This is a genomic window from Exiguobacterium sp. s166, from assembly GCF_018618855.1.
In the GTDB taxonomy this organism is placed as follows: domain Bacteria; phylum Bacillota; class Bacilli; order Exiguobacteriales; family Exiguobacteriaceae; genus Exiguobacterium_A.
On the sequence record NZ_JACSMU010000003.1, the window covers coordinates 119611 to 177281 of the forward strand.

61 protein-coding genes and 1 riboswitch (2 of these 62 only partly in view) are annotated in these 57671 nt (G+C 49.7%); of the genes, 28 read left to right on the forward strand and 33 right to left on the reverse strand.

Annotated features, from left to right (window positions below):
* A protein-coding gene (locus KNP93_RS08395; RefSeq protein ID WP_214854466.1) for a hypothetical protein crosses the window boundary here: on the forward strand, window positions 1–246 show its 3' end. Its footprint begins 957 nt before the window's first position; 246 of the gene's 1203 nt are visible here — the last part of the coding sequence; the start codon falls outside the window, past its left edge; the stop codon is at window positions 244–246.
* Between the two features lie 57 nt (window positions 247–303).
* Here the strand turns inward: KNP93_RS08395 and KNP93_RS08400 are convergent, their stop codons facing one another.
* Window positions 304–1767, reverse strand: coding sequence for a potassium/proton antiporter (locus tag KNP93_RS08400; protein WP_214854469.1), 1464 nt, complete (start codon window positions 1765–1767; stop codon window positions 304–306).
* A gap of 162 nt (window positions 1768–1929) precedes the next feature.
* On the opposite strand from KNP93_RS08400, the gene KNP93_RS08405 reads away from it, so the two are divergent.
* From KNP93_RS08405 to KNP93_RS08445, 9 genes are all read left to right on the forward strand, one after another.
* Window positions 1930–2802: an SDR family NAD(P)-dependent oxidoreductase gene (locus KNP93_RS08405; protein ID WP_214854472.1), complete on the forward strand. Its 873-nt coding sequence runs from the start codon at window positions 1930–1932 to the stop codon at window positions 2800–2802.
* 232 nt (window positions 2803–3034) lie between these two features.
* Window positions 3035–3520 (forward strand): GNAT family N-acetyltransferase, encoded by a 486-nt coding sequence (locus tag KNP93_RS08410; RefSeq protein ID WP_131972627.1) that lies wholly within the window; start codon window positions 3035–3037, stop codon window positions 3518–3520.
* 73 nt (window positions 3521–3593) lie between these two features.
* A complete protein-coding gene (locus KNP93_RS08415) occupies window positions 3594–4637 on the forward strand; it encodes an oxidoreductase (RefSeq protein ID WP_214854474.1) in 1044 nt (347 codons plus the stop codon).
* Between the two features lie 180 nt (window positions 4638–4817).
* Window positions 4818–5897: a C39 family peptidase gene (locus tag KNP93_RS08420; protein WP_131503721.1), complete on the forward strand. Its 1080-nt coding sequence runs from the start codon at window positions 4818–4820 to the stop codon at window positions 5895–5897.
* A 163-nt stretch (window positions 5898–6060) separates the two neighbouring features.
* The gene (locus KNP93_RS08425; RefSeq protein ID WP_214854477.1) at window positions 6061–7725 is read left to right on the forward strand and encodes a DUF2339 domain-containing protein; all 1665 of its coding nucleotides are present in this window, start codon (window positions 6061–6063) and stop codon (window positions 7723–7725) included.
* A gap of 131 nt (window positions 7726–7856) precedes the next feature.
* The gene (gene efeO, locus KNP93_RS08430) at window positions 7857–8687 is read left to right on the forward strand and encodes an iron uptake system protein EfeO (protein ID WP_214854480.1); all 831 of its coding nucleotides are present in this window, start codon (window positions 7857–7859) and stop codon (window positions 8685–8687) included.
* A gap of 3 nt (window positions 8688–8690) precedes the next feature.
* Window positions 8691–9932 (forward strand): iron uptake transporter deferrochelatase/peroxidase subunit, encoded by a 1242-nt coding sequence (gene efeB, locus KNP93_RS08435; RefSeq protein ID WP_214854483.1) that lies wholly within the window; start codon window positions 8691–8693, stop codon window positions 9930–9932.
* The gene (locus KNP93_RS08440) at window positions 9916–11598 is read left to right on the forward strand and encodes an FTR1 family protein (RefSeq protein ID WP_214855127.1); all 1683 of its coding nucleotides are present in this window, start codon (window positions 9916–9918) and stop codon (window positions 11596–11598) included. Before efeB ends, KNP93_RS08440 begins: the two co-directional genes overlap by 17 nt.
* 94 nt (window positions 11599–11692) lie before the next feature.
* Complete coding sequence (locus tag KNP93_RS08445) at window positions 11693–12154, forward strand: YflT domain-containing protein (protein WP_114595719.1); 462 nt, start codon at window positions 11693–11695, stop codon at window positions 12152–12154.
* A 116-nt stretch (window positions 12155–12270) separates the two neighbouring features.
* Here KNP93_RS08445 and KNP93_RS15880 read toward each other — a convergent pair whose 3' ends face one another.
* On the reverse strand, window positions 12271–12600 hold the full coding sequence (locus tag KNP93_RS15880) for a YolD-like family protein (RefSeq protein ID WP_165871615.1): 330 nt from the start codon (window positions 12598–12600) through the stop codon (window positions 12271–12273).
* Window positions 12601–12796: 196 nt separating this feature from the next.
* On the opposite strand from KNP93_RS15880, the gene KNP93_RS08455 reads away from it, so the two are divergent.
* Entirely contained in the window at window positions 12797–13465 is a 669-nt protein-coding gene (locus tag KNP93_RS08455; RefSeq protein WP_214854485.1) for a hypothetical protein, read from the forward strand.
* Here KNP93_RS08455 and KNP93_RS08460 read toward each other — a convergent pair.
* Window positions 13451–14299, reverse strand: coding sequence for an alpha/beta fold hydrolase (locus KNP93_RS08460; RefSeq protein WP_214854488.1), 849 nt, complete (start codon window positions 14297–14299; stop codon window positions 13451–13453). The genes KNP93_RS08455 and KNP93_RS08460 overlap by 15 nt on opposite strands.
* 112 nt (window positions 14300–14411) lie before the next feature.
* On the opposite strand from KNP93_RS08460, the gene KNP93_RS08465 reads away from it, so the two are divergent.
* Complete coding sequence (locus tag KNP93_RS08465; RefSeq protein WP_131503729.1) at window positions 14412–15437, forward strand: helix-turn-helix transcriptional regulator; 1026 nt, start codon at window positions 14412–14414, stop codon at window positions 15435–15437.
* A 143-nt stretch (window positions 15438–15580) separates the two neighbouring features.
* A complete protein-coding gene (locus KNP93_RS08470) occupies window positions 15581–15907 on the forward strand; it encodes a hypothetical protein (RefSeq protein WP_214854491.1) in 327 nt (108 codons plus the stop codon).
* Between the two features lie 224 nt (window positions 15908–16131).
* Here the strand turns inward: KNP93_RS08470 and KNP93_RS08475 are convergent, their stop codons facing one another.
* From KNP93_RS08475 to KNP93_RS08530, 12 genes are all read right to left on the reverse strand, one after another.
* A complete protein-coding gene (locus KNP93_RS08475) occupies window positions 16132–17106 on the reverse strand; it encodes a hypothetical protein (RefSeq protein WP_131503731.1) in 975 nt (324 codons plus the stop codon).
* Window positions 17103–18149 (reverse strand): DUF58 domain-containing protein, encoded by a 1047-nt coding sequence (locus KNP93_RS08480; protein WP_214854494.1) that lies wholly within the window; start codon window positions 18147–18149, stop codon window positions 17103–17105. Before KNP93_RS08480 ends, KNP93_RS08475 begins: the two co-directional genes overlap by 4 nt.
* A gap of 1 nt (window position 18150) precedes the next feature.
* On the reverse strand, window positions 18151–19059 hold the full coding sequence (locus KNP93_RS08485) for an AAA family ATPase (protein WP_214854497.1): 909 nt from the start codon (window positions 19057–19059) through the stop codon (window positions 18151–18153).
* 150 nt (window positions 19060–19209) lie between these two features.
* Window positions 19210–19425 (reverse strand): DUF3006 domain-containing protein, encoded by a 216-nt coding sequence (locus tag KNP93_RS08490; RefSeq protein WP_188004406.1) that lies wholly within the window; start codon window positions 19423–19425, stop codon window positions 19210–19212.
* Between the two features lie 15 nt (window positions 19426–19440).
* The gene (locus KNP93_RS08495; RefSeq protein WP_214854500.1) at window positions 19441–20313 is read right to left on the reverse strand and encodes a ComEC/Rec2 family competence protein; all 873 of its coding nucleotides are present in this window, start codon (window positions 20311–20313) and stop codon (window positions 19441–19443) included.
* A gap of 2 nt (window positions 20314–20315) precedes the next feature.
* A complete protein-coding gene (locus KNP93_RS08500) occupies window positions 20316–20867 on the reverse strand; it encodes a histidine phosphatase family protein (protein ID WP_114595730.1) in 552 nt (183 codons plus the stop codon).
* A gap of 71 nt (window positions 20868–20938) precedes the next feature.
* Window positions 20939–21733, reverse strand: a complete 795-nt coding sequence (locus KNP93_RS08505; protein ID WP_214854502.1) for a DUF3307 domain-containing protein — start codon at window positions 21731–21733, stop codon at window positions 20939–20941.
* Entirely contained in the window at window positions 21730–22377 is a 648-nt protein-coding gene (locus KNP93_RS08510) for a hypothetical protein (RefSeq protein ID WP_131503737.1), read from the reverse strand. Before KNP93_RS08510 ends, KNP93_RS08505 begins: the two co-directional genes overlap by 4 nt.
* Window positions 22378–22614: 237 nt before the next feature.
* Window positions 22615–23085 (reverse strand): NUDIX domain-containing protein, encoded by a 471-nt coding sequence (locus tag KNP93_RS08515; protein ID WP_233494529.1) that lies wholly within the window; start codon window positions 23083–23085, stop codon window positions 22615–22617.
* 330 nt (window positions 23086–23415) lie between these two features.
* A complete protein-coding gene (gene parC / locus KNP93_RS08520; protein ID WP_131503738.1) occupies window positions 23416–25821 on the reverse strand; it encodes a DNA topoisomerase IV subunit A in 2406 nt (801 codons plus the stop codon).
* Window position 25822: 1 nt separating this feature from the next.
* Window positions 25823–27784, reverse strand: coding sequence for a DNA topoisomerase IV subunit B (gene parE, locus KNP93_RS08525; RefSeq protein ID WP_131503739.1), 1962 nt, complete (start codon window positions 27782–27784; stop codon window positions 25823–25825).
* A 167-nt stretch (window positions 27785–27951) separates the two neighbouring features.
* Window positions 27952–28353: a CoA-binding protein gene (locus KNP93_RS08530; protein WP_131972640.1), complete on the reverse strand. Its 402-nt coding sequence runs from the start codon at window positions 28351–28353 to the stop codon at window positions 27952–27954.
* Window positions 28354–28777: 424 nt separating this feature from the next.
* Between KNP93_RS08530 and KNP93_RS08535 the strand changes: the two genes are divergently transcribed.
* The 8 genes from KNP93_RS08535 to KNP93_RS08570 all read left to right on the forward strand — a co-directional run bounded on the left by KNP93_RS08535 (window position 28778) and on the right by KNP93_RS08570 (window position 39146).
* Entirely contained in the window at window positions 28778–29818 is a 1041-nt protein-coding gene (locus KNP93_RS08535; protein WP_251138729.1) for a tyrosine-type recombinase/integrase, read from the forward strand.
* A gap of 41 nt (window positions 29819–29859) precedes the next feature.
* Window positions 29860–32490 (forward strand): DEAD/DEAH box helicase, encoded by a 2631-nt coding sequence (locus tag KNP93_RS08540; RefSeq protein WP_214854518.1) that lies wholly within the window; start codon window positions 29860–29862, stop codon window positions 32488–32490.
* A gap of 350 nt (window positions 32491–32840) precedes the next feature.
* Complete coding sequence (locus KNP93_RS08545; protein ID WP_026828270.1) at window positions 32841–33518, forward strand: 50S ribosomal protein L25/general stress protein Ctc; 678 nt, start codon at window positions 32841–32843, stop codon at window positions 33516–33518.
* 92 nt (window positions 33519–33610) lie between these two features.
* Window positions 33611–33709, forward strand: a riboswitch (TPP riboswitch).
* Window positions 33710–33814: 105 nt separating this feature from the next.
* The gene (locus KNP93_RS08550; protein ID WP_214854521.1) at window positions 33815–34390 is read left to right on the forward strand and encodes an ECF transporter S component; all 576 of its coding nucleotides are present in this window, start codon (window positions 33815–33817) and stop codon (window positions 34388–34390) included.
* Entirely contained in the window at window positions 34387–35946 is a 1560-nt protein-coding gene (locus KNP93_RS08555; protein WP_251138730.1) for an ABC transporter ATP-binding protein, read from the forward strand. Before KNP93_RS08550 ends, KNP93_RS08555 begins: the two co-directional genes overlap by 4 nt.
* Window positions 35912–36637 carry an energy-coupling factor transporter transmembrane component T family protein gene (locus KNP93_RS08560; protein WP_214854524.1) on the forward strand — a complete coding sequence of 242 codons (726 nt, stop codon included), beginning with the start codon at window positions 35912–35914 and terminating at the stop codon, window positions 36635–36637. Before KNP93_RS08555 ends, KNP93_RS08560 begins: the two co-directional genes overlap by 35 nt.
* 80 nt (window positions 36638–36717) lie before the next feature.
* Window positions 36718–37758 carry an NAD(P)/FAD-dependent oxidoreductase gene (locus tag KNP93_RS08565; RefSeq protein WP_214854525.1) on the forward strand — a complete coding sequence of 347 codons (1041 nt, stop codon included), beginning with the start codon at window positions 36718–36720 and terminating at the stop codon, window positions 37756–37758.
* 197 nt (window positions 37759–37955) lie between these two features.
* Entirely contained in the window at window positions 37956–39146 is a 1191-nt protein-coding gene (locus tag KNP93_RS08570; RefSeq protein WP_214854527.1) for a hypothetical protein, read from the forward strand.
* A 108-nt stretch (window positions 39147–39254) separates the two neighbouring features.
* Here KNP93_RS08570 and KNP93_RS08575 read toward each other — a convergent pair whose 3' ends face one another.
* Window positions 39255–40073: an alpha/beta fold hydrolase gene (locus tag KNP93_RS08575; protein WP_131503747.1), complete on the reverse strand. Its 819-nt coding sequence runs from the start codon at window positions 40071–40073 to the stop codon at window positions 39255–39257.
* A 168-nt stretch (window positions 40074–40241) separates the two neighbouring features.
* Here KNP93_RS08575 and KNP93_RS08580 point away from each other — a divergent pair, with 168 nt between their 5' ends.
* Entirely contained in the window at window positions 40242–41486 is a 1245-nt protein-coding gene (locus KNP93_RS08580; protein WP_371819894.1) for a hypothetical protein, read from the forward strand.
* A gap of 2 nt (window positions 41487–41488) precedes the next feature.
* A complete protein-coding gene (locus KNP93_RS08585) occupies window positions 41489–42709 on the forward strand; it encodes a hypothetical protein (protein WP_131972645.1) in 1221 nt (406 codons plus the stop codon).
* 1 nt (window position 42710) lies between these two features.
* Here KNP93_RS08585 and KNP93_RS08590 read toward each other — a convergent pair whose 3' ends face one another.
* The 6 genes from KNP93_RS08590 to KNP93_RS08615 form a co-directional block, all read right to left on the reverse strand.
* On the reverse strand, window positions 42711–42941 hold the full coding sequence (locus tag KNP93_RS08590) for a hypothetical protein (protein ID WP_214854529.1): 231 nt from the start codon (window positions 42939–42941) through the stop codon (window positions 42711–42713).
* Between the two features lie 110 nt (window positions 42942–43051).
* The gene (locus KNP93_RS08595) at window positions 43052–43375 is read right to left on the reverse strand and encodes an antibiotic biosynthesis monooxygenase (protein ID WP_131503750.1); all 324 of its coding nucleotides are present in this window, start codon (window positions 43373–43375) and stop codon (window positions 43052–43054) included.
* 71 nt (window positions 43376–43446) lie between these two features.
* Window positions 43447–44055, reverse strand: coding sequence for a hypothetical protein (locus tag KNP93_RS08600; protein WP_131503751.1), 609 nt, complete (start codon window positions 44053–44055; stop codon window positions 43447–43449).
* Between the two features lie 66 nt (window positions 44056–44121).
* The gene (locus KNP93_RS08605) at window positions 44122–44817 is read right to left on the reverse strand and encodes a nucleotidyltransferase domain-containing protein (protein ID WP_214854531.1); all 696 of its coding nucleotides are present in this window, start codon (window positions 44815–44817) and stop codon (window positions 44122–44124) included.
* On the reverse strand, window positions 44810–45292 hold the full coding sequence (locus KNP93_RS08610) for a hypothetical protein (protein WP_214854533.1): 483 nt from the start codon (window positions 45290–45292) through the stop codon (window positions 44810–44812). Before KNP93_RS08610 ends, KNP93_RS08605 begins: the two co-directional genes overlap by 8 nt.
* A 147-nt stretch (window positions 45293–45439) precedes the next feature.
* Entirely contained in the window at window positions 45440–45844 is a 405-nt protein-coding gene (locus tag KNP93_RS08615) for a hypothetical protein (protein ID WP_214854534.1), read from the reverse strand.
* Window positions 45845–45986: 142 nt separating this feature from the next.
* Here KNP93_RS08615 and KNP93_RS08620 point away from each other — a divergent pair, with 142 nt between their 5' ends.
* The gene (locus KNP93_RS08620; protein ID WP_131503755.1) at window positions 45987–46370 is read left to right on the forward strand and encodes a hypothetical protein; all 384 of its coding nucleotides are present in this window, start codon (window positions 45987–45989) and stop codon (window positions 46368–46370) included.
* On the opposite strand, the gene KNP93_RS08625 is transcribed toward KNP93_RS08620, so the two are convergent.
* From KNP93_RS08625 to KNP93_RS08655, 7 genes are all read right to left on the reverse strand, one after another.
* Window positions 46367–47776: an MATE family efflux transporter gene (locus KNP93_RS08625; protein ID WP_214854536.1), complete on the reverse strand. Its 1410-nt coding sequence runs from the start codon at window positions 47774–47776 to the stop codon at window positions 46367–46369. The two genes, KNP93_RS08620 and KNP93_RS08625, sit on opposite strands and share 4 nt — an antisense overlap.
* Window positions 47777–48022: 246 nt before the next feature.
* On the reverse strand, window positions 48023–48931 hold the full coding sequence (locus tag KNP93_RS08630) for a methyl-accepting chemotaxis protein (protein WP_214854538.1): 909 nt from the start codon (window positions 48929–48931) through the stop codon (window positions 48023–48025).
* Window positions 48932–49113: 182 nt separating this feature from the next.
* Window positions 49114–49872 (reverse strand): SDR family oxidoreductase, encoded by a 759-nt coding sequence (locus KNP93_RS08635; protein ID WP_214854540.1) that lies wholly within the window; start codon window positions 49870–49872, stop codon window positions 49114–49116.
* Between the two features lie 156 nt (window positions 49873–50028).
* Window positions 50029–50469 (reverse strand): Asp23/Gls24 family envelope stress response protein, encoded by a 441-nt coding sequence (locus tag KNP93_RS08640; RefSeq protein WP_131972650.1) that lies wholly within the window; start codon window positions 50467–50469, stop codon window positions 50029–50031.
* 47 nt (window positions 50470–50516) lie between these two features.
* Entirely contained in the window at window positions 50517–50723 is a 207-nt protein-coding gene (locus KNP93_RS08645; RefSeq protein ID WP_131503758.1) for a DUF2273 domain-containing protein, read from the reverse strand.
* 15 nt (window positions 50724–50738) lie between these two features.
* On the reverse strand, window positions 50739–51281 hold the full coding sequence (gene amaP / locus KNP93_RS08650) for an alkaline shock response membrane anchor protein AmaP (protein ID WP_214854546.1): 543 nt from the start codon (window positions 51279–51281) through the stop codon (window positions 50739–50741).
* A gap of 289 nt (window positions 51282–51570) precedes the next feature.
* Entirely contained in the window at window positions 51571–52008 is a 438-nt protein-coding gene (locus KNP93_RS08655) for a hypothetical protein (protein ID WP_251138732.1), read from the reverse strand.
* Between the two features lie 120 nt (window positions 52009–52128).
* On the opposite strand from KNP93_RS08655, the gene KNP93_RS08660 reads away from it, so the two are divergent.
* The gene (locus KNP93_RS08660; protein WP_131972653.1) at window positions 52129–52857 is read left to right on the forward strand and encodes an SDR family oxidoreductase; all 729 of its coding nucleotides are present in this window, start codon (window positions 52129–52131) and stop codon (window positions 52855–52857) included.
* 37 nt (window positions 52858–52894) lie between these two features.
* On the opposite strand, the gene KNP93_RS08665 is transcribed toward KNP93_RS08660, so the two are convergent.
* The 4 genes from KNP93_RS08665 to KNP93_RS08680 form a co-directional block, all read right to left on the reverse strand.
* Window positions 52895–53884 (reverse strand): LLM class flavin-dependent oxidoreductase, encoded by a 990-nt coding sequence (locus KNP93_RS08665; protein WP_214854548.1) that lies wholly within the window; start codon window positions 53882–53884, stop codon window positions 52895–52897.
* Between the two features lie 62 nt (window positions 53885–53946).
* Entirely contained in the window at window positions 53947–54639 is a 693-nt protein-coding gene (locus KNP93_RS08670; RefSeq protein ID WP_214854550.1) for an ABC transporter ATP-binding protein, read from the reverse strand.
* 93 nt (window positions 54640–54732) lie between these two features.
* Window positions 54733–55131, reverse strand: a complete 399-nt coding sequence (locus KNP93_RS08675; protein WP_131972656.1) for a hypothetical protein — start codon at window positions 55129–55131, stop codon at window positions 54733–54735.
* 55 nt (window positions 55132–55186) lie between these two features.
* Window positions 55187–55603 (reverse strand): Rrf2 family transcriptional regulator, encoded by a 417-nt coding sequence (locus KNP93_RS08680; RefSeq protein WP_131972657.1) that lies wholly within the window; start codon window positions 55601–55603, stop codon window positions 55187–55189.
* A 127-nt stretch (window positions 55604–55730) separates the two neighbouring features.
* Here KNP93_RS08680 and KNP93_RS08685 point away from each other — a divergent pair, with 127 nt between their 5' ends.
* The 3 genes from KNP93_RS08685 to KNP93_RS08695 all read left to right on the forward strand — a co-directional run.
* Complete coding sequence (locus KNP93_RS08685) at window positions 55731–56357, forward strand: NAD(P)-dependent oxidoreductase (protein WP_214854553.1); 627 nt, start codon at window positions 55731–55733, stop codon at window positions 56355–56357.
* Between the two features lie 258 nt (window positions 56358–56615).
* Entirely contained in the window at window positions 56616–57158 is a 543-nt protein-coding gene (locus KNP93_RS08690) for a recombinase family protein (protein WP_131972659.1), read from the forward strand.
* A gap of 58 nt (window positions 57159–57216) precedes the next feature.
* Window positions 57217–57671, forward strand: partial view of a DUF4256 domain-containing protein gene (locus tag KNP93_RS08695; protein ID WP_214854555.1) — the 5' portion only. The gene runs 70 nt beyond the window's last position; 455 of the gene's 525 nt are visible here — the first part of the coding sequence; the start codon lies at window positions 57217–57219; the stop codon falls past the right edge of the window.

A 57671-nucleotide genomic window follows, 5' to 3' on the forward strand; every position in this document is an offset into this window, starting at 1 on the left:
TGGAAACAATTTGAGTCCGATGAGACAACCTATTTAACGGACGTGACCTGTGAGGGAATTTCAAGACAACAGGTCGAGAATCGGATCCGTAATGCCTTGGCACGACAGGAAACGATTGAATGGATCGTCCAGGCGCAAAACAGTAATGACAGTTGCCGATTCGCAGGGTTGACTATCACGTTCCCGCATCGTCCACCGGGGGTTGTCCAGATTAAACGGGCAGATGATGTGTCCGGAAGCAGCTGATGGTTTGAAAAGAACAGATCAAAAAAGCGGACGCCCTCAGGTGTCCGCTTTTTGGTCTTAAATTCCGAGTGACGCAATCAGCTTCCGGATGCGTTCCTCCGATTGTTTCGGCGTCAAGATCAACAATTGATCGCCTCCGATCAACCGGGTTTGCCCGCGTGGTGTGATGATGGCGTCGTGCCGGATGACAGCGACGACCAGCAAATCCTGAGGCATCTCAATCTCCTGCAGCGTTTTTCCGTCAATTCGGCAAAAGGACGGAACGCTGACTTCGACGATTTCGGCATTCGGATTCGCGACCGTCATGAATTGAATCAACGGTTCGATGTCGATTGCCGGTTTCGCATCGAGCTTCATCAGCTTGACGACCCATGGTAAGGCCGTTCCTTGCAGAAGCGCCGACGTCATGACGGTGAAAAAAACGATATTGAACAACGGATAGGCATCCGGCAGACCACTCGATAACGGATAGGTCGCGAGAATAATCGGGACGGCGCCACGCAAACCGGCCGCTGTGATGACACTCTGTTCGCGGAAATTGTACCGAAAAGGCAACAAGGACAAATAAACGGCGAGCGGACGGGCGATGAGAATCAAGGTCAGGACGATGACGCCTGATACGAACAATGTCTGGGGATCAAGCAGTTGCCTTGGGAACACAAGCAGTCCAAGCATGATGAACATCCCGACTTCTGCCAGGTGGGAGAGACTGCCGCTGAACCGAACGAGAATATCACGGTAAATCAAATCATGATTACTGAGCCAAATCCCGGTGACGTAAACGGCTAAGAAGCCGCTCGCATGCAGGCTTGTCGCGACACCGTAGGAAAGGAGCGCTCCACTGATCAGCAGTGTCGGATATAAAGCGGACGACTGCAACTGGATCCGGTTCATCAAGGAGGTCAACAGCCAGCCGACAAACAGCCCTATGACAAGACCGATTCCCATCTCGTAAAACAGCAGCAAAATCCCTTGTACGATAGAAAAGGCTTCCGGATTTAACGCAAACTCCGTGAACAGAATCGTCAAGAAGACAGCCATCGGATCATTCGTTCCCGATTCCGCTTCCAGCGTATGTTTGACTTTCTGGTCAATCGGTCGACCGTTCAGCAATGAAAAGACCGCCGCCGCATCAGTCGAGCCAATCAACGCGCCGATGAGTAACGCCATCGGCCAGCTGAAATCCAGCAGGTAATGTGCCACCGCTGCAATCAGTCCGGTCGTGACCAAAACACCGACGGTTGCAAGCGATAATGCTGCCGGAAGAACCGTTTTGAAATGACGCCACTTCGTATTCAAGCCGCCGTCAAATAAGATGATGACAAGTGCGATCGTACCGAACAGACGGGCCTGCTCGAAGTCTGCAAAATCAATTAATCCAAAGACATCCGTCCCGGCCAGGATGCCAACGAACACAAATAAAATCAGGGTCGGGACGTTCAGACGGACAGAAAATTTCGTCGTGACGATAGCGAGCAACAAAAGAATACCGGCAAGCAACAGGACGGTCCCTTCGTTCATAGGCGATCCCTTCCTTCGATGAAAGACGTCTTTTCTTTAGTATACGTCATTCCTCGTTGCAGATTCAGAAAATAGTTTGCCGGAAGATGTGTATAAATCCGTAAAAAAAGGAAAACACGTATCATAATGGATTGTGGAATAATGAAAGAGGAGGCATCTCATATGAACATCTGCGTAGTCACAGGAGCAAACTCCGGTATGGGAATGGTGACGATTCAAGAATTGCTCGAACGTGGTGACCGTGTCATCGCGACCGTCCGATCGGAGAAAAAAGCGACATTATTAATCCAACTGTTACGGGAACATGCGGTTTCGAACAAGAATCTGGAAGTCGAGGTCGTACAGTTGGATCAACTCGATTCCGTCCGGCGTTTTGCGGATGTGTTATTTGACCGGATTGGCCGGATTGATCGCTTGATTTTAAATGCCGGCATCATGGTTCCCCCGTACCATGTGACGAAGGACGGGTTTGAGTCCCAGTTTCAGGTCAACTACCTCAGTCACTTTTATTTGATTGAACGGTTGTTGCCATTGATTGAACAGGGACATGATCCCCGCGTCATTTCGATCTCCTCCTTAGCAGGAGAAGGCGGCATGATCCGGACCGATATCGAACTCGAGGCGATCGCGCATGTCAAAAAAGAACAGTATAATCCGATGAAGTCTTACCGGGAATCGAAGCTGTTACAAATGGTCCATATGCGGGAGTTGGCCGAGGAATACGGGACGCGGGCGACGTTCGTCAGTGTCCACCCGGGGATCGTTAACACCGACCTGTTCTACCGGGGGAAATACGGAAAAGTATTGAAGACCGTCCTGAAACCGATTGCCCAAGTCGGATATTGGACTGGAAAACTGTATACACCGGAATACGGAGCGAAAACCGCCCTGTACCTCGCGACGACGGACGATGTGCTCGACAATGGGGGATATTATGCAGATTCCGCCCCGCGTCTCAGTAATCCGGTCGTTGAAGATGAGGCGTACCGCAAACAGGCCCGTGCCCTGTCGAAACGTTGGGCCGGACTTGTCTAAATGATAAAAAAAGGTCTACCGACTCGTGGGAAGTCGGTAGACCTGTGTTGTGCAGACTGGGGGTCTGTTCACCTCCTGACTATACAATAGGGCGAGATAGAATTTTGAAATATGAAAAATTTTACAAAGTCATGCGATTTGATGATTTTTTGATGTCTTGAAGCAAAACGGTTTTCTTCTGGCATTACTTTCGTTAGGATGAAAGTAAATTTTAAAAAACGGGAGGAACACGATGATACGATCAGCTACTACACACGATGTTCAACGGATTGCGACCTTGTTGCGTGAAAAAGCCGAACTGTTTAAGAAACGGGGAAGCCGCCAATGGTCCGCGTATCTCGAGACCGATTTAGAAGCTCTCGTGCAGCGCGACCTGAATGCCGGAAGACTGTTTGTTTATGAACAGGGACCGGACTTACTGGGTTCGATTGCGTTATTGCCGTCGCTCGAATGGGATCAGACACTATGGTCTGACAGAGAGGGGCTTTACATCCACCGGATCGTCGTCAGTGAATCCGCAAAAGGTTTAGGAATCGGAACACGTTTATTGCAGCACGTGATTGCCGTTGCCCAAGCGGAACAAGAAGCGTTACGACTTGATTGTGTGGCATCCAATGACTTTTTAAACACCTATTATACGTCATTCGGTTTTGTCCCTAGAGGTGTTCGTGACGGTTTTGCGACATATGAGCATGTGGGGATGCCGGTGCCAAAATAAAGCGGCATTTAGATAGGACAAGCGATGCAGGCTTTGGTATGGTTAGAGAAAGAATTATTCGAGGAGTGATCGGATGCGACTTCAGATTGGTTTTATCGGCTTTGGAAAAAGTACGACCCGTTATCATCTGCCCTATGTCATGATTGAGGACCAGTTTGATATTACCTGGATTTATAATCGGAAATCAAAACCGGAATTAGAGGCAACTTACGAATCCAAATTGCCCCATGTCCGGTTCACATTAGATCTCGATCTGATGTTGAAGGACCCGGAGCTCCAGGTCGTCGTCATCAATACCCCGCCGGCGACGCACTTCGCCTATGCGTTGCAAGCGTTACAACATGGAAAACATGTGCTGGTCGAAAAACCGTTTACGGTGACGGAGCAGGAAACCCGTCAATTGTTCGAAGAAGCGCACCGGCAAGGCGTCAAGTTGCTTGCGTATCAAAACCGGCGTTTCGACAGTGACTTCCAAGTCATCGAGCAAGTCATCCGATCCGGTAAGCTCGGACGCCTCGTCGAAGTCGTCTCGCACTTCGATCTCTATCGACCGGATGCTGCCCCGGCGATTGCGCGTCCGGAAAACGGGGCCTTATATGGTCTTGGTGTGCATACGATTGATCAAATCGTTGCTTTATTCGGGAAACCGGAACGGGTCGGATATGATATCCGGACGGTTCGCCTTGCCGGTAATCCGGATGATACATTTGCCCTCGACTTTTACTATCCGGAGTTAAAAGTCAGTGTCCGGACCAGTCATATCGCGTTGGCGGGAGCGCCGCGCTGGATGCTTCACGGGACGAACGGAACGTTCATCAAGCAGCATGTTGACCGCCAGGAGCTGGATCTTAAAGCCAACTACTTCCCGGGAGAAGAAGGATTCGGGGAAGATTCCGAAGATGATTTCGGCCGGTTGTTGTACCATGACGACCATGGTCATTTACAGGATGTCCGGATTCCGAGCCCGGTCGGAGATTACGGCAAGCTGTATCGTGCCTTTTATGAAAGCATCGTCCATGGTACACCGTTACCGGTCTCGGAAGAAGATACGAAACTGGTCGCTCACCTGATGGAACAAGGATTTTCAAAGCCGTCCCCTTTCATTTTAGACCTCTGAAATTAAAAATCTTTAGATATCAATATAATTACATCTCAGCGATCTGCCTATGCAGCGCTGAGATTTTTTGTTATAAAGGAAAAGATATCACAACTTTTCAGAATTTTCTTATGGAATATTGATTAAAATTTCAAAAAGATGGGAAAAATTGTGTATACTACAGACACAAGGGGGTTTATCATGAAAAAAATCATTACGTCCATCATTCTGGCAGGTGTTTTGTTCGGTGTGTTCAGTCCATCGCTCATTGCAGAAGCAGCCACGAAGTTGACGGTCACGACAGATGTGTTGCGCGTTCGTGAAAAACCATCGACAACAAGTAAAATCCTGGGGAACATCACTAAAGGAGCTGTCTATACTTCGAACGGGACGTCCGGCAGTTGGTATAAAATCACGTACAAATCAAAACCGGGCTACATACACAAAGATTATGTCCGTACCTCTACGACATCGAAGTATACATCGACCGGTGCACGTTATACGACGGTTGGCACGCTGAATGTCAGAACTTCTCCAAGCTTAACAGCAAAAACCGTCACGCAATTGAATAAAGGCGTAAAGGTGGCATCTTACGGGACAACCGGCAGCTGGACACGTATTTTGTACAATGGCAGTTACCGTTATGTATCGACACAGTATTTGACGAAAACAGCACCAAGCAGTTCATCGAAACAATTAAACGTCCCGTATTACAATCAATACACACTCGGATATCCGTCAGGCTGTGAGTTCGTTTCACTGAAAATGGCACTCGAATATAAAAAGAAAGCAGTTTCTGCCTCTTCTTTATATAACCAAATGCCGAAAAGCATGGCAAACGCCACTTATAAAAACGGCAAGTATTACTGGGCAGATCCCGAAAAAATGTTTACCGGTAATCCGGCAGGAACGCTCGATTACTATAAAAACTGGGGCATTTACCCGAAAGGCATCCTGCCGCTCGCGAAAAAATACCGGAGTGGCGCTGTTGATATCTCCAAACAAGGAGTCAGCAAAATCGAAAGTGAAATCCGTAGCGGCAACCCGGTCATCGTCTGGGCAACCGTTGATTTCAAAAATCCGTACGGCTACTTCTCATGGATCAAGCCGGATGGTAAAACGTTTACCGGCTACCGCAACTACCACGTCATGCTCGTGACAGGTGTCTCAAGCAGCGCGTTTACTGTGTCGGATCCATACCGTGGAAAATACACGGTTAGCCGTTCACAATTTACGTCCGTTTACAATACGACAGGACAGTACGCATTATCCGTCCGTTAATCGATTGACCGGTGAAGCCTTCCGCTTCATCGGTTTTTTCATGGCACGGACGTGATAAAAGAATGAGGAATGTTCGAAATTTTAAAGAATTGGGAATCGATTAAAAAGTCGTGTAAAATAATAACAACCTCGAATGCTTTCTCTCGAAAGGAGTGGTAAAGAAATGGATGAAAAACGACTGGAACAGCTGGAGCAGGAAATCGTCCGATTAAAAGCACGCGTCGATCAGTTGGAACGTCAGCCGGCGAAAGAATCACAACCGGAACCGGTCTCTTCCGTCGCGCGACCTGCCGTCCGGCCTGCTTTCGTCAAGAAGACCCGGACACCGGTCATAAAACAAGCGCGGACGCGGGATGAGTGGGAAAATGTCCTGGCGACGGTCTGGCTGCCGCGAATCGGGGCGATTTTTGCTGCCATCGGAGCAATTTTTCTATTTTCCTACGCGTCGTTAGCGGGACTAATCAGTCCAGCCGTCCGGATTGGGAGTGGAGTCGTCATCGGCTTACTCGTCATGGCACTGGGAGAGTTCCAGTATGAGAAAAAACGACGGGATCTCGGCGTCGGACTGGTCGCGACCGGGACAATCGTTTCCTTGTCCGCCTTATTTGCCGGTATGGCCTTATATCAATTTTATCCGCCGTTGTTGGCTTTTTTCCTGGAAATCGTCGTGCTCGCCATCGCTTACGGATTGATGTTGTGGATGCGCTCGACGGCGTTACTCGTGTTAGTCTCGATTACCGGCTTTTTATTGCCGTTTCTCCAGTTAACGGATGAGCCGAACGTCTTCTTATTTTTACTGTACGAAGTCCTGTTATTTACCGCTTTAGTGTTTGCTATCCTTCGTCTGCAGGCGGTCAAAGCGTACCCGGTTACTGCCGGGATCTTTTTCCTGGCCCTTATCTTCGGCAGTCTCACCGTCAATTTTGAGACACGTCCCTTGATTGACGAAATCACTTTACTCGGGGCATCCTTCATCGCCTATCTTGGTCTCGCTTACGTCGGGACGAAACTTCCGATCACCTACAATTACCCGAGCTGGATAGCGGGCGGATTCGTTCTGCTTAGCCTGTCCGTAGTCGACTGGCCGTTTGCTTACGGACTCGCGGTTCTGTTTGCACTCATCGCTTACGCCGTCGCGAATCAAACGAAGGAGGCGTGGCAAAACGGTGTCGGACATGTTGCCATCCTGTTTGCGATTTCGCAGATTCCGGTCGATCCGCTGAGTTTCGGTGATCAATTCCGTTCACTCCTCTATGCTCTTATGATTGCCGGATTGTGGTTCATCAAGCGGCAGGAAGTGCCGCATCAACGCTTTTTCGGAATTGTCGTATACGTGATGTTCGTCCTGTATACGATTGGAACGTATGAGACGTATCGATTCAACGACCGGTCGTATGCCGTCGCCGTATTCGGTCTGACGCTCGCGACGACAGCCTTCATCGTCTTGCTCGTCCGGACACACGTGGAAGCGATGTGGAAAAAGTATTGGCAAATCGTTCTGTTTTTTGTAGCGGCCGGTGTGTTCGTGACCTATACGCTGATCGTGATGGAACTGCCGTTTTACGCTATGCTTGATCAAACGGACCGGAGTACGACGTTGTCTGTCGCCTACATCCTGTTATCGTTTGTTCTTGTAGCGATTGGCCGCATCCGTGCAGCGGCGGCTTGGCGTCTGTCGGGTCTGCTGTTGCTGTCGGTCAGTGCCTTCAAACTGTTGCTGTTTGATTTGTCATTCTTGTCGTTGATTCAAAAAGCGTTTGTGTTCATCGGCTTCGGAATCGTCGCCTTTATCATTTCGCGGACGTATTTCAAAAAACGGGAGTCTTGAATCATTTAAAATCTTCTGCCTGCGGACCGTGTCTGGAGGGGAGGATTTTTTTATTGAAATATATTGATAACGATTATCATTATCGACTATACTAATTGATGAACTTACTTAATCATCAGGGGGAACCATTTATGCGACATAAAAAAACACTGACAATCGGTCTCTTATCCATGACGGCTTTACTGGCAGCCTGTAATGAACAACCCGCGACGACTAAACCGGCAGCAGCCAAGCCGAATCAATTCGAGCAAGTCGTTGCCGATTACCGGACATATGCGATTGCGGAACTGGAACAGTTCACGAAGCAGACGCAAGCGTTCACGACAGCTGTCAAAGACGGGGACTTGGAACGGGCGAAAGCACTTTATGCGCCAACGCGGATGCATTATGAGCGGGCGGAACCGATCGCGGAAGTATTCGGAGACCTCGATCCGAAAATCGATGCCCGTGAAGGGGACGTCAAAACGTCGGAGTGGGGTGGCTACCACCGGATCGAACAGGGCTTGTTTGAAAAAGGTACGACAAAAGGATACGAAGAGTATGCCGACCAATTGATGAAAGATGTCCATCTGCTCCGGGCGAAAGTCGAGACGGTCGAGGTGACGCCGGAACTGTTGGTTACCGGTGCGACTGATCTTTTAAACGAAGTCTCGACGTCAAAAGTCACAGGGGAAGAAGACCGGTATTCGCATACCGATCTGTATGACTTTTCAGCCAACGTCCAAGGTGCGGAAAAAATTTATCAATTGTTAAATCCGGCTCTGAAAAAACAGGATGCTGCCCTGTCGAAAGAGATTGCGGCCCGCTTTGCTGATGTTAACGGATTATTGGAAGCGAAAAAGAAAGAAGACGGATACGTGCTCTATACCGAGTTGTCCAAATCAGATGTCAAACAATTGAGTCAAGCCATCAACGAGCTGGCGGAACCGCTCTCGAAGATGGGTATCGTACTGGAGGGCTGATCGATGACACGGACTACTTTAGAAGCAGGGGTCACCCGGCGTGACGTCCTGAAAGTCGCGGGACTGACCGGGCTCGGAGCCGCTCTTTACGCAAGTGGACTCGAACGGTTTTTACCCCGTGCCCTGACGGCTCAGGCGACAGATCAAGTCCCGTTCTACGGCAAGTATCAGGCGGGTATCCTGACACCGCCTCAAAACCACGTCCAGGTGGTCACCTTTGATGTCCAGACGACCCGGCGCGATGAATTGATTGATCTGTTGAAACGTTGGACGCGGGCATGCGCCCGACTGACAGCCGGATTACCGCTCGGCGACGCGGACAGTGCCTATGTTCCTCCGGAAGATACAGGAGAGGCGGAAGGACTGTCAGCGGGCCACCTGACGTTTACATTCGGTTGCGGTCACAGTTTATTTGCCAAGGACCGATTCGGGATTGGTCATAAACGTCCTAAGCTGCTCCGGGAGTTGCCGGTCTTTGATCTCGATCAACTGGACCCGCAATGGGCGGGCGGAGACCTCGTCGTCCAGATTTGTGCCGACGATCAACAAGTCGTGTTTCATGCGTTACGGAATTTGACCCGGATTGGTCGCGGTATCGTTAAGATCCGCTGGACGCAAGCCGGTTTTCAACGCTCCAAGGCCGCGGATGCGGCAGGGGGGACACCAAGGAATCTGTTCGGATTCAAGGACGGGACCGGTAATCCGGACGGCACGCAGGACGCTGTCCGAAAACAACACCTCTTTTACCAGTGGCAGGACGGTTCACCCTGGTTGACGAACGGCAGTTTCCTGGTCGTCCGCCGGATCCAGATGCATCTTGAGGTATGGGACCGGACGATCCTGAAAGAACAGGAGCGGACGTTTGGCCGCGAACGCGCATCCGGTGCCCCGCTTGGGTCGAAAGAGGAATTTGCAGCGGTGACACCAAGCAAACGGACGGCGCACGGTGAAGCACAACTTCCAAGTGACTCGCACACAGCAGTCGCCCACGGATCAGGAAAAGAACAACTGTTACGCCGCTCCTATTCCTACCAGGCCGGGATTCACGAAACGACTGGTGCCCTCGATGCCGGCTTACTGTTTCTATCGTATCAACGGTCACCGGAGCAGTTCATCACCATTCAGAGACGGTTAGCAGCGTCCGACCGTTTAAATGAATACATTACCCATCGTGGCAGTGCTGTTTTCGCCTGTTTCGGCGGAATTCAAAAAGGAGGCTACATCGGTGATGCGCTTTTTGCTTAATTTCTTTTTACCGGTGCTTCTCTGCACGACGATCGGGATGCCGGTCGTTCATGCCGATGCGAAAACCGATGACCTGTATGTTTTAATCGGTCAAGCTTTGTCAGCGGTCAACGACGGTGACCGGAGCAGCTTACAGACAACGCTCGCGACGCTTGAACAGCAGGTCGACCGGTTGCCGGCTTCTGCCGAACAACAGAACATCGAGCAGAAGTTGACAGCCGTCAAGCAGCAAACCGCTTTGCCTGCCGTCAAGCAGCAATTGACGGAATTGTCGACTGCGGTCCGGGCGCTGGAAAAAACCAAACAGCCGAAGGACGATTCAGCCGCTAAAAAACGGTTAAAAGAACTGTTCACTCTAACGAAGCAACTGAGAACGGCCACTGACATGTCCGAGCGTCAGCAGTTGCAGTCGGAATTGCTGACAGCCTGGACGGACCGGGAAACAGTCGTCCGGGAGACGAGCATCGGGCACTACGGTCAGGTCGAGATGGGACTGTCCGCAATCCGGATTGCTTTGGCCCGTGAAACATTTGATCCGTCGGAGCTGAATCAGGCACTGGATCAGTTTGACGCCAGTATCCGTTCTTTTCTAAAAGGGGATACGGTGAAAGCCGCGAAACAGACGGGTCTCGTCGAGTTGACGGCGTTACTGAAACAAGCGGATCAGCAACTCGCGAATCAGGACGTCCCGGCGGCGGAGAAAACGCTGACGACCTTTATCGAACGTTGGCCGAGCGGGGAAGGGGAAGTCCGGACCCGGAGCAGTTCTCTGTATACGACGATTGAATCGGATGTACCCGTTTTATTGTCGCGTTTAGATGAAACGACGATGGCTTCCACCCGGACTGACCTGGCCCCGATCATCACGTCACTTGAAGTGTTAGCGCAGAAAACGACGTATTCGTTTGTCGATGCGATGCTCGTCATGTTGCGGGAAGGGCTGGAAGCCTTGCTGATCATCAGCGCGCTCGTTGCCTTTACCCGAAAAGCCAAGGTGACAGGCGAACGGATGATTTGGAGTGGGGCATTATGTGGTTTATTCGCGAGTGGAGCACTGGCCCTGATCATCCAACAGTTCTTTTCAACGGCACTTGCTGCTGTCGGACGGGAACAGATTGAAGGATGGACCGGACTGGCCGCAGTATTGATGATGCTGCTCGTCGGTTCGTGGTTACATTCGAAAACGGCGGTTGCTTCACGGCAAACGGAACTGGCACTGAATCTGGCGGGACGGTCTTTGTTTGCCGTCAGCTTTTTGACGATTTTCCGGGAAGGGGCCGAGACGCTGCTGTTTTATGTCGGCATGGCGCCCGCCATGACATCGACTGCTTTAGCTGGAGGGATCGTGCTGGCAATTGCACTCATCGGGCTTCTTTCGCTTGCTGTCATTTATTTAGGGGTACGTTTACCAATCAACCGGCTCTTTGCAGGAGCAACCGGATTGATTTATCTCATGGCGTTCAAAATCTTAGGTGCCAGTCTGCATGCCTTGCAAATTACGGGCCTCTTGCCGATCCATGTCATGTCATACATCCCGTCACTGCCTTGGGTAGGGATTTATCCGACGTATGAGACGATCATTCCGCAAGTCGGACTATGTGTTTTAGTTGGTTTGTTGATATATCTGAGACGTCGCTCTCCTTCGGGTCTTCGGAAAGCTGTTTAAGCCGTTTTTCAGTTTCATGTTTTATTCATTATGTTTCGGGAATAACTTTATATCGAGAGTAGATCGTTGGCTCGCATGAAGGAGAGGAAACAGGATGATTGAAACAAGAATCGTACGAAACATGACGGCGGTGGACGCAGAAGTGACAAGCTTGAAGTCAAGCGGCTATTCGAATAAACAAATTTACATCTTTGCGAAGGATGAAGAATTGGCGGAACGGATTGCCAATGACACTCAGACGTTGGCGTATCGTGTAACAAAAAAATCATTTTTTGAGACATTGATGTCGACAGTCCGCAGCAACCGAAAAGACCGCATTGCCCAGTTGTCGGAACTCGGAATGACAAAGGATGTAGCAGAAGATTTGGAAGAGGAAGTTCGCCATGGCCGGATTGTCATCGTCGGCTCAAAATCTGACTTACTGAATCCGGCGTTTGCCGCTTCTTATGTCGAAGATGAGACGACAGAATACGGTGCAGGTGTTCCGAAACTCGAAGAGGAAGAAACGACGACGACCTTACCGGCTGACCAAAACGTCAAGTTGGATAAAAAATAAGAAGCGTCGGTTAAACAGGGACTGGCAACAGTGTCAATTTTTAGACGAACAAAGGATGACGGATTTGAATCCGTCATCCTTTGTTCGTCTATGCAGGATCATTTTTTATGGATCTTCTATTGGAGCGATTCACGCAAATCCATTACCTCATCGAACGGAATATGACGCTGTAAACCGGTTGATGTCTTGATTTCAATGATTCCGCGGGCGTGAAAAAGAGCGGTAACCGTTCCCGTCAATGCGGTCTCGGTTCCCTGGTCGAGATAACGGACCGTCACCAGCCGCCCGCTTCGAATGGCATCTTCTAACAATTGTGGAAAAACAATCTTTGTCTGTGTCGTCTGTCGGGCGGGATGCGTTTTGTACAAGTGTTCCAATTGCAGAATATGATTCCGTGTCGCGCGTTGCCGCCACTTTCGCTCCGTTCGTTTCTTAGACTGTAACACGTCGTTCCACCTCCGATTGAATCGTTTACATGTCGACGATACGCTGCCCCAAAATATTCCCCATTTATTTGGGAGATAAACCCGGTTGAAGAAGAGAAAGACACCGTAGAGGAGTAAAGAAACAGAGGTTGGTTTTGAATGTCCGATTTGCGGAAAAAGACTAGAAGTATGCCAGGAACAGAGGAGGAACTGTCTGATGGAACGAAGTACGTTAATTGCCCTTGAAAAACACTTATATGCCATTCAACTTGAGCTGGACGGTCTCGCCCGTCTGATTACCAAACAATTGATGCAACTCAGTCAGGTCGCCGGTTCAGTCGAACACTTCCGGCGGATGAGTTTTGATTTATACCAAAAGCGGGAGACACTCGACCGGATCCCGCCCCAGATTTTATATGAAACCGCTCTGGACTATGAAGATTTTCTCGATGAAGAGTTTGATGAGATCCCGCCATCCTGGGCATTACGGCAGGACGAAGCAGAAGCACTCGATCAGTTATGGTGGTTTGAGTTTTTCCGGATTCAAGCCGACGTGGAGGATTGGTTGAGTCTCTATCTGATTCGACGTATTCGGGAAGATATCCGTTATGTGCCGCCCGTCATCGAAAAAAACGCGTACGCGTTATCCGATGATGCCCGGCAGGTTTTTTGGCGTCTGTTGCAACGCTCCGTCGCCAAACCGTCTTCGAAGATCAAGGCCAACCAGCTGTCCTGCCGGATGGGCATATCAGAGATTGCCCGGTACGCACGGTTTAACCTGGAACGGACACGCCTGGCGATTGAAGAACTGACGGCACGGGGCATCATCTCGATTGAGGAAGAGAACGAAAAGCTGAACCTTCGTGTTCGTCTACAAGTGATTTAAGGAGATGAAACGTTCAATCATGCGTTCATCGTGACGCGCGGAGGGACCGATCCAAATCAAATGACCGGGACTTGCCGACTCGATGAACTGGGCATGGGCAATGGCACGCCGGGCATAGAGGGCATGTTCGAATGGAACGGCCCGGTCCGCCTTGGAATGGATGATCAGCACCGGACAGCGGATGGCTTGCAAGATCGGTCGGTCAATCTGTTGCGTCAAATCAAATAAGACACCCCGCCCCGGTCCGTTCTGCAGTCCGACTTGATACAACAATTGTTGATCGACTCCATTCAATTGACGTCGAATTTCGTCACGCTGCAACAGACTGGTCATTTCGACCATGCGCACAGACGCTTCTTGCGGAAACTTGACCAACTTGTCTTTGACGTAATGCCACAAGACCCATTGCAGGAGCTGCAACGGACGTTGAAGGAGCGGTTGGACAAGCCAAGCCTGATAAGGAAGCGAGATTTCGTGTGTCATCGCACAGGCAAGGACGAGTGAACAGACAGACGGATTATTACTTGCCAACGCAATTGCTGTCGGTCCGCCGGCCGAAATCCCGTAGACCGTATATTGCTCGATGTGTCGCGAAGTAAGCCATTTTTTGTAAAAAGCAGCCAACTCACCGGGGGATGAGGCGACACGGAGCGGTGTTTTCCCGTATCCCGGACGAGACGGGACAATGACCCGGTAACCGGCTTCAATCAATCGTTCTACGTGATAGACTTCCCGGTAATCGGACTGTGTGCCATGAATCAGTAAAATGACGGGTCCGGTTCCACTGTCCCGGTAATCGAATCGGTAACCTTCCCAATCGGCAATGTGTTGCATCCAAATTCTCCTATCTCTTAAATATTTCCATATTATTGTTAATCTTCGTACCTGTTTAAGGTATAATCCAAGTATAATCAAACATCTTATGGATAGGAAATGAGGATGCCCCGTGCCAAATGAAAAATTATCCAATCGGGATCGGTTGTTAGCGGTTCGAGAAATTTTTGAACAGTATTCCGATGAAGAAGAGACGTTGACATTGGAAGAATTAAGTACGGAATTGTCGAAAAGAGGACTGATTGAAAAGCTGTCCCGGAAGTCGTTAAAAGAAGATATCGCGGCTCTTGCCAAATCAGGTTTTGACATCCATGCGGAAGAAACTAAAAACGGTCTGGCGATTCCGTATCATCTTGTCAGCCGTCCGTTCGAATACCACCACCTGCGTTTACTTGTGGATGCGATTGCCAGTGCGAAGTTCATTTCTGAGAGTGAAACGGAGGTCCTGGTCCGCAATATTCATACTTTGACGAGTAAACGTCTGGCGAAAACGTTGACGCCGGTCATACATACCGTCAAGAAACCGAAAGGCGTCATTCCTTTTTCGATTGACACCATTCAAAAGGCTATCATCGAACAGGACATCATCAGTTTTCAATATCAGGGAAAATTCAATGAACGGACACGAAAGTTTGAGTTACGACGGGACGGCGATTATTATCTCGTTACCCCGGCACATTTGATTGTCGATAATGGAAACTACTATCTGATCGGCCGTGATGAACGTGTCGAAGAGATTCGGACGTACCGGGTCGATCGCATCGTCAATTGCAGTGTCTTTGAGCCGGCGCAGACTCCGGTCGAGGTCGAATCCACTTACTTGAGCAGTATGTTCAATATGTACGGGGGAGAACAGGAACAGTTGACGTTGAAGTTCCATGAGAGTGTCATGCCAACCGTCGTCGACCGCTTCGGGACGGACATTCGTTGCCGGCGTTTAGAAGGGGACTGGTTTGAAGTCAAGGTGGGAGCGCTTTTCTCTCAAGGTTTCATGATGTGGCTGATTCAGTTCGCGGAACAAGCGGAGATTCTTGAACCGGCCTTTTGTCGGGAAGCCTTTAAAAACAAAGTCCTTGAGCTTGCTAAAGTCTATAAAACAGGAATTGCGGTCAGTCAACCGATGAATGAGAGTGTCTAACACGATAGAAGCAGATCTTTTGCCGAATGGGGCAGAAGATCTTTTTTTTGTCGTTTTTTGTCGTATATTCATATTTGAATATTTTTGAGCCTTTTTTCCGATTACCATTAAGGATATCTTATTTTTGTTACAGGAGGGGCATCATGCAACATATGGAAAAACCACGGATGGGAAGCGTTATTGCGGGCGTGTCATACCTCTTTTTCATCTGTCTGTCGTACACGTCTTGGTATTTATTATCGATTTTTGCATTTAATCTTCTTTTCAGTACAGAGCTCTTAATGTCAATGGATCTTGTGGTCTTCGGCTTTAGTCCTTTATTTGCATTAGGAATCACGATGTTTTCGCTGAAAGTGCTGAAACGGCATGCACAGCCGAAATTCGGACCTTACATATTGGTAATCTACAGTATCTCGACCAGTATCTTGATTTATTACTCCGTCGTCTACTCGATATTGCCGCGAATCTGATGATGCTTGCATGGTGCGGTCTTTTGGAATATGCTACGGATAGAGTATTAGCATGTTTTGGAGGAGGGGATACGATGAATACACAGTATATCCTGGACTGGATGCCACTCGTGCTTCCGGTTGCTGCCATCGTCTTTATTGTCATCATCGCGCGTAAAGCGTCTAAAATTGATTCTAAATAACCAAAAGAAGGTGTTCCGGTATCGGAGCACCTTCTTTTTGATTTAACGTTCGATTTGTTCCCGGACATACTTTCGGAACAGTTGGAGATCGTACGCCGGTTCACTGCGACTGAATTCAATTCCGTCGAGAAGGTGTGCGTGGGCCACGGCTTCCGGAAACTCGATCCGCGTTAACCATTCGACGGTCGTTTCCTCGTGACGGCGCGGGAATGCCTGTTCGAGTTGTGAAGCGATTTTCAGAAGCGGGTGCTGGCTATGCTTTTTAATCGGTGCCGGTTGCTTCGCCCCCGTCATCCGGACGACGGGTTCGGCTTCCGTGGAAACGACCTGTCGTTTCCGAATCAAATAGAAGGTGATCCCGACAGCGAGAATCGCCAAGACAATCCCTGCCGTGTTCAGATAAAACAGCGTAGCGGAACTCATACTTGCGGCCTTCAGACTCTCTTGCGGGGCGATGTTTGATAAATCCGTCGCATTCGCTCCCGTCTTTTGATCAATCTGTTCCGCGAGCGGTAACGTCCAGGTAAAGAGAGAGCCGAATGCCTCAAGTGCAGGACGGGTCAGGTTTGCGACAGAACCAAACAGCGCTTCTTTGAGCAACCGGATCACGGTAACGAGGACAAGGCTGATCCCGAGAAACAGCGAGACAGCTGTGGTGATCCGGCGCCATTCTACGAGATGCTGTCTTAAGAAGGGGATTGCCCATAACAGACCAAGCAGCAGATAGGCGCCAAGCGGCGGTGAAAGGCCCGGGAATAACAGAAACAGTCCGGTCAGCCCCGTCGCACTGATGGCAAATTTATACGGCTGATCGACAGTCTCGAGCCATGTCCCGAGAGCAATGGCAAGCAACAACAGTATACTGATTAGCGGAGAAATCAAAAGAAACGAGACTGCCGCGACCAGTTGCACTCCAATCCGGATGTTGCGTGCCGGGATGGCTACAAGCAGCGGGAACATCAAAATAATGAGCGGTGCCTGCAGGAGACTGATGACGAGAATCCACCAGAGAATCATGCGCTCACCCCCTTGTGCCGGTGTCCAAGATGAATTTCCGCAGTCGTCGAGGGGACGGTCCGTTGAAGACGTTTCGTGAAATAGCGGCGTTCGAGCGGTAAATCATATTCTGAAATCCGGGCGAGACACTCCATCGTCCGTAAAAATTGGTCTTTTCCTTTTCCCGAGGGAACGTGATACCACTGCCCATCCCGGTTGACCATTGAAATCCAGAGACTGTACGAGGCGCCTTGTTTTTCAAGTTCTCGGATAATCGTCGCCGCCCGCGAAAGTAACTTTTCAAAATCACCGCGTAAGGCTAAACCGTCCGCGGACAGCCCATCAATGATGACGGCATAATCATGATTGCGCATCCGGTCATACTGATAGGAATACAGTTCGCCCGTCTTGGCGTAAGCAGACCAATAGATCGTCTTCGCATCACCTGCGTAAGGGACGACGGAGTGAAAGCTCGACCGATCCGTGAATGGACTCGACCGGTCAATCGTCTCGCCCGGAATCTGGCGTTCGTTCCATTCGACCGAGGCCGGTGCAAAATCCGGAAAGACATGCCCGAGTTGTTGAATCGGCAACGTCAAGTAGAGTGTCATCAGATGGAACGGGTCGGAAATCATGATATCAAACGACTGAATCCGGATTGTGCCCCGTTTGGCTGCCGTGACGTCGATTTGAAACGGGACGCTGGCCTGACGCGGAACAAAGACATGTTGACGCCAAAACTGGCTGCTTGCGTCCTCAATCCGGACTTGTTCCCCGAGAAGACCGGATACCGTCACTTTACCAAGGGAAAACCGTGTCGGATTATGGATTTCAAACGGGATGAGTAGCGGATCATCCCGGAAGGCGCGGACGGTTTCGACGAGCCGGACGCTCAGACGTGCTCCGAGGTACTCGAGGTACTTTGGTAAGAGGTAGCCATATAATGTGTACGCGACGAGCAATGTCGCAAGCAGGAGCGAGCCGTACAGCGTACAGATGCCGGCAGCGACGGCAATCCAAAATAAAATCATCGGGTGAAAGGACTTCGGTGTAATCAATTGCATGTTACACCTCGGTCGGAACAGTCAATGATTCCAAAATCTGTTGGACCAGGCGGCCGTTCGTCATCTTCAATGTCGCTTCAAGTGTCAGGACAAGCCGGTGGGCAAGCAGCGGCGTTGCGAGTTGCTTAATGTCTTCCGGGGTAACGTATGTCCGGTCATGCATCCAGGCCCGTGCTCGTGCGGCTTGCAGGAGTGCCAAGGTAGCACGGGGACTTGGACCAATTTCCACGTCACGGTGTGCCCGCAAGGCATCACAGACGTCGAGCAGGTAATCTTCGACCGCATCTTCGATCGTGACAGCCTGGACTTCCTGTTTCCAGGTATTCAGTTGCTCAAGCGGCAATTGGAATGTATTCGGTTGTAAGTGAGCTCCCTGCAACAAGGCTTTTTCGACCCGGCGATCAAGCGGAGCAAACGATAGCTTAAACAAAAAGCGGTCGAGTTGTGCATGGGGGAGGGGAAACGTTCCCTGACCGTCAAACGGGTTTTGGGTCGCGATGACTAAAAAGTGTTGCGGTAACGTATAAGAGGTATCTCCGATCGTGACCTGTGCTTCACCCATCGCTTCGAGCAGGGCGGACTGTGTCCGCGGCGTCGTCCGGTTAATTTCGTCGACAAGGACGATATTGGCGAACAGCGGACCAAACCGTTGTTCGAATGAACCGGTCAATGGATTAAACAATTCCATCCCAAGCAGATCGGTCGGTAACGTATCCGCGGTACATTGGACGCGGGAAAACTTGGCATCCAGTGTATTGGCCAGTGATTTGGCCAGTGTCGTCTTACCGGTACCCGGCCGGTCCTCAAGCAAAATGTGACCTTCCGACAACAGGCCGATCAGCAGATGATCTATGACATGTTCTTGTCCGAGGACTGCTTGCTTTAAGTTCGTTCGTAATTGTTGGAACATGGATAAATCCCCCTTTTTATTTCGTATTCTTAAAGTTTACGAAAATTCAGATAAAACTGCCAGTGATTTAAGTCTGTTTTCCAGATTTAGTGGTTTTACTAGGAGAGAAACAAAAAAATCCTTGACCCGGGACAGGTCAAGGAGCGGCATTTAGTCTTCAAACAGTTCATCCATTAAGCCGTCAATTTCCTGGCGGCGGTTATTCGTTTCGTCCCGGAGAATCCGGATCGAACGACCGTGCCATTCGAGCCAGTCGCCGATCGTTGCGGCACGGGGCAGACGAGAACGGGGGACTTGAACCGTTTCACGGCTCTCCGTCTCACAAATCGCCTGATCCCCTTCAAATTCCGTGACGGTCATTTTCATCGTGAATCCTCTCCTTTACTCAGGGCGTAAGTCGGTCCGGCTTTTGACTTGAATCGTCTCCCCGTCTGACGTGTACTGAACGGTTCCCATCCGGTCCGTCCGGTCGACCTGGATGCTTTCCGCCGCGAGCGCATTCATGACGGTCGGACGCGGATGACCGTAAGCATTGCCTTCACCGGCTGAAATCAAGGCGCGGGAAGGGTGGACTGCTTGTAAAAAGGGAATCGAGGACGAGGTATCCGCACCATGATGCCCGACTTTTAATACATCAGCTTTTAAATCCATTCCAGATTCGAGCAAATCCTGTTCCGTCCGAATCGGAGCGTCTCCCATGAAGAGAAAGGTATTATTGCCATAAACGAGTTGCAGAACTGTACTCCAGCTATTTAAATCACGTGTGCCGTCGCGGAGCGGGGCGAGTAAGTTCAGTTTTACTTCGTCACTCGGAATCGAGACACCGGCCTTAGCCGTTTTAATGGTGATTCCTTGCCGTTTGACGGCGAGTAAAAAGTCCCGATAGGTTTCTGTCGTGTGGTTGACGCGTGGTGCGTAGACTTGATCAACAGGTAGGGCATCGAGAATCGTATCGAGCCCGCCGATATGATCTGCGTCCGGATGTGTCGCGATGATGGCCGTTAAGCTTGTGATGCCCAGGTTTTTCAGATAGCGGACGACATCGTCCCCTTTCCCGTTGTTCCCGCCATCAATCAAAATCGTTTCGTTTTTCGTCTGAATCAATGTACTGTCACCCTGACCGACATCAAAGCCGTAGACGTGAATGACGGAACCTGATTCCGGACGATCACCAGGTGACGGTTCGTCGTCGCGTGTCATATAAAAGACGACAATCAGACACAAGGCAAGCAACAGAACGGAACCCCATTTCATGTCTATCCCTCCCGTTTCTCAAACAGATACAACATGCCGTTACGCGGATGACCGAAGCGGGGACCGACATACCCCCGTTTTTTTAATGCAGACCGCATCAGAATCATCATCCCGCCGTGTCCGACGAGCAGGACCCGGTCATGTTCTTGTTGTTCAAACGTCAACTGGTTTAAGAGAACCGTAATCCGCTCGTTGGCATCCTTGATTTCCGCTTGAATCCGCTTGCTGAAGGGGGCGACAAGTCGTCCGATCAACGCCCAGGCGAGAAACGGGAGGCGGATCCGCGAGCGGATGGTCGGGAACGGGACTTCCCGTAACAGGTCCGTTATGATAATGTCGTTTCCATATACACTTTTCGCCGTCTGAACGGCACGCGGCATACTGCTGGCGTAACAAATCGTCCAGTCGATGTTTCCGAGTTCAACCGGCTGGACATCGATGGTCGAGACGTCATAACGTTCGATCCAGGCCTCGATATCGGCTGCGCTGATCCAGCCTTTGGTCGGGTAACCCTCCGTTACCCGGTGGTGTCTGACTAATCCAATCTGTTTCATATGTTTGTGACGGTCGCTTGCATCAAGAAACCGTCCACCTCTCTTTCCATCTCTCTATCGCCTTGCTGTCGTTACAGGGCAAGGCGGATCGCCATGCCGCACAGCAAGGCACCGAGAATGCTCAGTAAACTGCCGATGATATAATATTCCGCAAAACGGCGGTCGTCAAACTGTTTAAAACGGGCCAATGCCTTTAAGGCAATGATGAATCCAATGGCGCCCGTTGCATTGACCGCCACCAAAGAGACGATGATGGCCCGTTCGACGAGTCCGATGTAACGGCCGACGCCGTTGATTTCCGTCGTATAACTGCGGGCGGAATCCTCGACTTCATGCGTGACGGACCGCTTCAGACCGTCCAGTTGTTCTTTTCGTGTGACCTTCCGCTCAAAATGCGATTCAATCAAGCGGGGCGCAAAGGGCGCAAGCAGCGGGGCAATCCCGCGTCCGATTAACTCCGTTGCAATCAAGCCCCAGACGCTGATCCACAGGATTTGATCCGGTAACGTAAACGATGCCGGCCAAGCGACAGGGGTGAAAAAGAGGACGATACCGGTCAGAATCCCGATATGGATCAATTGATCGATCCAAAAGGCAAGTGCCGGATGCAAAAGACGTTTGAAGGGCGAGCCGTCCAGTAAGGCATGTGTCCCGATGATGACACCGCCGATGATCCAGGCCGTCTGACCAGTCACGTCATTCATCTGGTAAAAGAGTCCGAGGACGGCGGCTGTGCCGATGCTATGTATCGTTATATGTTCGAGTAATACCCGAAACGTGCGTTGTTTCAACTTTGCCATCCGTTGACTCTGGAACGGAAAGTCCGCCAGCAGGTGGATCAGAAGCAGGCTTAACAGCAAAGTCATCCGATCGCCTCCCAGACTTGTAACTGGTTTAAGGCATCAATCAATGCCTGTTCGAGACGTTTACGTTGTTTACGTTGGGAACGGGCGACAAGTTTCGCAACATTCATCCGGGCATCTTTTTCGTGAAAGCCCATCTTCAAACCGATTTCTTCGTAAGTAGCGTCCGGATGCAGATCCATCAGCCGGTGTAATTCGATTTGCCGGTCCGTTTTGCCGAAATAAGCGGGATACAGCATCTCGATATAACCGTTCAGCAGGGCGGTCGGCAAATAAGGCGGTCCGGCAAAGGAAATCCGGTTTGCGGTCTGTTTTGCCACTTCCTGGGCCTCAAAAGCGAAAATGATGGCACTTCCGTTGGCTTCATCGGCATGAGTCGTCGATAACGTCTCATATTGACCGAATCCGATTCCGATATAACCGTTTAACGGTTGATTCAACAGCATCAACATGAGCGGATAACTGACGGCATATTCGTTGAATACGCCAAGCAGACTGTCACCGGACTTGATTTGAAACGGTACGAGTGCTGCCGGAAATGCTCGGTTCAGCTGATCCGCCAACCGATGCAGATCGGTTAATAATTGTTCTTTACTGGAATACGCACGGGAATTTTGAATATCAAATGAAACTGCAACAGCTTGCATACAAATCCTCCTTGTTACCGAATATGCGGTTACTTATCATTTGTTACTGGTTAAAGGGTAACAATAGACTTGTTACTGTATTTAGAGTAACAGGGAAGCGTAAAAAAACAAAGACTGATTCAAATCTTTTTTATTTTTTCTTTTAGTTAACATAACATATATTATCAATAGTTGATAATTATTGTCTCATAATTAAGGTAAACTCAATATAGTGAGACAAAACAAAAAAACACGGGATTAACCGTGTTTCCGACAATCGTAATGATGTGTCCGTTCCAAGCGGCTCATTAAACGATCCAAGAAAATATGATGCCGGCGTTCGAGTTGCGTGATTCGTTCAAGCGGTAACCAGGCGAAATGGAAAAAATCACCGCAATCTTGACCGTCACCAGCAACACAATGCGTCCATCTGTTTTCCTGACATTCGATATGAGCATGATAGAAATACGTGTAATGCACCCGCATGCGTTCCGGATAACGCATTTCTTCTTCACCTACGTACTGGACGGTCGCGAGCGATAAACCGCTTTCCTCGAGTGTTTCCCGAACTGCCGCTTCCTTGGCGATTTCGGCATCTTCGATTGTGCCGGCAGGAATTTGCCAATCACTGTCTGGAGCAGATTGCGGATGAAAAACAAGTAGTTCCCATCCCTCTGGTTGCTCCCGTGTGATATAGATTGCTACTTTTTCGCGTCTTCTGAATTTCATCGTCATCACCTCTCCAGTTGGCAGATGGCACAAAAGCAGCCGAGGAACATGTCCGTAGCTGCTTGATGAAACGAATTCTATAAGCTAAAGCTCCGAACTGCCCGCTCCACATACTTCGTGGTAATCTTGCCTGACCATTTTCTTTTATTGTAGCGGTTATTGGCGGTCGTTTCAATTTGTAAACGGGTGATTTGCCGATAATTCGAAGAAAAGTCTGATAAAGCGGTCAAAACAGGCGTCAGAAAGCTAGAAACGAACGGGAAACAGCGACTTTATGCCATATTTCATAAAAAAAGACACCCCTCTATCAAAATGAGGGGCATCTGACCATCAAACAGTATACCAATCGAGAAGCGGACCGAATTTTTCTTCATCATAGGCAAACGAACCGTTCGATAACCGGTCGAGGAAGGACAACGATTGGACTTGAATTGTCTTTTCCTGCTCTTTTCCGATCAAAATCAGCTCTTTTGCTTGTGTGACGTCGATCAATGCCGCGACCTGATGCGGTTTTGATTTTAAATCACGTAACAGTTGTGTACCGCGCAAGGCGCGGTTCGAGACCTGGAATTGATCCGCAAGGCGCATTTTCTTCAAGGCACCACGTTGTGTCAACAGGACGATATTCGGTGCTTGTTTGAAGCCGATCGCACCGGCCACGACATCCTGATCACGAAGGTTGATCGCTTTCACACCCGCTGCCCGGACACCGACGACCGGGACATCGTCTTCCGTGAACCAGAGACCGAATCCATGCTGGGTCGTTAAGAACAATTGCTCTTGTCCGGTAGAAACCTTGGCATACAGGACTTCGTCATCCGCTCGTAAACGGACACCCTGCAATGGTTTTGATTTCCGCTGAGCATTGTAGTCGCTCAATTTCGAGCGTTTGACCATCCCTTGGCGGGTCACGAACAGACAGTGTGAGTTCTCGTCAAACGTCCGGACGAGGTCGACCGATAAAATCCGGTCGCCGGGATCAAGCGGCACGAGATTGGCGACGTGTTGTCCGCCGTCTTTCCATTTCGTATCCGGCAACTGATGGACCGGAATCAAGAGATAATTCCCCTGAACGGTCCAGACGATGACATGATCCGTCGTCATCGCTTGTCCTTGATACAGCAGTCGGTCCTGCTCTTTCATCTCCGGCAAATCGTTGGTCGCGCCGAAAGAACGCATTGAAGACCGCTTGATATAGCCGTTTTTCGAGACGAAGACCATTGTTTCCTCGACTGCAATCATGACTTCTGTCTTCAATTTCAACTCTTCGACTTCCGCTTCAACCGTCGAACGCCGGTTATCAGCAACCTGCTCTTTTAAGACCGTCAATTCCTTGATGATCAATCGGTTCCGCGTTTTTTCGTCGTTTAGAATCTTCTCAAGACGGGTGATTTCTTTTTCGAGTTTTGCCGCTTCGTCCTGTAATTCGACGATATCGGTGTTCGTTAACCGGTACAACTGAAGCATGACGACCGCTTCTGCCTGGCGGTCCGTGAAACTGAACCGTTCAACCAGCTTGTCTTTCGCTTCCGATTTGTTGGATGCGGAACGAATCAACGCAAGTGTCTCGTCGAGGACCGAAATCGCCGTCATCAAAGCCGAAACGACCTCCTGGCGGCGTTTTGCCTGCTCGAGATCAAACGACGTCCGGCGGATGACAACATCTTTGACGTGGCTGAGGTAAGCATCAAGCAGGGCAAGAACGCCCATCTGACGCGGTGTCCGCTCGTGAATCGCGACCATATTGTAGTTATAGGCGACTTGCAGATCGGTTTGCTTCAGGTAGAAGTGAAGCACCCCTTCTGCGTCCGCTTCTTTTTTCAGCTCGATGACGACACGAAGACCATCTCGGTCCGTCTCGTCGCGGACTTCCGCTACCCCTTCGACTTTACGGTCCAGGCGGAGTTCTTCCATCCGTTTGACGAGGTTGGCCTTATTGACTTCATACGGGAGTTCCGTAATCAGAATCTGTTGGCGTCCGCCGCGTAACGTCTCAATCGTTGCCCGAGAGCGGATGATGACTTTGCCACGTCCGGTTTCAAACGCTTTTTTGATCCCGTCGAGACCTTGGACGACACCGCCGGTCGGGAAATCGGGACCTTGCATATGCGTCAGTAAATCGTCGACAGTATGGACGGTTCCGGAGATTCGGCCGATCGCGGCATCAAGGACTTCACCGGCATGGTGCGGCGGGATTTCCGTCGCATAACCTGCTGAAATTCCAGTCGATCCGTTCATTAATAAGTTTGGCAGCAATGACGGCAGAACGAGCGGTTCTTCGGTCGTATCATCAAAATTCAATGTATAGTCAACCGTCTGTTTGTTGATGCCGTCGAGAATCAGGCTCGAAACTTTCGACAAACGGGCTTCTGTATACCGCATTGCTGCCGCACTGTCGCCGTCAATCGAACCGTTATTCCCTTGCATGTCAATTAACGGATAACGCAGTTTCCACTCCTGACTCAGGCGGACCATCGCTTCATAGACCGACGAATCGCCGTGTGGGTGATAGTTACCGATGACGACGCCGACCGTTTTCGCGGATTTCCGGTAAGCGCGGTCGAACAGGTTACCTTCCGTATGCATCGCGTACAAGATACGGCGTTGAACCGGTTTTAATCCATCACGTGCGTCCGGTAAAGCCCGGTCCTGGATGATATATTTCGAATAACGACCGAACCGGTCCCCGACGACTTGCTCAAGGGACAGGTTCAAAATGTTTTGCAGGTTAGACATATCAGTTCACACTCTCTTTCGTCACGTGTTCATTTTCAATGATCGAGAGGTCTTCCGTCAGTCCGAACGCTACATTGTCTTCAATCCAGCTCCGGCGGTGTCCGACATTGTCGCCCATCAGCACGGAAACTCGTTTCTCGGCGACAGCGGCATCATCGATCGTGACGCGGATCAATGTCCGGGTCTCGGGATCCATCGTCGTTTCCCATAATTGCGGAGCGTTCATCTCCCCCAGTCCTTTATAACGCTGGATCATATAGCCTTTACCGAACTTTTTCGTTGTTTTCGCCAGGGTTTCTTCATCCCAGACGTATTCAAACTTCTCAGACTTGCCCTTCCCTTTCGAGACGCGGTAGAGCGGTGGCAAGGCGACGAAGACTTTCCCGGCATCAATCAACGGGCGCATGTAGCGGAAGAAGAAGGTCAACAGCAAGACTTGAATATGCGCGCCATCGGTATCGGCATCGGTCATGATGATGACTTTGTCGAAGTTACAGTCCGATAAATCGAAGTCTGCCCCGACGCCGCTGCCAATCGCGTGGATAATCATATTGATTTCTTCGTTTTTCATGATATCCGCAAGTTTGGCTTTTTCCGTGTTCAGGACTTTCCCGCGTAACGGTAAAATCGCCTGGAACGTCCGGTTACGGCCTTGTTTGGCTGAACCGCCGGCTGAATCTCCTTCGACGAGGAACAATTCATTTTTCTCCGCGTTTTTCGACGCGGCAGGTGTCAGTTTCCCGTTCAGGATGCTCGAACGTTTCTTTTTCTTGCCATTGCGGGCTTCTTCGCGGGCTTTACGCGCTGCTTCCCGGGCCTGAGCGGCGCGGATCGCTTTTTTGATCAGGAGGGTCGCCGTTTGCGGGTTTTCCTCAAGATACGTCGATAAACGGCGCGTGATGACGGCGTCACAGCTTGTCCGGGCTTCCGGAGAACCGAGTTTTGATTTCGTCTGTCCTTCGAATTGCAGGAATTCTTCCGGAATCCGGATCGACACGATCATCGTCAGCCCTTCACGGATATCATTCCCGTCTAAATTCTTGTCTTTTTCTTTGAGCAGCGTGTTTTTACGGGCATACTCGTTCATCACCCGTGTCATCGCCGTTTTAGCGCCGACCTCGTGGGTTCCACCGTCGCGTGTCCGGACGTTGTTGACGAACGACAGGACGTTTTCCGAATAGGCATCCGTGAACTGGAAAGCGATATCGACCTCGATGTCATTTTCCGTACCTTCAAAGGCGACTGTCGGATGTAACGTATCTTTGTCGTCGTTCAAATAGCCGACAAATTCGCTGACTCCGTCTTCATATTGGAACGTGTCCGCTTTTTCCGACCGTTCGTCGGTCAGTGTGATTTTCAGACCTTTCAGCAGGAAGGCCGATTCACGTAGGCGTTCCGCTAACGTATCGTAATTGTATGTCAACGTGCTGAAGATTTTTCCGTCCGGCTTGAAATAGACGCTTGTTCCTTTTTGGCGCGTCGTGCCTGTCTCAAGCAACGTCGTTTTCGGAATTCCCCCGTCTTCGAACGTTTGCTCAAACTGTTTCCCGTCGCGATAAATCGTGACTTTTAACTGCGTCGACAGGGCGTTGACAACAGATGCTCCGACACCGTGCAGTCCGCCCGATGTTTTATAACCGCCTTGACCAAATTTTCCACCGGCATGAAGCACCGTGAAGATGACTTCTGCCGTCGGTTTGCCGGAAGCATGCATCCCGGTCGGCATACCGCGTCCATGGTCACGGACCGTAATTGCATTATCTTTATGGATGATGACATCGATCTGTTCCCCGAATCCGGCCAGTGCCTCATCAATCGCGTTATCGACGATCTCATACACCAAATGGTGGAGTCCGCGATGATCGGTCGAACCGATATACATACCCGGGCGTTTCCGGACTGCTTCGAGTCCTTCTAATACCTGTATGGCATCATCATTATAATTGTTTAAATCTGTCGCCATGTTTTTCACCTCAAATAGAAAAACGTCGAATATTCCAAACGTTCGTTCGTTTTTCTAGTAGTCTGTATCTAATTGTAGGCATCTTCTTGCTATCTGACAAGGATAATCTAGAAAACAAGAAAAAAAGACACCTACTGTCAAGGAGTAGATGTCTTGCTGAATCACGATCACAAGTACTGGTGTTCAATTTTAATGCAACGGTTTTCGATGTACGGAATCCCGGCCCCAAGGGCTAAACTTTCCGCTTCGACACTCGATAATCCGAGCTGATTCCAAATCATGCCGACGTCACCGTGAGCGACGGCATCCTTCGCAGCGTCCGCCAAAAACTCCGAGCGACGGAAAACATCGACGATATCGATATGGCCCGGGATGCTGGCGACACTCGGATACACTTTCTGACCATTCCATTCATTTAAGGTTGGATTGACCGGAATGACTTCGTACCCGTGTTGGACGAGATAATCGGCAATCCAGTTCGCCGTTTTTCCGGAATCGCTTGATACCCCGACAACGGCGATCCGTTTTGCTTCTTTTAACAACTGACGTGCTTGTTGATCTGAAATCATGTTATTTCCCCCTTATGTTAAATACAAGATAGTCTTAGTCTATATACCCGATTCAATTTGGATTAAGCCTTTCAACTGGAGGGAGGAACGTGTTCGAAGTGTGAGAATCAAAAACGGTCTGTACGAAAACGAGACGACCAACTACCCGTCGGACTGGATTTCGATGCAACTGAGAGCGAAATGATTTTTTGTGAAAAATAGTCTGTTTAATTGTTTACATAATATAATTATTGTATTAATTTGCTTACAAAGTGATGAAAATATAATTTGCATCGAGTCGAACCGTTACCTGTCTTTGGTGATTTCGATGCAACTGAGCGCTCCCTGTCTGACAATTTAACGTTGCGTGAAATAACTATTTCACGCAAACTAGTGTACCAACTACCAACGTTTGGTATAGTAGTGACAGAGAGGGGATAGAATGATGAGTTTGTTTAAAAACCTGGGAAAAACCGTGAAAACGGCCCCCCTTCCCGCCCATACGATCGATCTTCCGGGATATGTCCGGATGCCGGATTTCATCCGGTTTTACATCGACCATTTGGCATCGAAAAATTTCTCGAAGGCGACGATGCGGCGGTATGTGTATGATTTTGATTCATTTTTTCAGTTTGTCGCGGAAGCGTCGGGTGAAGCGATTCGAGCACGTGATATCACGCAGGAAGCGTTTCTTGAAATTGACGGATCCGGGATTGCCGCTTATGCGGAATACTTAGCCTTAACAAAGCAAAATGCCCCAAGTGTCATCAACCGGAAGCTGTCAGCACTGCAGTCCTTGTTCCGGCATTTGATCGATATCGGGGTCCTGTCGGAAAACCCGGTCGCAAAAATCAATCGTCCGAAACAGGCAAAACGGGATCCGGTTTACTTAACGAAACGGGAATGGGATGAGTTGATCCAACTGTTGCCGTCGAATATCGAGATGAATGCCCGGGAAGCGGCACATTATGAACGGGATCGCGTCCGGGATATCACGTTGTTCCAGGTGCTCGGTTACAGTGGCATGCGGCTCAGTGAAATGACGCAATTGACCTGGAGTGCCATTGATTTTCACGAAGGAACGATTCGGGTCATCGGGAAAGGCAACAAGGAACGGGTCATTCCGCTTGCGAAGCCGGTCCGGGTCGCCTTACGGAAATACGCCGCACACTATAGTGTAACGATGCGGGGGCCGGATCCGATTTTCCAAAAGCAAGGCAAAGCGCTCAGTCCCCGGGCTGTTCAACATATTTTAAAACGGCACGTTGACCGGTTGCGCCCCGTGCTGCCGTTTTTGGAGCGAAAACAGATCACACCCCATAAATTACGGCACACGTTTGCGACGCGCCTGGCGACAGGCGGGGTCGATGTCTTGACGATTCAACAATTACTTGGCCACGAATCGGTCGCAACGACACAGGTCTACGCCCATATCGGTGATCAGGAGAAAAAACGGGCGATCGAATTATTTGATGGTGAACGATAATTGTATTATGTCACCTGAGTGTCACTGAAAGGAGAACTTGGATGAATTATGGCTTAAGTGAACGGAAAATCAAACAAATGTCGGATACCTATGCCTTTCGTCGCGGGAAACGTTACGTCGCTGCCAAAAAAGTTACATTACGGAACTACCAATCCGGTGATTTGCTCGTCGAAGCCGCTGTTCACGGTGAATCTGTCTTCACTGTCACCGTCCGCGTCAAGGAACACGGCGTGGATGCCGGTTGCAACTGTCCGTCGCTGGCAATGGATCAATCGTTTTGCGGGCATATCGTCGCCGTGTTGTTAGCGATGCATCATGTGCAAGTCTACGGCACACCTGCCGGAAACCAATCGTTGATCCGTCCGTTTGCGACGACGCGCCAGGCAGAAGACGCAGCAGTGACGGCTTATTTGCAAACATTAAGCAAAACGGAACGGGCAAAAATCAGGTTTGATGTCAACGGTTCGGCGATTGTGATGGAAAGTATCACAGCCCAACAACGTTTTACGATCAGTTCCGCTTATTTTGACCGCCTTTTGCATACGCGTGACCGTTTACGGAATCTGGCCGACGTCTGGCTCAGTCCCCTGCTCAAAAAACGGCTCGTCAGCGGTCCGCCGTTAGTCGAACTGGCGCTCGACCGCGAGCAAGGTGGGCTTGAACTGCTCGTGACGTTTAGCTATCAGGGGGTTCGGATCAATCCGTTACAGGAGACGGATTGGCTCGGGCGCGATGTATCGCTTGAAGGATCCGTCCTCCGCTACGTGACAGAGAGTGGTTTCTTGGAGCGGGACGGTCGCTATCGGTTAGAAGAAGAGGAAGCGGAATATCAGTTTTTGAAAGGTTTGCTCGACCCCCGTGTCGTTTACGGCAAACTCATCGTCCAAGTGACGGAGAGTATCCGCCAATCCTTACCGAACGGACCGTTTCATCCACGGATCGATGTCGAGACGACGGACCGCTTGGATTGGTTGACGTTCCGCTTTTCTATGGATGGAATCCCGGAAATGGAACTGAAACAGGTCTTGCAGTCGCTTGTCACCCGGAAAACGTATCACCGGTTAAAGAACGGTCAGTTTGTCTCGTTTGAGACCCGGGCATTTGAACAGTTACAACGCGTTTTTCGGCAACTTGAAGCAGCAGAGCAGGACCAACTTGAAGCGGTTTTGCGCGCACCCGCCCTGCCGAACCTCAAACATCTGGTCGGTGCCTCCTTCTTGCATATCCATAAACAATTAACAGAACGGTGGCTCGAGCTGAAAAACGGAACGGGTGTCTACCTGAACTTCCCGGAAGTACTCGATCGGCATTTGTATCCGTACCAGCGGGCAGGCATCCAGTTCATGGCGAATCTTGCCGGACATGACGGGCACGGAATTTTAGCGGATGAGATGGGGCTCGGGAAGACGATCCAAGCGATTGGTTATCTCGAGACGCTTCCGCCGGGTCGGATGTTGATTGTCGCCCCGGCTTCCCTGCTCCATAACTGGCAGGCGGAACTTACACGGTTTGCGCCGTCAAGAACCGTTCATTTGTTGAACGGAGCACGGAAACAACGGTTGGATCAAATCGAGACAGTACCAGCGGACGGAATTTTTCTGATTTCCTACCCGTCGTTACGGGCCGACATGGAGGCACACCAGACCGTCGAATACGACGTCGCCATTTTCGATGAGGCACAACATCTGAAGAATCCAGCGTCACAAACCGCTGTCCGCTTGCGCCGTATTCGGGCGAAACGTCGGTTTGCCTTGACCGGAACACCGCTTGAAAACCGGACCGATGATCTTTGGTCGATTTTCCGGGTCATTTTCCCGTCGTTGTTACCGGACTTACCGACGTTCCAGACATGGTCATATGATGAAATCCAACGATTCGTCCGACCGTTTATGATGCGACGGACAAAAGCCGAAGTTTTGCAGGATTTACCGCAAAAACAGATTGTCCACCATTATACAGAGCTCGGTCCGACGCAGAAAAAACTTTATGCTTCCTACTTGGCGAAACTGCAACTGGAAACGTTACAGCATCTCGACGAAACGAAGCGTGAAGACCGGATTAAGCTGCTCGCCGGTTTGACCCGGTTGCGGCAGATTTGCTGTGATCCGGCGTTATTTGTCGAAGGTTATACAAGTGAATCGACAAAACTCGAACGCCTGCTTGAAATCATTGAAGAAAAAGTAGCGAGCGGACACCGGATCCTGATTTTTTCCCAGTATACGAAGATGTTGGCCCGGATTCGGGAACGACTGGCAGTACGACAACTTGCCCACTTTCTACTAACCGGTGAGACACCGGTTGAAGACCGTGTCGCACTGTGTGACCGGTTTAATGCCGGTGAAGTCGATGTCTTCCTGATTTCCTTGAAAGCCGGCGGGACCGGTCTGAATCTGGCGACGGCGGATACCGTCATTTTATACGACAGTTGGTGGAATCCGGCCGTTGAGCAGCAAGCGGCTGACCGGGCCCATCGATTGGGACAAGAGTCGCCGGTCGAAGTGATCAAGTTATTGATGACCGGGACAATCGAGGAAAAGATGGCGGAATTACAGGATCGAAAGGCGACGATGATTGATGCCGTCTTATCGGATCAGAAGCCGGATATTTTAACGATTCGTGAACTCGTCCGGTTGCTTGATTCCCCCTCTTTTATCGATTCAGCAGGTGATTAACCACACAAATCAAAGAAAATCTTAAAAAAATGAAAGACCTTCAATCCGTTGTCTATCAACAGGTTTGGAGGTCTTTCGACAATCAAATTCAGAAAAAAAGGTTTTAACTTTTGAAAGACAGGGGTATATCTACACTAGCACCGTACAACACGGTCGCTTTTCAATTATTGTTTCTCAATATCAGCGTAATGACCTGGGAGAGAAATGCTACTTACTCACTTCGTTTTTCATTTCTGAATGGAATCCAGTTGAACTAGCATTTAGCGCAAGAATTTCTGTTGGAACCTATTGTTCCACTCCTACATTCATTACCTTTTGAGGGCTATACCAAATTCAAGGGGGAAATGAACATGTCAGTAACATTAAAAGTAGAAGAACGCGAAGTACGCCCACGCTCACTTAGAAAGCAATTACGTCATGAAGGAAAAGCTCTTGGTGTCGTGTATGGCTACAAAGTGGAAAGCACACCGATTTCATTCGATGAAAAAGAATTGGTCAAAGTTGTCCGTGATCACGGCGAAAACGTCTTGGTTGCTCTTCAAATCGGCGGTAAAAAGGTCAACACGTTGATCAACAAGCTTGATATGGATATCTTTACACCAACCATCAAACACGTTGAATTCATCGCTGTTAAAATGGATGAAGAAACAGAAGTCGAGACGGATATCGTCCTTGTTGGCGAAGCAGCCGGCGCGAAACTTGGCGGATTCCTTTCACAAACACTCTTTAAAGTAACAGTTGCCGCAACACCAGATAAATTACCGGAACGCATCGAAGTCGACGTGACGGATCTTGCAATCGGAGATTCAATCACAGTAGCTGATCTTCCGGAAGAAAAAGATTTCCGTGTCGTCACAGAAGGTGACATCCAAGTTGCAGCGGTCGTTGAATCGACACTTGAAGCTGAACTTGAAGAAATCGAAGAAGCAGAAGCTGAGGCACAAGCAGCTGATGCGGATACAGCGACAGACGATTCAGAACAAACTTCTGAAGAGCAAGCTGAAGAAAACAAAGAAGATAAAGAGTAATCTTTTCTCTCCTCCCCTCGTGGGAGGTTTTTTTTATGCATATTGACAAGTCCGGTCGACAGCCGTACAGTGAAGAAGGTACACATCATTGACACATCCACTAGGGGAGCCATTTGGCTGAGACGATTCACTTCGGACCCTTTGAACCTGATCTAGTTCATACTAGCGTAGGAAAGTGGAGCGGAATCCTCGTGCTCTTTTTCTGCATCTTGCAGGTTACACGACCGCTCTCTTTTCATAGAGGGCGGTCTTTTTTGTGGTTTCTTTGTGGGTGTGCATTCAAAGGAGAAGTGATTATGAACAGTTGGAAAATGAAAGAAATCATCGTCATGATGATGCTCGCCGTCGCGTGTGGTGTCCTCTACTTAGGGTGGTCGACGTTATGGTTACCGATCTCGGCCATCTTCGGACCGGTCGGATCAAACTGGATGTTCGGCATCTGGGTCATCGCCAGTCCCCTTGTCGCCTACATCATTCAAAAACCAGGCGCGGCATTGATTGCGGAAGTCGTCGCCGCTGCCGTCGAATTGTTTACAGGGAGTCACTTCGGCTTATCGGCACTGTTGATTGGATTCGCACAGGGGATCGGGGCCGAGATTGCCTTTGCCGTGTTCGGATACCGGAAATTCAATACGTTTACCTTGATGTTGTCCGGTGTCTTCGCTGCCGTCGGAAGTATGGTCTACAGCCTCATCGTGAACGGATTTGCCTACTATACGACGACGACTCTCCTGTTGACGTTTTCCTTACAACTTGTCAGCGGTGCTCTGCTCGGCGGCTTACTCGCAAAAATCATCGTCGATGCGCTCATTAAGGCAGGGACACTGAATGGGTATGCGATCGGACGACAACGAAAGCAGCGTGCCGCATGATGCAGTGTGAGCACCTGACAGTCCGCTATCCGGATCAGGATCACCCGGTCTTACAGGATTTGTCGGTTACGATTGATAAAGGAGAAACGACGTTGCTCGTCGGTCCAAGCGGCAGTGGAAAGACGACCTTTTTACATGTCCTCGCCGGTCTGTTGCCGGAGACGATTGAAGCCGATGTCAGCGGTCACTGGTTGACCGAGGGAACGGTCGGGATGTTATTCCAACAGCCGGACGATCAGTTTTGCATGCAGACGGTCGGTGCCGAAATGGCCTTTAGTCTGGAAAACCGAAGCATCTCCCGATTTGAAATGGATGAGCGGATTAAAGGTGTCTTGGCACGGGTCGGACTTGACCTCGCCTTGACGACGCCGATTGCCGAGCTGTCCGGCGGGATGAAACAACGGCTTGCTCTAGCCTGTGTATTGGCACTCGAACCGGACATCCTGTTGCTCGACGAACCGACGGCGCAACTTGATCCGCATGGTCAACGTTTGATGATGGAGCTGATTGAGGAATTGCACCACGATCCGAACGTGACACTGGTGCTGATCGAACACCAACTGGAGCAGTGTGTGACGTTTGCGGACCGGGTGCTGGTCTTTCAAACCGGACGGATCCGTCTTGACGGACCGCCGCGGGACATTTTTTCAGAACGCCGGACCGTTTTGACTGAGCTCGGGATTGCGACACCGCGCCTTTACCCGTATACATTCGAAACGATACCGGCCGAGGTCGCGGCAGAATGGGCACTCGATCGTCCCCCTGTCCGCGAACCCGTTTCAACCGAACCGACATTTGAACTTGTTGACGTGACCGTCCGGCACGGAAAGCAGACGGTTCTCCAGCGGATCTCGCTGAACGCCCACGCCGGAGAATGGATCATGCTTGTCGGACGCAATGGAGCCGGCAAAAGTACCCTGCTCGAAACGCTGGCCAAACTGTTACCGGCGCAAGGCGGAACGATTCAGTTGTTTCAGACAGCGTTGAAGAAATGGCGGGACCGGACATTTTACCGGCAGGTCGGCTTTGTGTTTCAGCAACCTGAGTTTCAGTTTCTCAAACAGACGGTTCTTGACGAACTGACGATCAGTTGTACCTCACCGTCGTCCGGTCAGATGGATGATGCCTTACAGTACTATCGCTTGGCGGACGTCGCGGGTCAGTCGCCGCTCGCACTCAGTCTTGGTCAAAAACGGCGTTTGAGCGTCGCGACAATGCTGCTTGAGCGAAAAGCTGTCTTGTTGCTGGACGAGCCGACTTTCGGACAGGATGCCGAGACGACGGCACAACTGATTGAAGTCTTGCGGCAAGCCCGTGCAGCCGGGACGACGCTCATCATGGTGACGCATGATATGGAGCTGGTGTACCAACAGGCAGACCGGGTGCTCGTCCTCGGTTCGGAAAACATTCAATTTGACGGTTCACCGGAGGAATTGTTTCAGGAAACCAAGATTTTACACGACAATCAGCTGATTCGTCCGGTGTCCTATCAGTATCAGCAACAAAAGGAGGGGATCCGTCATGCAGGAAAACCACTCATGGCTCGCTCAAATTAATCCTTCCGTCAAACTGGCGACCCTGGTCTATGTCATGCTGTTGCTGATTTCGACATCCCGTTTAGAAGTGACGTTTGCACTGCTCATCCTTTCCGCCGTCGGCGTATGTTGCTCCGGCTGGCAGCTGTCAACGCTTCTCATTCGTCTCGTCCCTTATGGTGTGTTGTTTCTGTTGACGTTTTGGATGATGGCCGCGTTCGGAAAAGGTGAAACGGAATTGTGGGCATTCGGCTGGTTCCGGATCACGGAAGAGAGTCTTGCACATGCCTGGTTGGTCGCGACGCGGATGCTCGCCTTCGTCCTGTTGAGTGTAACGTTCGTTGCAACAACGGACGCGACACGGTTCGTCATGAGTCTGATTCATCAATGTCGTCTGCCGGTTCGCCTTTCCTATGGATTTTTAGCCGGTCTCCGCTTCATTCCGATCTTTCGGCAGTCGATTCGAACGATCCGTCAAGCGCGTCGTGTCCGGCAACAACGGTCACTTTGGCCGTGGCAAACGTTTTTTGACATCAGTCTGCCGTTGTTTACGACCAGTATCCTCCGCTCGGAACAGATTGCGATTGCGATGGAAGCCCGTCAGTTTCGGGTCAATCGAACCTATTATGTCGAGCCGGTCGTAACACGAGGGGATCTTGCCTTTCTGTTGATGACCGTCACGCTCGCGACGTCACTTCGCCTGGTGGTTTGACAGCGGACGATTACGCGGCACTACTTGGGGGAATAAACAGGACAGATACAGTGAATCCAAAAAAGTAAGTGGGTGGAGTCGTGAAACGAATCCTGTTAGTCGGCGCAGGTCATGCGCATTTAGAATGTATCAAACAAGGGAGTCATTCGGATGTCGACTGGATCGTCATCACTCCCTCGCGTTATCAGTATTATTCCGGGATGTTCTCCGGACTGGCGGACGGAACCTATACACTCGACGAGATACGCATCGATGTCAAAGCGTTATGTGAACGGCACGGTAAGACGTGGATGGAGGACCGGGTCGTGCGAATCGATGCTGCCAACAAACACGTTATCTTTCAGTCCGGACAGGTCGTGCCGTACGATATCGTGTCGTTTAATATCGGATCAAACGACTGGGAAGCAAGCACTCCGAAACACGTTACGATCAAACCGAACTATCGTATAGAACAAGCGTTACAGACGTTCAGGAGTGCCGTCTCCCCTGTCATCGTCGGCAGTGGTGCGGCGGCCGTCGAGATGGCGGCGTCATTTCAGTCAAACGGTACACCGGTCACCCTGATTCATGAAGAACCGTTGCTCAGCGGTCATCCGGCCGGTCCGGAACTGGCCGCGCGACTCGATCAGTTGGGTGTCAACCGGATCATTGACCGGTTCGAAACGCTGGATGGTCAAACAGCAACGCTCCAATCCGGCCGCTTGCTCGAGACGGATGCCGTTTTGTTTTTAGGAGGGGCAACGGCACATGAATTGTTTCAGGTATCCGGTCTGTATTGTGATGACCGCGGATTTTTACTGGTGCACGAGACGCTGCAGTCGCTCGAGGATCCGTCCATCTTTGCCGTTGGGGATTGTGCGACTCTGATCGCGTATCCGGATACACCGAAAAACGGTGTGACGGCGGTGCGACAGGCTCCGCTGTTGCTTCAGAATTTGATCCGATGCGTGAATGAAGAACCGTTACGGGCGTTTCGGCCCCAACGGTGTTATTTGACGCTTCTTGCGCTCGGTCATCGCCAGGCCACCCTGCTGTACGGACGATTTTACCGAACCAACCGGCTCAGCTGGTATTTCAAACAATCGATTGACCAGCGATTTATCAAGAAATATACGGTCTGAATCAACAGGCAGAAAGATGAATGGTTCATCTTTCTGCCTGTTTTATTTATAAATTACATTTTTTAAAAAAAGAAGATTCTATTAAAAATATGGTAATATGATGGATAATTAATTAAGGAGGAATTATCATCAAAAATAGATTACTGACTCTCGCTATGCTATCCAGCATCGTGTTAACCGGCTGTGGGCAAGAACGATTGCTAGATCTCAAGCCGGTACCTTCCTACTGGTCTGCCCATTCATTTGCTTCCGACGAATACTCAGATCAGGAAGTCCCCGTTAAACAAAAGAAACAATTGTTGCGGACCTGTATGCAGAATAAAACGGTGTCCCTTCCGAAATCGTACCGGACGTTGCAGTCATTCGGTATATTTTTTACGTTAAATAATCTGGAAATAGCACCGTTTCCGACCGAAATTGTTTATTTGGCACACGGCAATCAGATGTACCTATCCTGTCGTTCGCCTAAGACACAGGAGTTGCGTGTCCATCCGATTAAAGCGTCGGACCATCCGTGGGTCCGCTTGACGGAGGGTCCGGATCGGATTGCACTTCAAGCACCCGTCTCTATTCCACTGAAAGAAGAACAATTGGACCAGCATGTATCCGTCAATCAGGAAATGAGCGCAGACAATGAATTTGCTAAGGATTTGAAACCGTTCCATGCGTTTCAATTGCCGATTTCAGGACAACTGTTGTTCGTCATGACAGAATCGGGCAAAGAGCACATCATTCGAAACATTGCGATGTCGTCCCTTCATCAGCAAGGCGAGTTTTACCTGGTGAGCCGCCGTCATATTGACGGATCGACGTCCCGCTCGTTAACCTTTTCACGCGACGGGTGGGACCTCGCAGATCGGCAAATCATGACGGCATACAAATCGAATCGGATCAAAACGAAGCAACATTCCTTGCCAAAAACGTTACCGGTCAATCAAACCGTTCCCTTCGTGACCTTTCAATTCATAAAAAAAGAACGGGTAGTAGAAGAAAAGACGCTTTCCATTCGTTATCAGCCGGTCTACCGTCCGGTCAAGGAATACCAAATCGAAGATGAGCCGACGCGCGGAATCACGGCCTACTTCCATCCGACAATGAAATCGTTTGAAAAGGCGAAACTAAGTGAGATGGTCATCCTGCCAGATAAGCTGTCCCGGACGGTGGCCGAAGAGTTAAAGGCTGTGACGTTGGAAGAACCACAAGGAACGCGATCACCATTTTCGTACATGACGTTGCTTGAATACGGTAATACCCAGACCTTTCAGGTGTATCTGAAAAAACGTGCCAACAAGACAGATCTTTACTTGCAAGATCAACGGACGAAAAAAAGTACCAGATTATCAGGTGAGTTGGCACGGCAAGTCAGTGAAGAATTAGAAGAACAGTGATGCTAATCGGTTTCCTGCTCCACTAGTTATGATGTGAGACGCGTCTGCTTAAAAACCCCATCTGCTTCTCCCGAAGGAAAAGCAGATGGGGTTACGTGTCTTTTGCAGTTAGACCGCTTGGCTTGATTTGACGTATGAAACAAGTGTTTCCGTGAATTTCTCGCGTTCGTCGAGGAACATCCCGTGTCCGCTCTCTTCAAAGACTTCGAGGCGTGAACCCGTGATGTTTTCATGCATGACTTCGGCAAATTCGAATGGACAGACTTTGTCTTGTTTACCGTGCATGATGAGTGTATCGACCGAAATCTTCGGCAGACCGTCGCGTAAATCTTCGTCACGTAAGGCAATCGCCGACTGGATCGTTCCGTGGGAAGATGCCGCGACACTCAAGTTATGGAACCATTGCTGGAGCGGTTCCGGATGCTCCTTCGCAAAAAAGATTTCCCCGAATCCTTTCAGCATCGATGGACGGTCCTGTTTCGTATCTTCAATCAAGGCATCGACTTCCTCTTTCGTCATGCCGTACGGATAACCATCGCGTTGCGTGAAGACCGGTGCGGCTGCTCCTGCTAAGATCAATTTCGAGACGTTGGATTCCCCGTGGTTTAAGAGGTATTTTAACGCGATTCCGCCGCCCATCGAGAAACCGAGCAACGTGACATTCGTTAATTCCAATTGCTGAATCACTTCGTTGATATCCGACGCCATCGTCGTATAGTCATACCCGGTAGCAGGCGCATCCGATTTCCCGTAGCCGCGGTAATCGACGCCGATATAGCGGTACCCTTCTTCGAGCAGGCGGTTTTTCTGATATTCAAACATGTTATTGTTGGCCGGCCATCCGTGTAACATAACGACCGGTTGTCCTGAACCGATATCTTCTACATAAATCTTTGTTCCATCGACTGCTTGAATAAATGTACCCATCTGTGAAAACCCCCGTTGTTTTTAGTTAGTCTAGCTTCCGTGCACAATTAAAAGATACCCGGTTGTAACAAAAAACTAACATCTTAATATTAAAAGGTTTTTAGTTTTGAATTTCATTGGAAGTAAAAGGGTATTATCATGGTAAAATATTGTTAAAAGAAGGAAGGGGTGATTACTATTAAAAAATCCGTACTCGCAATCAGTTTCACTGGCAGCCTGTTTCTGACAGGATGCGGGACAGAATCCTTATTACAGTTAGAACGTAATCCGAATTACTGGGAAGCAATCAATTTCTCGGATGATTTATTTGAACCGGTACCAAAACAACAGTCAGCCTACCTGTTACAAACATGCGAAAATACAAAAAAGACGGCTCCCCTGCCGAAGCAATACCGGACGCTTGGTGAATATGGACTTTACTTTAACTTACAACAAATCGGCACCTATACACCGCCGATTGAATTACAATACATCGCAACAGGAGATACGTATTACTTAACATGCCGTTCACCAAAAACATACCGGGTGACGGCACATCCGATTCAATTGAAAAACCACCCTTGGCTGAAACCAACTTCAGGCCAAGAACGTAAACCGATTACAGAACCGGCTTTAACCGTACGTACATATAACAAAGCAGCAAAACGGAAGGAAGAGGTTGTAGGAGTATCAAAAAACGTGCAACGTCTGTCCATCGAGTTTCCAGTGACAGGACAGATCGTGTTCTTGGAAAACGAAAAAGACGGGAAACAGAAACCCCTTTTTGGCTTACCGGCATCGTTTTCCTATCCGGAAATTGAGCTGTCATTTGAAAAGACGACGGATGGGCTGCCGTCTATGACCTATACACTGATGATCAAGTCAGACCAGTACTTTAATCAAGAAGACATCATCAACAGGATGGGCAAACAATCCATTGATTTGACCTATCACCCGCTTCCTGACGTCTTACCGGTGAACAAGACGATTCCGTACGTGACCTTCCAATCAAAAGACACGGAAAAGCCGCTGAATAAGACGATTTCTCTGCGTTATGAGACAACAGTCAAAGACATTCGTCCCCGCGGCTTTAACGGGATTGGGAATGATAACAAGGAAATCCACGGATTTCTGCATCCGAACGATGCTGCACTCAAAGACGGAAACTTCCGGCAATTATCTCTGTTACCGGACAAACTGGCGAAGCGGATCTCAAATGATTTAAAGGAAGTGTCGCTAGAAAAACTTCAAGGAAAGCGGGCAGATATCCGGTATATGACGTTGATTCAAAATGGAAAAAGCCAATCGTTTGAAGTCTACTTAAAAGCACGTGCCAACAAAACGGATATTTATGTCAAAGATGCAAAAACGAAAAAAACAGCGAAACTGTCCGGTGAAGTCGCAACTGATCTCCTGACAGAACTGGAGGACTAAAGATGCGGAAAATAGTGCTGTTAGGAATGACGACCATCCTATTGAGCGGATGCAGTCCGGATGTAAAACCGATCCAGTACACCTACTTACCGGAAGTGTACGATACGTTGAATCTGACAGACTTCAAGAAAGATGATCCGAAGTTGGGTGTTCTCATTAAACAGGTGTGCGCGACGAAACCGGTTGCTGCACCGAAAGAGTATGCGATCGGCAAACAATATTTCGTGAATCTCGTCAGCCAGTTTCCGGAATCGATGGGCGAGCAGGCCGTCTATCTGAAAACAAAACAGGATCGTTTTTTGTATTGCCATGATTATGTGTCAAAACCGGGTTATCACAAGTTGACACGAAAGCAGGACCGCTTTTCATCGGAACATCTCGTCATGCCTGAAAATCAGGTGGAGTTTCAGAAGTTATCTTCCAACTTTGAAGAGAGTGTCCGCATCTCCGGCAGATCCCTGATGAAATCTGCGCGACAGCTGACGGTCCCGACGACCGGCTATCTCGTCGTCCGGGCAACAAATGAACAAACGAAGCAGACGGTCGTCACGAACATCATGGAACTGACACCGTTTGTCGGACCCGTCCCGCTCGTCCTCGAATCAAATATTCAGATTCAAGAACCGTACGAAGTCCAGTTGAACCTGATGGGACAAGCACGATATCGTGCGCCCATTCATTCTTCGAAGGAGCGAAGTACGATTCAGTTCAAGGAGGCACCGCATGCAGACGGTACTTACGGTACGGTCACGGTCAAAGAAAAAACCGGAAAGACTACCCGCTACAAGCTGAGCGTCAAGCACGAAAAACAACTTCCGCCTAATCTTGACGTGCCGCCGGACGAACTGTACGATGCGGACTATTCTTTACCGCGCTTCGCCCTCTTTCATGACCGGTCGCTCGGAAAAATGAAATTTGTGAACGGCGATTTAGATATGGCGGAGCCGCTTTCACCCGATGCCTACATCGAGACGTCACTCGAAGAGTCAAAACAGTTGGTCCGGCTGATCGAGGACAGTGAAGAGGCGGAGCCAAAAGGACGATTGGCCGAGCGGCAGTATTTGACGTTACTGAATAAAGGGAAAGCGCAACAGTTCAAAATTTATCTCGACCGGCGAATCAAAAAAACCGATGTTTATCTCGAAGATGTCCACCGGAAGGTCGGTTTTAAGCTTTCCGCTGCCGGACGCGACGTGTTTCTTGATACGTATCACATCAAATGACTTAAAATACCAGATGTTCGACAGCGAAGATGACACAGCAAAACAAGATGAAGGCGATCCCTTCGTGTAACCACTCCTCGCGGGTCAACTGTTCCCGTAAAAAAGAGGAACAGGCAATCAGCAGTGCAAAAAAGTACAGGTAGACAAAACCGCCGGACAGGAAAAAACCGATGATGAAAATCATGCCGAACAAGACCGTTAAACCTGAAACGATGCCTTTCCGTGTCGTCATCTTCCGTCACCTCTCGAGATTCAGTTTTAATCCTTTTACCCGCTTTCCGGTTTATCCATTCCAGGCGAAAAAACCGTCTCTTCCCCACTCGCGGGAAAAGACGGTTTTGTTTAGGCATGCGTATGATCGGCGACGACGGCATATTCTGTCACGGCGTTTGACAGGACAAGCGGTTTGACTTCCGATGTCCCCTCGTCCCGTTTCTTATGGACGCCTTTATAGGCTTGGCTTTCCTGCCAGGCATGGAAATGCGTTTGTTTTTCCCACGTCGTCATGATCGTGACGATATCATGCTCGTCCTGACTGAGATCGACTAAGACCTGCATCCGGATAAATCCTTCCATCTGCTCGATGCCTTTAGTCGTTTGAAAACGTGCCGCGACTTGATCGGCTTTCCCGTTTTGCACACGTAATTGATTCATTACAATCCACATACTAAATCCCCCTCTTGTTGAACTATATTCAGTATACCGAACAACTAAATCTTCTTCCTACTGAGAGGTCTTCAATCGAGCGTATTCGACAAGCGGCGTAACTGTTCGTCGCCTTGCCGGTCGACCGCATGAATATCAAAAAAGAGCGAACGGGGAAAAGCTTTCGGTAAGGCCTGAATCGTATGGAAGCTATCCTTTTGTCCGACATCGAGCGTCCGTTTGATATCAGTTAGCGGTACGGTTCGCTCGTGTGTCCCGACGGACGTGACTTTATACGGATCAAACATTAACGTATCCAGTTTCTGCGACGGGTTTTCCCCGTATACGACCAGGAAACGATGTTGATCGACTTCCAGTAACCGTCCTTCGAACCAGTCGGATGACTGCGACGTTTGGCGGAGCAACTTCACGAGCTGATAGGACGCATCCGTTTGTTTCAGCAGGATCAGATACTGCCTCGTCGGTGTTTTGACGAATGCGACTAAATGCCGGTCGCCGAGCGGTTCAATCCAGTAGACCTGTTTCGTCGAAAATCGCACTTCCGGCTGCTGTTGACGGACGGTCTCGACAATCCGTTTCGGTGTCACATCTTGAGGAGCAGCCTCTTTCGTCTGGAAATAAAACAGACTCCCGCCGAGACCGAGCAGGAAAAATAACAATACGAACATCCGGTGTTTCATGACAGCGCCACATCACGAAGCGGATGACAGTCCGGCATGGATCGTTTCATGATGCTCGCCCCCCTTTCATTTTCCGATTGAAAAGCCGTCAAAATAACGACCGCCGCTTTCGGCAAGCCACTCTTCCAGCAAACCGATGACAGCTTGTTTTTCATCCGACCGGAAATAGGCTTCAAAGGCCTCGACCGGATGGATGGTCTCGAGACTGCGGATCAGCCACTTCCCCTGTCCTGTCCAGTGACCCGACGTCCGTAAGCGGAAATCCGTCGCCTGCTCGAGCAACCGGGCTGCGATTCCAAGTCCTTCCGACCGCTCCGTCACACCGATGAAATCGTCGAGCAAATCGGTCAGAAAGTAACGCGCACGGTCCGTTTCGACAGGCGACAGCACCGGTGGACCGGCGAGCAGCTCTGATTCCGCCTGTGCTTTCAAAGGTCTGAGCAGATCATGATTGAGCAGGACGAATCCTTCTGCGACCATCCGTTGCATCGACGGACGTCCGCGTTCCCGGTCCTGCCGGAAAAAATCCCGGATGGTCGTACTCGAATGAATAAATGCTTCGACCGGATATTCATCGAAGGTGAACGATTCCCGGTAAGAAGCCGGGACGGATTCCCGAAATATGATCAGATCGAGGTCAGATGTCGCGGTTGCCTGTCCCCGGACAAAACTTCCGGCAAGTAACGCAGCGTCACAATCCGGATAACGGCTCTCGACGATTAAACGGGCAGTTTGCTTGGCATACGTCAGCAAATCACTCATGTGTCTGGTTCTGTAACATCGTATTATCGGAAGCAAAAACAGCCAGTTCATCGCCCGGTACAGCGACGATTGAGACAAGACCTTTATCCGGTAATGTCATATCGACGGCCCAGGATTCGTAATAAGTATCCGATCCGTTGATGACCAGAGTTTTCCCCGAACTGAACGTAATGAACAGATGTGGAGCGGCTTTTCCGATCCGGACGGCAATGATTCGTTCTGTATGTAACGTCACGATCAGGTGAAGCATCTCTTCTTTCGGCATATGGCGGACGACCCAGTCCTTCGACGATTCGACATCCCCGTAATACAAACGGTCCGTCTCGATCCGGATTGTGATATCCGGAATCGTGGCGTCGTAGAGATTGATCAGTTCGATGCTGATGAAGCCTGTCAGGTGAATCGTCGAAATTTGAGTTCCGGTCAAATAAGTAGACACGAGCTTTCGGGCGATTTGATGATCTTCTTTATTCATAATTCCACCTCTTCACAAAATAGTTGACGATGATGTCAATCGTGTTGTCATTTTTCTTTCTTATAAATTTACCACATATTAGCAGAGGACGGGAGAACGAACAAAAAAACAGATGACCGTCCGGTGAACGTCATCTGTCTTAAAAGATCAATTCGCTTTTTTCAGGATGTTCAGCAACCATTTCTGCAAGTCTTTGCCGCCTTCATAAAACGAACAGTCGCGGAGTTCGATTGTGTGTCCGCCTGCTTGGATCAATTCGTTGAACGTGTTTCCGAGATCGCGGTTTTCCCACTGGCGTTCATCGTTTAAATACTTGAAACCGAAGTTGCATTCGACGTTAAAAATAATATGGAACGGTTCCTTGAACGATTGGACGGCGCGGATCATTTCAACTAAAATCATCCGTTTTGGTGTTGATTTTTTAAATGTATCGATGACCGTCGTCCGGCGTCCGTGGAATTCGACGACACGGATCGCACGTCCTTCATCGGCCTTGAAATCATAACTCGTCCGGATGGAGACGATGATTTCACGTTGATCAGCTTGTTGCATATTCTACCACTGCCTTTCTCTCGCTTGAGTATACATCACCCGCGCCATGTCTTGAAGGGTTATTTCACAATCCGCCCTGAGAACGATTGAAACCTCCCATTATTTGTCTTATAATGAAAAATATGCTGAAAGGAGCTTGATTGTGAAACCGTTATTTTCCATTATCTTAACTGTTTGCTTACTTTTTACAGGGTGTTACTGTACGCTCGACGAGCAGACGGACGGCCCCCACTTCAAGTCTCGTGCGCGGACGATTTCGAAGTATCACACGTTTGATATCGAATTTTCGAAAGGACTGCGTCCGGATCAAGTCTCGGACCGTACGGTTACGATCACGGACTCGACCGGCGAACGGATGCAGACGGAGCTTGAAGTCATTGACGGCAAGGAGCTCCGGATCAAGCCGCCCCGCTCGGGTTATCAAAAGGGACGCCGTTACATCATACATATCCGGGATTCGATTGATGCACGAAAACAAGTTAAAAGTAACACGATAAAAGAACGGACCTTCACTGTTGATCGTTAAACAGGAAGATCCGTTTTTTCGTTATGTGTTTCAAACACAGACGATCTCCGGCGCTCCGCCAAATGCAGGGAGACGGATCGCATCAGACCGAAACCGATGAACGCCAGCCACACGCCGTGGTTGCCGATCCAGTAGACCGACAGCAACAGCAGTGCAAAGACGAGAAAAGCCTGAATCATCGAGTTCCGGACCGGTTTTGCCTGAGCCAGACCGGAAAAAACGCCTTCATAGAGCATCGCAAAGCCACCGGTTAACGGAAAGATGAGAATCCAGCCATAATACAGACGGGCGAAATCAAGCAGGTCCGGATCCGTGGAGAATGACCGCAATAACGGGTACTGAAAAATAACTAGCAGAATCATCATCAAAAGAATGGAAGCGAGACCAAACTTTCGGGTTAACCGGACACTTTGACGGTAACCGGCTTCATCGTGGCGTCCGCGCGACCGTCCGACGAGAATCGTCGAAGCACTGCCGAGTCCCCCGAACCAATAGGCAATCAAATACTGGATTTGCAACAAAATGGCGTTGGCTGCGAGAACATCAGGTCCAAAACTTGCTCCTGTCCGGGTAAACCAGCCGGTCACGATCAAAAGAAAGATCGTCCGGACGAACAGATCGGCGTTGACCGTAAAAAATTGCCGGTACGCCTGGACATGGAACAAAAGGCCGCGGTAGTCCGGTTTCCAGGCTAACTGCCGGAACATAAACAGGAATCCGAAAGCGACGATACTGATTTCAGAGACAAGCGTCGCGATCGCGACGCCGGCGACGCCGTATCCCAGTCCGAGGACGAAGACGATATCCAGCACGATATTGATGACGTTACTGAATACTTGAATCAACAAGGCGCGTTTCACCTGCCCCTGGCCGATCAGCCAGCCGAGGACGGCGTATCCAATCAGAACGAACGGTGCTCCGTACATCCGGTAATGGATGTATGTCGTGACATCCGGCAACAAGGTTCTGGGTGCTGCCAGTAAGTAAAGACCACCTTCCGTCAACGGAACACGAAATAGCATCAGTGCGAGACCAATCAGCAAACCGAGCAACACAGGACGGTATAAAGCGAAATGCAAAGCCGTTTCGTCATGATGGACACTGGCTTGCGCACTGAAACCGGTCGTGCTGACTTTTAGAAATCCAAACAGCCAGTAAATCGTATTAAAGAACACAGCAGCAATCGCAATCGCCCCGATGGCGACTGCATCGCCGGTTTGTCCGATGACGATTGTATCGGTGACACCGAGTAACGGCGTCAATATACTCGACAAGATCAACGGATAGGCAAGCAGTCCATACTGGCGCGCTGTAACAGGCGGCGTCACCATGTCTGCGCCTCGATCAGATGCCTCCGATGGAACGGATTCATTGAGATAAATCGATTTCGAATCGTTTGTAAGCACGCTATCGCTTTAGGCGAGAACGGATTCTTTCTGAAGAGATGATTGGTTGTCAGTACCGGCATCATCAATCCTCCTTTTCTGAGTAGACGATGTTACTTCGTGCTTCGCGATATAAAGCATTGGCTTATTATAAGGTATTTTTGACTATTTGACTCAAAAAGACCTCCTTTCATATGATTCTTGTCAGAGTCATACAAAAGAAGATCTGTTCATTTGCAGGATTAAAATATGAGTTTATGGGTCATTTCATAAGACACGGACAAATTCTTTAGCCTGTTGTTCCAACTGTTTGGCGGAATCCGCCAAGAGATCAAATTCACGGACGGTCTGTTCGAGCTGTCCACTGCTCGTTTTGACTTTCGAAGAAATCTGCTCGATGCTGGTTGAGACCGTTTCGATCCGCTGGACGATCCCTTCGATGTTATCTTTGATTTCACCGATCGATAAGGAGACTTTATTGGACAGATTGCGGACTTCTGTTGCAACGACGTTAAACCCGCGACCGTGTTCTCCGGCACGTGCCGCTTCGATCGCTGCGTTCAGGGCCAGCAGATTCGTTTGGGCGGCGATGTCACGGATCGTCTTGATGATAGTCGTGATTGAATCAGTCTGCGCCTGGAGTTGAACGAGATTGGCCAGATTGGCTGTCGATTCAGCTTCGACTTGTTGTACGGTCGCGAGCACGTTCAATCCGTCTTGGCGTCCGCTTTCTGACTTAACCGTTAAAAAGGCCGAGGTTTCGTTTAATGCCTTTGCCATACGGAGGACATCCTGCTGCCGAACTGTGATGTCGGTTGCGATTTTCGACACGCCGACGACACGGCGTCCATCTTCCGAAAAAATCGGCATATAGGTCGCTTCGAGCCATTTCTGTTGCCCGTCAGCCGCCCGCCGCTCGATTTTGTCCTGATAGGTGATGCCTTGCATCAGCTTACGCCAAAACAGTTCATAAGCCGGACTGTCCGCGTACCCCGAAAAACAAAGATCCCGGTGATACTTCCCGATCAGCTCGTCGACCTCATATCCCATCGTCCGGGCAAATAACTCGTTGACGTAAGCCACCTTACGTCGGTCATCAAATCGAATAATCGCCAGGTTTTGCTCAATCGCACGGATCACCTGTGTATCCGTTACGCGTGTCCTCTGTTCCTGCATCGATCGATCCACTCCTCTCTCAATCCCCACTCGATGATCATTAAAATGGTTATCTTGTATTATTATCCCTTGTACCAACTAATCCCTTCCAGATGGGTCTGTAATTCAGTAAATAATTCATGCGTATGTATCATTCAGCTAAAAAGAGGCTCCCTGAAGAAAGGGAACCTCAGAAAATATCTTTAATAGGCACTCCATCCGCCATCCGCTACTACGATCGCCCCGTTGACGAAACTGCTGTCTTCCGATACGAGGAACAGGGCCAGATTTGCAATTTCTTCCGGTTTTGCCGTCCGGGGATTCAATCCCATCCCGAGCATCGTCCGGCCCATCCCGAATTCATTGATGTTCGTCATCGACTGTCCGATGTTCGTCTCGACTGCACCCGGGGCAATCCCGTTACAGCGGATTCCTTCCTTGGCGTACAGATAGGCGGTATTTTTGGTCAAGCCGACGACGGCATGTTTCGACGCCGTATAAGCAGCCCCGGCTCGGGCACCGTTCAAACCGCCAATGGAAATGTTGTTGAGAATAACACCATGACCTTGTTTCTGAAATAACGGAACGACAAGCCGCATCGCGCACATAACGGCTGTCGTGTTAATGGAGAAAACGCGTTCCCAGCGTTCATCCGAAATGTCTCCGACCCCTTCCATCCCGTCCATGATGCCGGCATTGTTGACCAGCACATCGAGTTTACCGTATGCCGTAATGGTTTGATCAATCAGTTGCTGAACGGCTGTTTCCTCTGTCACATTCGTTTTCACTGCGAGTGCGGTTCCACCGTTTTCAGTGATTGTCTGCACGACTTGTCTCGCTGCGTCCCCGTGAATGTCCGAAATGACGACATGTGCCCCTTCTGCCGCAAACAACTCGGCCATCGCTTTCCCCATGCCGGAAGCCGCTCCGGTGACAATGATGACTTTTCCGTCTAAACGCATAATTTCTCATCCTTTCTGATTGGATTGAAGTCTTCCTTTGTCTTTTCCCGTTTTCCATCCGGACAGTCACTTGGCTTGATGGCAATTCGGTAAACGTTTTTTTGAAAAACACAAAAAAACCGGGAACCCTCATCAGAGGGTTCCCGGACGTTTCGATTATTTTAATTCGCGGCTTGTTTTTTCTTCCGCCTGTTCGTTTTTACTTTTCGCATCGAACTCGGCGCGTGTCATCACGTCTTCGACATGCATGTTGACTTCGACGACTTCGAGCCCTGTCATATCACCGATCGCTTTTTTGATTTTCGCGACCGTTTCCTGGAAGATTGACGGGATGTTTTTGCCATACTCGACGATAACGCGCAGATCGAGCGCCACCTGGCGTTCACCGACTTCAGCGCCGACTCCTTTTGTGATGTCTTCCGTGCTGCGAAGTCGATCCGTCAAACCGCTCATGAATCCACCACTCATTGATAAAATGCCTTGGACTTCGTTTGACGCAATCCCGGCGATTTTTTTAATGACCTGATCTTCGAACGTTAATTTATTCGAGCGTACCTCTTGAGTTTGTCCAGTTGTGTTTAATGATTCGTTTGCCATTTGAAACCTCTCCTTTTAAATGTAGTATGAAATGATTTATATATGAATCAATCCCGGTTAAAGAACTGAATCCATCCTTCAATATCAAGTGCTCCGTCCCGCCACTTCCCGATCAGGAAGCCGATTGCGGTAAAGACGAGTAATAACAGCGTAGGTCCGAAACCGATCGTCAGGAACAGAACCGCGATCACGAGTCCAACGAGACCGCCGACTAACCGGAACCGGTACGGATACAATTGTTCTTTAGTACTCATGTTCAATTCCTCCCTTTAGACGACACGTTCCGACGTTTTGGTTTTTGTATCACTGATTTTGACTTTCGTACTCGTCACCGGCAACTCAAGCAAGGATTCGACGGCGTGTTTCGCACGCTCTTGAATATCTTTACCGATTGTCGGTAGCCCATCTTGACCAAAGACCGAGCAGTCGACAGTTAAGGCGACCGTTTCTTTTTTCGAATGGATATCTGCATGGACGCTTGGCGTCCGGACTCCACTGATACCACGAATCGACTCAAGCGCCGTCCGTTCGATGGTTTCTTTCGAAATCGTGATGTTGCCGTCTCCTGTCCGGATCAACAACCGTTGACCTTTCGAGCGGCTGAGTAATCCGGTGAATAAGAGAATAACGAATACGAAAGCTAAAAACCCACCAATTGAGAGTACTGTGTAGCTGTACCATTGTTGATCCTGCCATTGTTCAAGTAACGGGCTGAGTCGTGGAACATCGTAGACGCCGAGAACCAGTAAGCCGACGCTCACTAACCCGAGCAGACCGATGAGAACGAGTAAGAAACGATTGAACCCATTCATCTTCATCTCTCCTTTAGATAACATTATAAGAATCTTTCACATAAGACTTTCGCTAGCTGAAATATTATGTGTATGGTGTGTTTATTCCCGTTCACTAGACCTTAAAACATTTAAACACACTTTAAATTAAAGTTATATTATTCTGATAATTTAACCTTGTGTCACTAGGAAATCAGTGTTTTATCTACTATATTTAATAAAAAAGTCCCTTTCATCCAAAAAAGATGAAGGAAATTTCGTTTTTAAATGAAATTTTAGTATTTATCATATGGTTTAAACAATGTCAATATTATTTTACTTGAACGGAAAATGCGACATTTCCATCCCCTTGCTTCCACCACCCATAAACATGATAGATATAAAGACCTTTCTTGTTCGGTACGGTTAACTGTTCGTTCTTCAGTTGAACAGTTTTGTTTGTTGCGTCCTTCAACCATTGTTCCGTCTGGATCCGTTCCGGCGCGGGACCGTCGTTAAAGGCGACTTCAATCTTCTCACCGGGTTTGACGACTGCCGGTGTCTGGTCGGCTGTCATGTCGAGCGGGGTCGAATATGTACTATCTGCACATTGATCAATCAATAGGCCATTCCAACAATAAGATCCGCTTGTCACACCGATGTCTGTTCCGTTGACGGAAACATCCGGTTCCGGCGGTGACCCGCGAAACGGTTCGACGTATAAAACCAATCCGACTGCTACTATAAGAACGAGCCAAGAACGAGCCAAAATCCTTTTCGCATCGTATTCATCCTTTCGGTCTTCGAACTGTCCGTACGAGGTTTGCTGATGTTTAAAAGAGGTTAATACTTCTAAGTTGAGTTAAAAAATATGCAGGAGGTTTTCTAAATGATCGAAAACAAAGTCGTCATCATTACAGGAGCATCAAGTGGCATCGGGGAAGCTACTGCTAAGTTACTCGCTAAACAAGGTGCGCAACTGGTCCTCGCAGCGCGCCGGGAAGATCGTTTGAAAACTTTGCAACAGGAAATCGAACAACTCGGCGGTAAAGCCGTCTATCAGGTGACGGACGTCACGGACGCGTCGCAAGTCGATGCACTCGCGAAACTTGCACAAGATACGTTCGGTTCGGTCGACGTACTCGTCAACAATGCGGGCTTGATGCCGCTTTCGAAACTGAACAAAAACAAACAGGATGAGTGGAACACGATGGTTGATGTCAACATCAAAGGTGTCCTCTACGGCATCGGTGCGGTTCTGCCTTATATGCGCGAGCAGAAACGAGGACATATCATCAACATCTCGTCTGTCGCAGGACACGACGTCATGCCGTCGAGTGCCGTTTACAGCGGGACGAAATTTGCCGTCCGTGCGATTACGGAAGGTTTGCGAAAAGAAGAGTCGGTCGAAAACAATATCCGCGCGACGATCATTTCACCGGGAGCAGTTGATACCGAGCTGAAAGATCACATCACGGACGAAGAAATCAAACAAGGCATCGGCGACTTAAAAGCGATGGACGCTGACGCCATTGCCCGTGCGATTGCTTACGCCGTCAATGAACCGGACGATGTGGCGGTCAATGAAATCCTGATCCGTCCAACTGCCCAACAATAAGTCAAAACGAACACCGCCTGTACGCAGGCGGTGTTTTTTAATGGAGCAATCGTTCGGCAATCAACTGATAGGACCGGAGCCGCTTGTCCTGATCAAACGCATTATTGATCAATAGAAACTGATCGGTCTGGTAACGGTCGGACAACGCCTGCAGTGCCTCGGCGACTTCGTCTGGTGTCCCGACAATTGTCCGCCGGCGGTCGTGCTGGATTCGTTGTTGTTGCTCGGCATTCCACGACTTATTTTCTGTGGTCGCAAACGACGGCACGATCGAATGGCCAAGCCGGATCCCTTGAATCCAGGCGTCTTGCGTCCGTGCCAAGGCTTCTGCTTCTTCCATCGTTTCGGCACAGATGACGAAAATACAGACGATGACGTTCGGTGTTCGTCCGTCGACCGGAACGAATGCGTCGCGGTACGTCTGCAGCGTTTCTTGCCACTTGTCGGGATTGATGAAATGACCAAACACGAGTCCGTGTCCCCGCTCGGCAGCGAGTATCGCACTGCGCGGCGACAGTCCGAGCACGGATAACGGGATCCGTTCCTCGACACGCGGTGTCGTCTTGACGATCCGATACGGATGACGCGACGACAAGGAATCTGTCAAAAAACCTTCAACCTCGTCGAGTATCCGCGGAAATTCAGCAGCGGCATTCTCGGCGCCGTCTGTCAACGCACGCCGGGTCCGTTCACTGCCGCCCGGCGAATTGCCGATTCCGAGTTCAATCCGGTTCGGATAAAACGCAGCCAGTGTCGAAAACGTCTCGGCTACTTGAAGCGGATGATACTGCGGCAGTAAGATCCCGCCGGAACCGAGCTTAATTTTCGAGGTCGCGTCCCCCATCCGGGCAATGAACAATTCTGGCGCCGCACTGAGCAACCCGTTCGTGTTGTGATGTTCAGCAAACCAGTACCGGTCATACCCAAGGCGTTCCGCCTCGACGACCAGTCGTTTTGTCGCCTCCATCGTCTGTTCGATCGTATCCCCCTCGTGACGCGGGACCTGATCCAAGATTCCTAAGCGCATACGCTCGCCTCCTCTACACATTCAGTGTACGCGGTCGCTGCGGTGAATTCAAAAAGAAGGGATCAGGCGCGGACGAGCCGGCGGTCTTCGATGATCAGACCGTCCCGCATTTCGATTTTGCGGTCGGCCCGTTCGGCGAGAGCCGGATCGTGGGTGACGAACAGGACGCCGCAACCCTTCTCTTCATTCAAAGTGCGCAACAGGCTAAAAATGATTTCACCGGTTTCGGTATCGAGATTGCCGGTCGGTTCGTCCGCCAGCAACCATTTCGGTTCGTGGACGAGGGCCCGGGCGACGGCGACCCGCTGTTGCTGACCGCCGGATAACTGCGACGGGAGTGAACCGGCTTTATCCGCCAGTCCGACTTTCTCGAGCAGCGACAAGGCCCGCTCTTTTTTATCGTACGTCACTTTCCGCCCGAATAACGGCGCCATGACGTTTTCGAGCGCGGTCAGTGTCGGAATCAGATGGAACTGTTGAAAGATGAAGCCGACGTTCTCAAACCGGAAATCGGACAGTTCTTTGCTCTTGAGCTGATGAATCGCTTGATCGCCGTATGACAGCGTGCCGCTCGTCGGACGGTCAAGTGTCCCGATCAAGCTGAGCAATGTCGATTTTCCGGAGCCGGACGGACCGATGATCGAAATGAAGTCCCCGCCATCAAGCGTCAGATTAATATCCGACAAGGCATGGGTCTCGATGCCGTCACCGGTAAAGGATTTTCCGAGTTGCCGGCAAATGAATGTATCTTGCATGCGTGTTCTCTCTCTTTAAATATAGCTGTCTACCTGTTTATCCTTTTTATTGGGAATTCCTGCAAAAAAGACCTTCTTTTCAGAAGGTCAGCGTCAAGAAGACATCGAAGGGTGATTCGTCGACGATTTTTTTAAGTACATCCATTCATACGGGACGATATAAAACAGACAGGCCAGTGTCGCGAAGCGGACGATTCCGCTTAAGTTTTGCCGGGACTCGACAAAAGTCTCCTGACCGAAATAATCATAAAATCCGACGAACAATAAAATCGTAAAGACACCGGCCGTCAAATAGATCAAACAGCGTAAGGAGAACGGATACTGCCTTGTAATGAAGAGCATCGGCAAACCGACGGCAAATGTAAACAAGGTCGTCGCGAACGTACCGAACTGATATAAAAACTCATTTTCGACATTCGTTAAAAAGGCATACGCAGTGAACAATAAAAAGGATCCGATTGCACTGACGGCTGAATAACTGATCAGTCGCATCTTGACATTTCTCCTTTCAAAAGTGAAGGCGTTTTCATGAAAAGACAGACCAGCATCATCTTGCCTGGACAAGACGATGGAGGATATCGGATAAGGTTTCGTTCCCGAGTTCGGCTTCAAGCGCCTGTTGGGCACGTGTGAAGGACTGGTTGAGGGCCGATTGGATGTCGCGGCCGACCGGACAGGCAGGATTCGGCTGATCATGGATTGAGAATAACGTCTCTTTCGGTTCGACTGCCCGGTAAATCATCAATAATGTGATGTCATGCGGATCTTTCTTCAACGTCGCCCCGGTCTTTCCGGCGACCGTCGAAAGCAATCCGGCTTGGCGTAACGATCCGATCAAGCGACGGATGACGACCGGATTGGTATTGACACTTCCGGCGATATAGTCAGAAGACAAGGCTTGGTCCGGATGTGTCGCGATCAAGGCCAGGATATGAACAGAAACCGCAAGTCGGCTATTAATCATTTGTTTCACCACCAATGCATTTATTTTAATGAGCATCCCCTTTAATGTCAATTGCCTTGACAATAATAGATTCTGTAACTAAAATAATTACATGTACAGCTACATACAAATAAAGGAGGCGTTTTTGGTGAAGGTTGCCATCATTGGAGCGAGTGGAAAAGCAGGACGGGTTATCTTAGAGGAGTTGGCAGAACGGGGTCACGCCTTGACGGCCATCGTCCGTGATGCGACACGGACGAAACATGATACGGTGCTGGAACGCAATGCGTTTGAGCTGACGACGGAGGAATTGGCGGATTTTGATGTCGTCATCAATGCCTTTGGAGCGTCACCCGGAAATGAGCACCAGCATGTTGATTTAGGACGGCATTTGATTGATCAATTACGCGGCAATTCGACCCGTCTGATTGTGGTCGGAGGAGCCGGCAGTCTGTACGTCGATCAAGAAAAAATGGCCCGTCTGGCAGATACGCCGGACTTTCCGTCCGCTTACCTGCCGACAGCGAAAAATCAGGCGAAAAATCTGGAAGATTTGCAACAGACTGTCGATCTACACTGGACGTTCATCAGCCCGGCCGCCTTCTTTGATCCGGAAGGGCCACGGACCGGTAAGTATCAATTGGCGCAGGATGTCTTGACGCTGAATGCTGCGGGTGACAGTTACATCAGTTATGCCGATTATGCCGTTGCTTTAGCGGATGAAGTCGAGCATCATCGCCATGATAAGGAACGGATTTCTGTTGTATCCGCTTAATGGATTGCCGACGTTCTCGTCTGACGAGGACGTTTTTATTGTATTAAAAATCAGGTCATGCAGAAAGTGTTCTTGTCGTTTATTTCTCCACCGCTTCCTGTATAATACCCCACCTTTCTTCTCGTCCAGGTTTCCCTTATACTAGGAAGTGACAGATAAACACCGGCTGGATGAATCTTGAATACGAGTTTCATCTAGAACAGATCCGCGTATTCTTTTCATCGCAGCAGGTATTTTGATTCGAGCGAGGAGAACATTATGATTGTTGGTTACATGCGCCCCTATTTTGAAGATCCAACGTGTGAGAAGCAAGCCGAGGCACTTAAGACCTATGAAACCGATCAAGTAAGGATCGAGGAGCACAGTTCCTCGAAACGACGTTACGTGCTTGATCAATTGTTAGAAGATATCAGACCGGGTGACATCATCCTTGTCTCTCATTTGTATGTGTTGGCGGATTCGACGCGTCACCTGATCGAAGTGTTGAACGCTTTGGATACGAAGCAAGCCTACCTCTTGTCAATCCGGGAAGACATTGACACCCGGCAGGCCCTGAACCAGTCGTTCCGTGACATCGTCCAGCATCTCGTGGCCCTCCAAAGTGACGTCGTCAGCATGGCGACCCGCGAAGGACTGTCGAAAGCAAAAGAGCTCGGCAAACAGACGGGACGCCCGCGAAAGCCGGATGAAAACGTCAAACGAGCAATCGACATGTATCAAAGTAAACAGTACAGTTTGTCCGAAATCCGGGAGCAAACGGGCATCAGCAAAAGTACCCTCTACCGTTATTTGGAAAAATGATGTACATTTAATACATCTTCTAGAGAAAATAAACTAGCTATCGAAAGGCGGAAAGAACATGGATCAAGCGACGTTGATTGACATCCTCCATCACCGGTTCACGGATCATCCTGACCGGCATCCCGCTGTGAAGTGGGATGATATCGTGTCCCGGTTATCCCCGGAAATGCTCCGTTCCCTTGACTGGATGGAACAGACCGGCGGTGAACCGGATATCGTAACAGTGCCAAATGGCCAATGGGTTTTCGTTGATTGTGCAGCGGAAAGTCCATCGGGTCGCCGCAGCTTATGTTATGACGAGGCTGCACTGGAAAAGCGGAAGAAAAATAAGCCTGTCGGCAATGCCGTCGCGGAAGCCACTGCACACGGTGTCGCCTTGTTGACAGAAGTCCTCTATCGTCACCTGCAAACGATTCAACCGTTCGATGTAAAGACGTCGAGCTGGATTGAGACACCGGAGTCCATCCGGGCGCAAGGCGGCGCGTTATACTGCGACCGGCGGTATGATCATGT

Bases quoted from the DNA above. Each gene is read 5' to 3' on its own strand.
- KNP93_RS08400 (WP_214854469.1), bottom strand. From the start codon at position 1,767: ATGAACGAAGGGACCGTCCTGTTGCTTGCCGGTATTCTTTTGTTGCTC.
- KNP93_RS08405 (WP_214854472.1), top strand. From the start codon at position 1,930: ATGAACATCTGCGTAGTCACAGGAGCAAACTCCGGTATGGGAATGGTG.
- KNP93_RS08410 (WP_131972627.1), top strand. From the start codon at position 3,035: ATGATACGATCAGCTACTACACACGATGTTCAACGGATTGCGACCTTG.
- KNP93_RS08415 (WP_214854474.1), top strand. From the start codon at position 3,594: ATGCGACTTCAGATTGGTTTTATCGGCTTTGGAAAAAGTACGACCCGT.
- KNP93_RS08420 (WP_131503721.1), top strand. From the start codon at position 4,818: ATGAAAAAAATCATTACGTCCATCATTCTGGCAGGTGTTTTGTTCGGT.
- KNP93_RS08425 (WP_214854477.1), top strand. From the start codon at position 6,061: ATGGATGAAAAACGACTGGAACAGCTGGAGCAGGAAATCGTCCGATTA.
- efeO (WP_214854480.1), top strand. From the start codon at position 7,857: ATGCGACATAAAAAAACACTGACAATCGGTCTCTTATCCATGACGGCT.
- efeB (WP_214854483.1), top strand. From the start codon at position 8,691: ATGACACGGACTACTTTAGAAGCAGGGGTCACCCGGCGTGACGTCCTG.
- KNP93_RS08440 (WP_214855127.1), top strand. From the start codon at position 9,916: ATGCGCTTTTTGCTTAATTTCTTTTTACCGGTGCTTCTCTGCACGACG.
- KNP93_RS08445 (WP_114595719.1), top strand. From the start codon at position 11,693: ATGATTGAAACAAGAATCGTACGAAACATGACGGCGGTGGACGCAGAA.
- KNP93_RS08455 (WP_214854485.1), top strand. From the start codon at position 12,797: ATGGAACGAAGTACGTTAATTGCCCTTGAAAAACACTTATATGCCATT.
- KNP93_RS08460 (WP_214854488.1), bottom strand. From the start codon at position 14,299: ATGCAACACATTGCCGATTGGGAAGGTTACCGATTCGATTACCGGGAC.
- KNP93_RS08470 (WP_214854491.1), top strand. From the start codon at position 15,581: ATGCAACATATGGAAAAACCACGGATGGGAAGCGTTATTGCGGGCGTG.
- KNP93_RS08475 (WP_131503731.1), bottom strand. From the start codon at position 17,106: ATGATTCTCTGGTGGATTCTCGTCATCAGTCTCCTGCAGGCACCGCTC.
- KNP93_RS08480 (WP_214854494.1), bottom strand. From the start codon at position 18,149: ATGCAATTGATTACACCGAAGTCCTTTCACCCGATGATTTTATTTTGG.
- KNP93_RS08485 (WP_214854497.1), bottom strand. From the start codon at position 19,059: ATGTTCCAACAATTACGAACGAACTTAAAGCAAGCAGTCCTCGGACAA.
- KNP93_RS08490 (WP_188004406.1), bottom strand. From the start codon at position 19,425: ATGAAAATGACCGTCACGGAATTTGAAGGGGATCAGGCGATTTGTGAG.
- KNP93_RS08495 (WP_214854500.1), bottom strand. From the start codon at position 20,313: ATGAAATGGGGTTCCGTTCTGTTGCTTGCCTTGTGTCTGATTGTCGTC.
- KNP93_RS08500 (WP_114595730.1), bottom strand. From the start codon at position 20,867: ATGAAACAGATTGGATTAGTCAGACACCACCGGGTAACGGAGGGTTAC.
- KNP93_RS08505 (WP_214854502.1), bottom strand. From the start codon at position 21,733: ATGACTTTGCTGTTAAGCCTGCTTCTGATCCACCTGCTGGCGGACTTT.
- KNP93_RS08510 (WP_131503737.1), bottom strand. From the start codon at position 22,377: ATGCAAGCTGTTGCAGTTTCATTTGATATTCAAAATTCCCGTGCGTAT.
- KNP93_RS08515 (WP_233494529.1), bottom strand. From the start codon at position 23,085: ATGAAATTCAGAAGACGCGAAAAAGTAGCAATCTATATCACACGGGAG.
- parC (WP_131503738.1), bottom strand. From the start codon at position 25,821: ATGTCTAACCTGCAAAACATTTTGAACCTGTCCCTTGAGCAAGTCGTC.
- parE (WP_131503739.1), bottom strand. From the start codon at position 27,784: ATGGCGACAGATTTAAACAATTATAATGATGATGCCATACAGGTATTA.
- KNP93_RS08530 (WP_131972640.1), bottom strand. From the start codon at position 28,353: ATGATTTCAGATCAACAAGCACGTCAGTTGTTAAAAGAAGCAAAACGG.
- KNP93_RS08535 (WP_251138729.1), top strand. From the start codon at position 28,778: ATGAGTTTGTTTAAAAACCTGGGAAAAACCGTGAAAACGGCCCCCCTT.
- KNP93_RS08540 (WP_214854518.1), top strand. From the start codon at position 29,860: ATGAATTATGGCTTAAGTGAACGGAAAATCAAACAAATGTCGGATACC.
- KNP93_RS08545 (WP_026828270.1), top strand. From the start codon at position 32,841: ATGTCAGTAACATTAAAAGTAGAAGAACGCGAAGTACGCCCACGCTCA.
- KNP93_RS08550 (WP_214854521.1), top strand. From the start codon at position 33,815: ATGAACAGTTGGAAAATGAAAGAAATCATCGTCATGATGATGCTCGCC.
- KNP93_RS08555 (WP_251138730.1), top strand. From the start codon at position 34,387: ATGATGCAGTGTGAGCACCTGACAGTCCGCTATCCGGATCAGGATCAC.
- KNP93_RS08560 (WP_214854524.1), top strand. From the start codon at position 35,912: ATGCAGGAAAACCACTCATGGCTCGCTCAAATTAATCCTTCCGTCAAA.
- KNP93_RS08575 (WP_131503747.1), bottom strand. From the start codon at position 40,073: ATGGGTACATTTATTCAAGCAGTCGATGGAACAAAGATTTATGTAGAA.
- KNP93_RS08585 (WP_131972645.1), top strand. From the start codon at position 41,489: ATGCGGAAAATAGTGCTGTTAGGAATGACGACCATCCTATTGAGCGGA.
- KNP93_RS08590 (WP_214854529.1), bottom strand. From the start codon at position 42,941: ATGACGACACGGAAAGGCATCGTTTCAGGTTTAACGGTCTTGTTCGGC.
- KNP93_RS08595 (WP_131503750.1), bottom strand. From the start codon at position 43,375: ATGTGGATTGTAATGAATCAATTACGTGTGCAAAACGGGAAAGCCGAT.
- KNP93_RS08600 (WP_131503751.1), bottom strand. From the start codon at position 44,055: ATGAAACACCGGATGTTCGTATTGTTATTTTTCCTGCTCGGTCTCGGC.
- KNP93_RS08605 (WP_214854531.1), bottom strand. From the start codon at position 44,817: ATGAGTGATTTGCTGACGTATGCCAAGCAAACTGCCCGTTTAATCGTC.
- KNP93_RS08610 (WP_214854533.1), bottom strand. From the start codon at position 45,292: ATGAATAAAGAAGATCATCAAATCGCCCGAAAGCTCGTGTCTACTTAT.
- KNP93_RS08615 (WP_214854534.1), bottom strand. From the start codon at position 45,844: ATGCAACAAGCTGATCAACGTGAAATCATCGTCTCCATCCGGACGAGT.
- KNP93_RS08630 (WP_214854538.1), bottom strand. From the start codon at position 48,931: ATGCAGGAACAGAGGACACGCGTAACGGATACACAGGTGATCCGTGCG.
- KNP93_RS08635 (WP_214854540.1), bottom strand. From the start codon at position 49,872: ATGCGTTTAGACGGAAAAGTCATCATTGTCACCGGAGCGGCTTCCGGC.
- KNP93_RS08640 (WP_131972650.1), bottom strand. From the start codon at position 50,469: ATGGCAAACGAATCATTAAACACAACTGGACAAACTCAAGAGGTACGC.
- KNP93_RS08645 (WP_131503758.1), bottom strand. From the start codon at position 50,723: ATGAGTACTAAAGAACAATTGTATCCGTACCGGTTCCGGTTAGTCGGC.
- amaP (WP_214854546.1), bottom strand. From the start codon at position 51,281: ATGAATGGGTTCAATCGTTTCTTACTCGTTCTCATCGGTCTGCTCGGG.
- KNP93_RS08660 (WP_131972653.1), top strand. From the start codon at position 52,129: ATGATCGAAAACAAAGTCGTCATCATTACAGGAGCATCAAGTGGCATC.
- KNP93_RS08665 (WP_214854548.1), bottom strand. From the start codon at position 53,884: ATGCGCTTAGGAATCTTGGATCAGGTCCCGCGTCACGAGGGGGATACG.
- KNP93_RS08670 (WP_214854550.1), bottom strand. From the start codon at position 54,639: ATGCAAGATACATTCATTTGCCGGCAACTCGGAAAATCCTTTACCGGT.
- KNP93_RS08675 (WP_131972656.1), bottom strand. From the start codon at position 55,131: ATGCGACTGATCAGTTATTCAGCCGTCAGTGCAATCGGATCCTTTTTA.
- KNP93_RS08680 (WP_131972657.1), bottom strand. From the start codon at position 55,603: ATGATTAATAGCCGACTTGCGGTTTCTGTTCATATCCTGGCCTTGATC.
- KNP93_RS08690 (WP_131972659.1), top strand. From the start codon at position 56,616: ATGATTGTTGGTTACATGCGCCCCTATTTTGAAGATCCAACGTGTGAG.